53 protein-coding genes (2 of these 53 only partly in view) are annotated in these 57,671 nt (G+C 56.5%); 51 read left to right on the top strand and 2 right to left on the bottom strand.

Going from position 1 to position 57,671, the window contains the following annotated elements:
- The 48 genes from ETC00_RS01030 to ETC00_RS01265 form a co-directional block, all read left to right on the top strand.
- Nucleotides 1-589, top strand: partial view of a serine hydroxymethyltransferase gene (locus ETC00_RS01030; protein WP_171564080.1) — the 3' portion only. Its footprint begins 662 nt before the window's first position; 589 of the gene's 1,251 nt are visible here — the last part of the coding sequence; its start codon lies off the left edge, out of view; it ends in the stop codon at nt 587-589.
- A gap of 846 nt (nt 590-1,435) precedes the next feature.
- Nucleotides 1,436-2,065 carry a uracil phosphoribosyltransferase gene (gene upp / locus ETC00_RS01035; RefSeq protein WP_171564081.1) on the top strand — a complete coding sequence of 210 codons (630 nt, stop codon included), beginning with the start codon at nt 1,436-1,438 and terminating at the stop codon, nt 2,063-2,065.
- Between the two features lie 13 nt (nt 2,066-2,078).
- Nucleotides 2,079-3,227 carry a non-hydrolyzing UDP-N-acetylglucosamine 2-epimerase gene (gene wecB, locus ETC00_RS01040; protein WP_171564082.1) on the top strand — a complete coding sequence of 383 codons (1,149 nt, stop codon included), beginning with the start codon at nt 2,079-2,081 and terminating at the stop codon, nt 3,225-3,227.
- Between the two features lie 200 nt (nt 3,228-3,427).
- Nucleotides 3,428-6,577, top strand: coding sequence for a phosphodiester glycosidase family protein (locus ETC00_RS01045; protein WP_171564083.1), 3,150 nt, complete (start codon nt 3,428-3,430; stop codon nt 6,575-6,577).
- Nucleotides 6,578-6,723: 146 nt separating this feature from the next.
- Nucleotides 6,724-8,115, top strand: coding sequence for an adenosylmethionine--8-amino-7-oxononanoate transaminase (bioA, locus tag ETC00_RS01050; protein ID WP_371808861.1), 1,392 nt, complete (start codon nt 6,724-6,726; stop codon nt 8,113-8,115).
- Between the two features lie 5 nt (nt 8,116-8,120).
- Nucleotides 8,121-8,864 (top strand): dethiobiotin synthase, encoded by a 744-nt coding sequence (gene bioD / locus ETC00_RS01055; protein WP_171564085.1) that lies wholly within the window; start codon nt 8,121-8,123, stop codon nt 8,862-8,864.
- Nucleotides 8,861-9,865 (top strand): biotin synthase BioB, encoded by a 1,005-nt coding sequence (gene bioB, locus ETC00_RS01060; protein WP_171564086.1) that lies wholly within the window; start codon nt 8,861-8,863, stop codon nt 9,863-9,865. The genes bioD and bioB overlap by 4 nt, the downstream gene beginning before the upstream one ends.
- A gap of 5 nt (nt 9,866-9,870) precedes the next feature.
- The gene (gene bioF, locus ETC00_RS01065) at nt 9,871-11,070 is read left to right on the top strand and encodes an 8-amino-7-oxononanoate synthase (RefSeq protein WP_171564087.1); all 1,200 of its coding nucleotides are present in this window, start codon (nt 9,871-9,873) and stop codon (nt 11,068-11,070) included.
- Nucleotides 11,067-11,804 (top strand): alpha/beta fold hydrolase, encoded by a 738-nt coding sequence (locus ETC00_RS01070; protein WP_171564089.1) that lies wholly within the window; start codon nt 11,067-11,069, stop codon nt 11,802-11,804. Before bioF ends, ETC00_RS01070 begins: the two co-directional genes overlap by 4 nt.
- Nucleotides 11,770-12,654, top strand: coding sequence for a malonyl-ACP O-methyltransferase BioC (gene bioC / locus ETC00_RS01075; protein WP_171564091.1), 885 nt, complete (start codon nt 11,770-11,772; stop codon nt 12,652-12,654). Before ETC00_RS01070 ends, bioC begins: the two co-directional genes overlap by 35 nt.
- A gap of 37 nt (nt 12,655-12,691) precedes the next feature.
- The gene (locus tag ETC00_RS01080; protein WP_171564093.1) at nt 12,692-13,882 is read left to right on the top strand and encodes an acetyl-CoA C-acetyltransferase; all 1,191 of its coding nucleotides are present in this window, start codon (nt 12,692-12,694) and stop codon (nt 13,880-13,882) included.
- A 203-nt stretch (nt 13,883-14,085) separates the two neighbouring features.
- The gene (locus ETC00_RS01085) at nt 14,086-14,295 is read left to right on the top strand and encodes an AtpZ/AtpI family protein (protein ID WP_230077507.1); all 210 of its coding nucleotides are present in this window, start codon (nt 14,086-14,088) and stop codon (nt 14,293-14,295) included.
- 11 nt (nt 14,296-14,306) lie between these two features.
- Entirely contained in the window at nt 14,307-14,675 is a 369-nt protein-coding gene (locus tag ETC00_RS01090; protein ID WP_171564094.1) for an ATP synthase subunit I, read from the top strand.
- 76 nt (nt 14,676-14,751) lie between these two features.
- Nucleotides 14,752-15,567, top strand: a complete 816-nt coding sequence (atpB, locus tag ETC00_RS01095; protein ID WP_171564096.1) for a F0F1 ATP synthase subunit A — start codon at nt 14,752-14,754, stop codon at nt 15,565-15,567.
- Between the two features lie 48 nt (nt 15,568-15,615).
- A complete protein-coding gene (gene atpE / locus ETC00_RS01100; RefSeq protein ID WP_015893623.1) occupies nt 15,616-15,837 on the top strand; it encodes a F0F1 ATP synthase subunit C in 222 nt (73 codons plus the stop codon).
- Nucleotides 15,838-16,098: 261 nt separating this feature from the next.
- Nucleotides 16,099-16,602 (top strand): F0F1 ATP synthase subunit B, encoded by a 504-nt coding sequence (gene atpF / locus ETC00_RS01105; protein ID WP_171564097.1) that lies wholly within the window; start codon nt 16,099-16,101, stop codon nt 16,600-16,602.
- Nucleotides 16,599-17,126: a F0F1 ATP synthase subunit delta gene (locus ETC00_RS01110; RefSeq protein ID WP_171564099.1), complete on the top strand. Its 528-nt coding sequence runs from the start codon at nt 16,599-16,601 to the stop codon at nt 17,124-17,126. Before atpF ends, ETC00_RS01110 begins: the two co-directional genes overlap by 4 nt.
- 30 nt (nt 17,127-17,156) lie before the next feature.
- The gene (gene atpA, locus ETC00_RS01115) at nt 17,157-18,668 is read left to right on the top strand and encodes a F0F1 ATP synthase subunit alpha (protein ID WP_171564100.1); all 1,512 of its coding nucleotides are present in this window, start codon (nt 17,157-17,159) and stop codon (nt 18,666-18,668) included.
- Between the two features lie 75 nt (nt 18,669-18,743).
- Nucleotides 18,744-19,607, top strand: coding sequence for an ATP synthase F1 subunit gamma (atpG, locus tag ETC00_RS01120; RefSeq protein WP_171564102.1), 864 nt, complete (start codon nt 18,744-18,746; stop codon nt 19,605-19,607).
- Nucleotides 19,608-19,654: 47 nt separating this feature from the next.
- A complete protein-coding gene (atpD, locus tag ETC00_RS01125) occupies nt 19,655-21,064 on the top strand; it encodes a F0F1 ATP synthase subunit beta (RefSeq protein WP_029100366.1) in 1,410 nt (469 codons plus the stop codon).
- A 27-nt stretch (nt 21,065-21,091) separates the two neighbouring features.
- Entirely contained in the window at nt 21,092-21,496 is a 405-nt protein-coding gene (locus tag ETC00_RS01130; RefSeq protein ID WP_065067430.1) for a F0F1 ATP synthase subunit epsilon, read from the top strand.
- 188 nt (nt 21,497-21,684) lie between these two features.
- Nucleotides 21,685-22,425 carry a DUF6042 family protein gene (locus ETC00_RS01135; protein WP_171564103.1) on the top strand — a complete coding sequence of 247 codons (741 nt, stop codon included), beginning with the start codon at nt 21,685-21,687 and terminating at the stop codon, nt 22,423-22,425.
- 254 nt (nt 22,426-22,679) lie between these two features.
- Nucleotides 22,680-23,051 carry an NADH-quinone oxidoreductase subunit A gene (locus ETC00_RS01140; protein WP_171564105.1) on the top strand — a complete coding sequence of 124 codons (372 nt, stop codon included), beginning with the start codon at nt 22,680-22,682 and terminating at the stop codon, nt 23,049-23,051.
- Nucleotides 23,042-23,560 (top strand): NuoB/complex I 20 kDa subunit family protein, encoded by a 519-nt coding sequence (locus ETC00_RS01145; protein ID WP_171564107.1) that lies wholly within the window; start codon nt 23,042-23,044, stop codon nt 23,558-23,560. The genes ETC00_RS01140 and ETC00_RS01145 overlap by 10 nt, the downstream gene beginning before the upstream one ends.
- A complete protein-coding gene (locus ETC00_RS01150; RefSeq protein ID WP_171564108.1) occupies nt 23,557-24,861 on the top strand; it encodes an NADH-quinone oxidoreductase subunit C in 1,305 nt (434 codons plus the stop codon). Before ETC00_RS01145 ends, ETC00_RS01150 begins: the two co-directional genes overlap by 4 nt.
- Before the next feature lie 3 nt (nt 24,862-24,864).
- The gene (locus ETC00_RS01155) at nt 24,865-26,013 is read left to right on the top strand and encodes an NADH-quinone oxidoreductase subunit D (protein WP_171564110.1); all 1,149 of its coding nucleotides are present in this window, start codon (nt 24,865-24,867) and stop codon (nt 26,011-26,013) included.
- Nucleotides 26,010-27,023 (top strand): NADH-quinone oxidoreductase subunit NuoH, encoded by a 1,014-nt coding sequence (gene nuoH / locus ETC00_RS01160; RefSeq protein WP_171564203.1) that lies wholly within the window; start codon nt 26,010-26,012, stop codon nt 27,021-27,023. The genes ETC00_RS01155 and nuoH overlap by 4 nt, the downstream gene beginning before the upstream one ends.
- A gap of 42 nt (nt 27,024-27,065) precedes the next feature.
- Nucleotides 27,066-27,479, top strand: coding sequence for an NADH-quinone oxidoreductase subunit NuoI (gene nuoI, locus ETC00_RS01165; protein WP_171564111.1), 414 nt, complete (start codon nt 27,066-27,068; stop codon nt 27,477-27,479).
- Between the two features lie 2 nt (nt 27,480-27,481).
- Nucleotides 27,482-27,988 (top strand): NADH-quinone oxidoreductase subunit J, encoded by a 507-nt coding sequence (locus ETC00_RS01170; RefSeq protein ID WP_171564113.1) that lies wholly within the window; start codon nt 27,482-27,484, stop codon nt 27,986-27,988.
- Nucleotides 27,985-28,296, top strand: coding sequence for an NADH-quinone oxidoreductase subunit NuoK (gene nuoK, locus ETC00_RS01175; protein ID WP_171564115.1), 312 nt, complete (start codon nt 27,985-27,987; stop codon nt 28,294-28,296). Before ETC00_RS01170 ends, nuoK begins: the two co-directional genes overlap by 4 nt.
- Before the next feature lie 18 nt (nt 28,297-28,314).
- Nucleotides 28,315-30,231, top strand: a complete 1,917-nt coding sequence (gene nuoL, locus ETC00_RS01180) for an NADH-quinone oxidoreductase subunit L (protein WP_171564116.1) — start codon at nt 28,315-28,317, stop codon at nt 30,229-30,231.
- Entirely contained in the window at nt 30,221-31,756 is a 1,536-nt protein-coding gene (locus ETC00_RS01185) for a complex I subunit 4 family protein (RefSeq protein ID WP_171564119.1), read from the top strand. The genes nuoL and ETC00_RS01185 overlap by 11 nt, the downstream gene beginning before the upstream one ends.
- Nucleotides 31,757-31,759: 3 nt before the next feature.
- Entirely contained in the window at nt 31,760-33,286 is a 1,527-nt protein-coding gene (gene nuoN / locus ETC00_RS01190) for an NADH-quinone oxidoreductase subunit NuoN (RefSeq protein WP_171564120.1), read from the top strand.
- A gap of 123 nt (nt 33,287-33,409) precedes the next feature.
- Entirely contained in the window at nt 33,410-33,640 is a 231-nt protein-coding gene (locus ETC00_RS01195; RefSeq protein ID WP_171564121.1) for a DUF1146 family protein, read from the top strand.
- Between the two features lie 140 nt (nt 33,641-33,780).
- Nucleotides 33,781-34,527 (top strand): YwmB family TATA-box binding protein, encoded by a 747-nt coding sequence (locus ETC00_RS01200; protein ID WP_171564122.1) that lies wholly within the window; start codon nt 33,781-33,783, stop codon nt 34,525-34,527.
- An 18-nt stretch (nt 34,528-34,545) separates the two neighbouring features.
- The gene (gene murA / locus ETC00_RS01205; RefSeq protein WP_171564124.1) at nt 34,546-35,871 is read left to right on the top strand and encodes a UDP-N-acetylglucosamine 1-carboxyvinyltransferase; all 1,326 of its coding nucleotides are present in this window, start codon (nt 34,546-34,548) and stop codon (nt 35,869-35,871) included.
- A gap of 173 nt (nt 35,872-36,044) precedes the next feature.
- The gene (spoIID, locus tag ETC00_RS01210) at nt 36,045-37,049 is read left to right on the top strand and encodes a stage II sporulation protein D (protein WP_171564126.1); all 1,005 of its coding nucleotides are present in this window, start codon (nt 36,045-36,047) and stop codon (nt 37,047-37,049) included.
- Between the two features lie 94 nt (nt 37,050-37,143).
- Nucleotides 37,144-37,884, top strand: a complete 741-nt coding sequence (locus ETC00_RS01215) for a M23 family metallopeptidase (RefSeq protein ID WP_171564128.1) — start codon at nt 37,144-37,146, stop codon at nt 37,882-37,884.
- 257 nt (nt 37,885-38,141) lie between these two features.
- Complete coding sequence (spoIIID, locus tag ETC00_RS01220) at nt 38,142-38,426, top strand: sporulation transcriptional regulator SpoIIID (RefSeq protein ID WP_003388385.1); 285 nt, start codon at nt 38,142-38,144, stop codon at nt 38,424-38,426.
- Nucleotides 38,427-38,541: 115 nt separating this feature from the next.
- Complete coding sequence (gene mreB, locus ETC00_RS01225) at nt 38,542-39,558, top strand: rod shape-determining protein (RefSeq protein ID WP_171564130.1); 1,017 nt, start codon at nt 38,542-38,544, stop codon at nt 39,556-39,558.
- 6 nt (nt 39,559-39,564) lie between these two features.
- Nucleotides 39,565-40,536 carry a flagellar hook-basal body protein gene (locus ETC00_RS01230; RefSeq protein WP_171564132.1) on the top strand — a complete coding sequence of 324 codons (972 nt, stop codon included), beginning with the start codon at nt 39,565-39,567 and terminating at the stop codon, nt 40,534-40,536.
- Nucleotides 40,537-40,553: 17 nt separating this feature from the next.
- Nucleotides 40,554-41,375 (top strand): flagellar hook-basal body protein, encoded by an 822-nt coding sequence (locus ETC00_RS01235; protein ID WP_171564134.1) that lies wholly within the window; start codon nt 40,554-40,556, stop codon nt 41,373-41,375.
- A gap of 28 nt (nt 41,376-41,403) precedes the next feature.
- Nucleotides 41,404-41,652 (top strand): DNA-directed RNA polymerase subunit beta, encoded by a 249-nt coding sequence (locus tag ETC00_RS01240; protein ID WP_171564135.1) that lies wholly within the window; start codon nt 41,404-41,406, stop codon nt 41,650-41,652.
- 194 nt (nt 41,653-41,846) lie between these two features.
- Entirely contained in the window at nt 41,847-42,365 is a 519-nt protein-coding gene (locus ETC00_RS01245) for a CDP-alcohol phosphatidyltransferase family protein (protein WP_171564136.1), read from the top strand.
- Between the two features lie 164 nt (nt 42,366-42,529).
- On the top strand, nt 42,530-42,985 hold the full coding sequence (gene fabZ / locus ETC00_RS01250) for a 3-hydroxyacyl-ACP dehydratase FabZ (RefSeq protein ID WP_171564137.1): 456 nt from the start codon (nt 42,530-42,532) through the stop codon (nt 42,983-42,985).
- Between the two features lie 90 nt (nt 42,986-43,075).
- Nucleotides 43,076-43,825: a WecB/TagA/CpsF family glycosyltransferase gene (locus tag ETC00_RS01255; protein WP_230077500.1), complete on the top strand. Its 750-nt coding sequence runs from the start codon at nt 43,076-43,078 to the stop codon at nt 43,823-43,825.
- A 16-nt stretch (nt 43,826-43,841) separates the two neighbouring features.
- On the top strand, nt 43,842-44,942 hold the full coding sequence (locus ETC00_RS01260) for a glycosyltransferase family 4 protein (protein ID WP_171564139.1): 1,101 nt from the start codon (nt 43,842-43,844) through the stop codon (nt 44,940-44,942).
- 163 nt (nt 44,943-45,105) lie between these two features.
- Complete coding sequence (locus tag ETC00_RS01265) at nt 45,106-49,644, top strand: S-layer homology domain-containing protein (protein WP_371808862.1); 4,539 nt, start codon at nt 45,106-45,108, stop codon at nt 49,642-49,644.
- Nucleotides 49,645-49,675: 31 nt separating this feature from the next.
- Here ETC00_RS01265 and ETC00_RS01270 read toward each other — a convergent pair whose 3' ends face one another.
- A complete protein-coding gene (locus ETC00_RS01270) occupies nt 49,676-50,239 on the bottom strand; it encodes a hypothetical protein (RefSeq protein ID WP_171564142.1) in 564 nt (187 codons plus the stop codon).
- Between the two features lie 90 nt (nt 50,240-50,329).
- Complete coding sequence (locus ETC00_RS01275; RefSeq protein WP_171564144.1) at nt 50,330-50,983, bottom strand: YigZ family protein; 654 nt, start codon at nt 50,981-50,983, stop codon at nt 50,330-50,332.
- Nucleotides 50,984-51,265: 282 nt separating this feature from the next.
- On the opposite strand from ETC00_RS01275, the gene ETC00_RS01280 reads away from it, so the two are divergent.
- From ETC00_RS01280 to ETC00_RS01290, 3 genes are all read left to right on the top strand, one after another.
- Nucleotides 51,266-52,468: a TolC family protein gene (locus ETC00_RS01280; RefSeq protein ID WP_171564146.1), complete on the top strand. Its 1,203-nt coding sequence runs from the start codon at nt 51,266-51,268 to the stop codon at nt 52,466-52,468.
- 347 nt (nt 52,469-52,815) lie between these two features.
- Nucleotides 52,816-56,097 carry an S-layer homology domain-containing protein gene (locus ETC00_RS01285; protein WP_171564147.1) on the top strand — a complete coding sequence of 1,094 codons (3,282 nt, stop codon included), beginning with the start codon at nt 52,816-52,818 and terminating at the stop codon, nt 56,095-56,097.
- A gap of 225 nt (nt 56,098-56,322) precedes the next feature.
- Nucleotides 56,323-57,671: the start of an Ig-like domain-containing protein gene (locus tag ETC00_RS01290; RefSeq protein ID WP_171564148.1), read on the top strand. The gene runs 1,747 nt beyond the window's last position; only the first 1,349 of its 3,096 coding nucleotides appear in the window; it begins with the start codon at nt 56,323-56,325; its stop codon lies off the right edge, out of view.

Genomic DNA, 57,671 nt, shown 5'->3' on the forward strand with positions numbered 1-57,671 from the left:
CACCTCCACCACCCACAAAACCCTGCGCGGTCCCCGCGGCGGCCTGATTCTCTGCAAGGAAGAGTTCGCCAAGGCGATCGACAAGTCGGTTTTCCCGGGCGTGCAAGGCGGTCCGCTGATGCACGTGATCGCAGCCAAGGCGGTCGCGTTCGGCGAAGCGCTGCAGCCTGAATTCAAGACGTACGCGCAGCAGATCGTCAACAACGCCCAGGCATTTGCCGAAGCGCTGAAAGCTGAAGGGCTGACGCTGGTTTCCGGCGGCACCGACAACCACCTGGTGCTGGTAGACGTGCGCAACCTCGGCTTGACCGGAAAAGTGGCGGAGCACCTGCTGGACGAAGTGAACATCACCACCAACAAAAACACGATTCCGTACGATCCGGAAAGCCCGTTTGTCACCAGCGGCATCCGCATGGGTACCCCGGCAGTGACCAGCCGCGGCTTTGACGAAGAAGCGATGAAAGAAGTGGCAGCCATCATCGCCCTGACCTTGAAAAACCCGGAAGACGCAGCCAAACACGAAGAAGCTCGCCAACGCGTAGCGGCGCTGTGCCAACGCTTCCCGATGTATGAAGGCCTGACGATTTAATTTCAGAACGTGCATGCTGTGGCAAACAGACCCCGTGAATAACTCCGGGGTCTCAGCATGTAGACAAAGTCCGTGGCGCATGGGTGATCGGGCCCGCTCGCTCTCTTGACGCCCAGCAAAGAAGTGAATGATGTCCGCTCCAAAACGCGACGCGGGCAGGGGGGCAAACATCTGGGTGTTTCGACGAAGTGAGACTTGTGCCCCCTGTTTTTCCCCGCGTCTTTCGTTTTTCCGCTGAGCAGGTCGTCAAAGGAGCTCGCTTGGCCCATCCCTCCATGCGATGTACGTTGTCTTCAGCTTCGGTTGATGAATGTGCAGGCCTTCCGGCCTGGAAATTATGGAAATCGATTTCTGAGGACGTTTACTAAATAAACAGTTTGTCTTCAATTTAAGACCCCGTGAATAACTCCGGGGTCTGTTTTTTGTTTGTAAAACACGATGTATGGTTTGATTTTTATGCATATTGTTCCGGACATAATCGAATTCGGCACTCGCCTTTGTTGGAAATCATGTGAAAAAATGTTAGGATATGCTTGTGTTTTTACAAATGAGGTTTGCTCGTAATCTAATCAACACGGGGGAATTCCCAATGAATAATCATCGGAAATTTGATATTGCTGAAAGCCATGTTAGTGAGCTGAGAGAATTTTTCTTGGAAAAATACAAGGAATAGACAAACGGTAAATGTGGTGCCCCGTGTAAGCAACAAGGAAGGGCCATCATATAAAAAAAGCCCCCACTCAGGCAGGGAAAGAGAAAAAAGTACGAAGATTGGGCAAATTGACGGCGCCTCTCTCCTTCGCTATGATGGAAAAGATGCATTGATACGGAAACGGAGGAACATGCATGAGCCGCGTATACGTATTTGACCACCCGCTGATCCAGCACAAGCTGACCTATATCCGTGACAAAAACACGGGAACCAAGGAATTTCGTGAACTGGTAGACGAAGTGGCAACCTTGATGGGGTACGAGATTACCCGCGACATGCCTTTGGAGGAGACGACCATCGAAACACCGGTGGCGACCTGTAAAGCGCGCGTCATTTCCGGCAAAAAGGTGGGACTGGTGCCGATTTTGCGGGCCGGTCTGGGCATGGTGGACGGTTTGCTGAAGCTGATTCCCGCTGCCAAGGTGGGCCACGTCGGCCTGTACCGCGACCCGGAGACGCTGCAGCCGGTGGAATACTACGTGAAACTTCCGTCCGACATTGCCGAACGTGAACTGATCGTCATCGACCCGATGCTCGCAACCGGGGGTTCTGCGGCAGCGGCCATTACCGCCTTGAAAAAGCGCGGGGCCAAAAACATGAAGCTGATGTGTCTGATCGCCGCGCCGGAAGGCATCAAGATGGTGCAGGACGAGCATCCGGACGTGGACATCTACGTCGCCGCCATCGACGAGTACCTGAACGACCACGGCTATATTGTGCCGGGCCTGGGCGACGCCGGCGACCGTCTGTTTGGGACGAAGTAGGAGAGGAAGTCCGATGAAAAAGCTGAAAGTGATGACTGTGTTTGGGACGCGGCCGGAAGCCATCAAGATGGCGCCGCTCGTGCACGAATTGAACAGGCACGAAGACCAGATCGAGTCGATTGTTTGCGTGACCGCCCAGCACCGTCAGATGCTGGACCAGGTATTGGACATCTTTGACATCCGACCGGACATTGATTTGAACATCATGAAAGACCGGCAGACGCTGGTGCAGATTACCACCCGCGCCCTGGACGAACTGGATGGCGTGATGAAGGAAGTAAAGCCGGACATCGTTCTGGTGCACGGCGACACGACCACCACCTTTGTCGCCAGCCTGGCGGCGTTTTACAACCAGGTGGCGATTGGACACGTGGAAGCGGGCCTGCGCACATGGGACAAGTACTCCCCCTTCCCGGAGGAGATGAACCGGCAGCTCACCGGCGTGATGGCCGACCTGCACTTTGCTCCGACCGAGGGTGCGGCAGAAAACCTGCGGCGTGAAAACAAGCCGGAAGAGGCGATCTACATCACCGGCAACACCGCCATTGACGCGTTGAAAACAACCGTCCGCAGCGATTACACCCATCCCGTGTTGGAACGCGTGGCCGGCCGGAAAATGGTGCTGATGACCGCTCACCGGCGGGAAAATCTGGGTGAGCCGATGCGGCAGATTTTCCGCGCGGTCCGACGGCTGGTCGACGAACATGACGACATCGCCGTCGTATATCCGGTGCACCTCAACCCGGCTGTGCAGGAAGTGGCGCAGGACGTGCTGGGCGGACACGAGCGCATTCACCTGATCGAACCGCTCGACGCCTTTGACTTCCACAACTTTGCCCGCCGTGCCCACCTGATTCTGACAGACTCCGGCGGCGTCCAGGAAGAAGCGCCGTCGCTGGGTGTGCCGGTGCTGGTGCTGCGCGACACGACGGAGCGGCCGGAAGGAATCGCAGCCGGCACGCTCAAGCTGGCCGGCACCGACGAGGATCAGGTGTACTTCATGGCCGATCATCTGCTGCGCGATGCCGACGCGTACGATGCCATGGCCCGCGCTGCCAATCCGTACGGAGACGGGGAGGCTTCCCGCCGGATCGTCGAGGCGATTTTGCACCATTTCGGACGCAGAGCGGAGCGGCCGGAACCGTTCCGTCCCGGCTTGTAATACTGGGCACTGTTCAACGAGGAGGCGTTGGTCAAACGCCTCCTTTTTGCTGCCAGCAAAACGGCGGTGCAAACGGTCCCCGATGGTCGGTATTTCCAGCAAAGAAAGTGCCCCAAACGATGAAACTATCACCTTGCTCGTGCGTCTATTATGTTGCTGAGACAGTATGAAACAAGAGATATAGGAGAGGAGTTACCAACATGAGAGGGCGGAAGGTTGTCTCGCTTCTCACGGCTGCTGCGGTAGCGTGGGGAGCTTTTGTTCCGTTTGCGCCGGTTGCGGTCCAAGCGGCGCAGGCGAGAGCGGAAACAAGCCCCTTGCAGATGATGTGGGAGACCCCGATCGGGGAAGGGACTATGTTGCAGAAATACACGAAGTCGTTCGGAGGTCAGCAGATCACCATCATGGTGACCAAGGTGGACCTGAACAATCCCTACGTGGAGGTCAAGCCGGTCTACGGCACCAACGGCAAGCTGACCGAGCGGCAGACGGTTACCCAGATGGCTCGGGAGACCGGTGCTGTTGCCGCCATCAACGCCGACTTTTTCAACATGACCAAACGGGGGGCGCCGTTTGGCATCGTCATGAAGGACAAGCAGTTGATCTCGTCGATGGGGCACATCTCCTACTGGTACAGTCTGGGGATTACCAGCGACAAAAACGCGGCTATCGAAAAGTTCGGTTTTACCGGAAAAGTGACGGCACAAAACGGCAATTCGTTTCCGCTGCAGGGACTCAACAAGGAAGAATACAATCCCAGCGAAGGACGGAAAAGTCACGAGAACCAGTTGAACCTGTATACGCCGGCATTCGGCAAGACCAGTCTCGGAGCGATTGCCGGCTACAAGGACGTCGTCGAAGTGCTGTTTGTGGACAACGTGGCCAAGGAAGTGCGCATCAACCAACCCGGCTTTTACATACCGTACAACGGCTACGTGCTGTGGGGACACGGCGCGGCTGCCAACTTCCTGAAGCAAAACTTCCCGGTGGGGTCAAGGGCGACTGTCGAGTACCAGACGACGCCGCTCAATCAGGACTGGGTGCAGGCGGTGGGCGGAAACGTGCTGCTGGTCGATCAGGGCAAAGCGCTGTCCTCGTTCCCGGCCGACAAATCGATTCTCTCGATCAACGCCCGCACCGCTGTCGGCGTCTCCCGCGACGGCAAGACGCTGTACATGGTGACCGTGGACGCGAGCAAAGGCGTCTATCTGGATGAATTGGCCACAATCATGGCCGAACTGGGGTCCTGGCGGGCGGTGAACTTCGATGGCGGCGGTTCGACCACGATGGCCGTGCGCATGTTGGGCGAAACGCACGCCAGCCTGGCCAACCAGCCAAAAGACGGCGCGGAACGGCGGGTTCCGACCGGACTGGCCGTGTACAACACGGCGCCGCCGGGAGAACTGGCAGGTTTCCGGATCTTCGGCCCGACAGAGATGCTGATCGGTCAAACGGCGGAGTTTACGACCAAGGCGTACGACTCGCACTACCAGCCGTACGCAGTCAACCCGTCCACCATCGTCTGGGAGGCCGGGGACGCGGGCACGTTTAACGGACAGTACTTCACCCCGACCCGTTCGGGACAGGTATCGGTTACGGCGCGTGTGGGCAGCGTGGCCTCGAGCAGTGCGGTGCACGTCATTTCCGGCAGCGAGGTGCAGCAGATCGTCGTCTCGCCCAATCCGATCACCATCGCGCCCGGACAGACGCTTACCCTGGACGTGAAGATCAAGACGAAAAAGGGACAGCTGATCCAGGCGACCCCGCTCAGCGTCCAGACCAGCGTCAATTCGGCAGCGGCGACGGTCAACGACAAGCTGCAGCTCGTCGCGGGACAGGAACCGGGCAGCGGGACGCTGACCGTAACCTACGATGGCGTCACCACCAGTGTGCCGTTCGTCGTCGGGCAGTTTGAACAGCCGTGGCTTACCTTTGACAATCAAACAGGCATGCACCATGCGGCCGTACCGGCTTCGATCAACAACAGCGGATCGTTTACCGCGGTATCCGATCCGGTCTTCCGCACCCGCAAGGCAGCCAAGCTGCTCTACAACTTCTCCGGTGCGCCGGCGACCGACCTGCGCATCGCCTACGGCCGCGTTGCATCCCAGCCGGTGACCATACCGGGCAAACCGATCGGCCTGGGTCTGTGGGTGTATGGAGACAACAGCAAGCACTGGCTGCGTGCAGAGGTCATCGACGCCAACGGCAAGACCGTCTACGTCGATTTGGCCCAGTCAATCGACTGGAGCGGATGGAAGCAGGTCAAGGGGTACTTCCCGGCCAACGCAGCTTACCCGCTGAAGCTGAAGAGCATCTACGTCGTCGATCGCCCCGATGACGGCAACCGTCACGACCAAGGAACGCTGTACTTTGACGAGGTCTCCCTGCTCCTGCCGAGCACGGCCGGCAATCAGCCGACCGGCAGAGACATCGTGCCGGAGACGCCGGGCACCCTTTCCCTGGGCGCTGAACTGGACCTCGGCTATTCGTTCGTGCGCACGGCGTCTTTCCTGCAGTCGGCTTCGATCAAGGTCAATTCGATCGTGCAGCAGCAGCTCCCCGGTTACGTGCCGGCCGACTACTCGTTTACCATCAAGCCGGGCGCTCTGAAGGAAGGTCAAGAGGACCAAATCTCCACGTCGCCGGTGACGTTGACGCTGACGCCGAAACAGTGGCTGCCTGGCAAAGGCGTGGGCCTGCTGTACGTAAACGAGGCAAACAAGACGTTTGACCAGATCCCTGGCGCCGTCAATGCAAAGGGGCAGTGGGTGTACGAAGTGAACGCCTACGGCACGTACATCCCGTACTACATGGACGGCGGCGGCGTCGCCTTCACGGACATCGCCAACCACCCGGCCAAGGCGGAAATCACCTACATGGCACAAAGGGGCCTGGTGAAGGGATTGACGGAAACCACGTTTGGCCCCGAAGTCCCGCTGACCCGCGCCCAGTATGTCACACTGCTGGCTCGGACGTTCGAATGGGAGCTGCCGTCCTCGCCGAAGCTTGGCTTCAAGGACAAAATCCCGGCGTACGCACAAGGGGCGGTGCAGGTGGCGGTCTCCAAAGGGCTGGTCAAAGGGTATCCGGACAATACCTTCCGTCCTGATCAACCGGTGACCCGGGCGGAAGCGGCTGTGATCCTCGACCGCGTGCTGAAACAAAAGGGGACGACGTCCAAGGCGATCACCGACAAGCAGGCATGGCCCGCCTGGGCTGCCTCGTCGATTACCAACATCGTCGGGCTGGGGCTGATCGACCCGATCGGCAGCAGGTATGAGCCGAACAAGGCGACCACCCGTGCAGTTTGCGTCGTGGCGCTGTACCGGATTTTGCAGAAAAAATAATTGATCGGAATGTCGACGAAAGACCGAGTTCTTCCCGAGGGAAGACTCGGTCTTTTGTTCTGTTTTTGGCCGGGTCTTCAAAAATCCTTTGCAGAAATTTGTTAACTAAAATACAATTTTGGTTGACAAATTGCTTTCCAAATATTGTGCCGAAGGAGGGGACCCGGTTGTCACATCCACATACCTACGAAGAATTGGCACGAAAAAACAAACAGTACCTCTGGCATCCCTTCACGCAAATGAAGGACTACGTGGCGGAAGATCCGCTGATCATCGCGCGGGGCGAGGGGATCAAGCTGATTGACGTAAACGGCAAGGCCTATTACGACGGGTTTTCGTCCGTCTGGCTGAACGTTCACGGCCACAACGTGCCGGAGCTGAACCGGGCGATTGTCGAGCAGTTGGAGCAGGTGGCGCACTCCACCCTGCTGGGCATGGCCAATGTACCGTCCATTCTGCTGGCGGAGCAGCTTGTCGGCATTGCGCCCGACGGCTTGACCAAGGTGTTCTACTCCGACAGCGGAGCGACCGCCGTGGAGATCGCCTTGAAAATGGCGTTTCAGTACTGGCAGAACATTGGCGTCACCGGCAAGCGTTCCTTTATTACCATGAACAACGCCTACCACGGGGATACGATCGGCGCCGTCAGCGTCGGGGCGATTCCGCTGTACCACGAGGTGTACCGGCCGCTGCTCTTTTCCTCGTATACGATCCCGTACCCCTATCCATATCGTCACGAGGGAGAGCGGTCCGCCGTCGAAGAGACGCTTGCCAGTCTGGAGCGGCTGCTTATTGAGAAGGCGGACGAGATCGCCGCGCTGATCGTGGAGCCGATCGTCCAGGGGGCGGGCGGGATGATCATCATGCCCGACGGCTGCCTGAAGCAGATAGCCGATATGGCCCGGGCGTATGACGTGCTGCTGATCGCCGACGAAGTGGCTACCGGTTTTGGCCGCACCGGCAAGATGTTCGCCTGCGAGCACGAAGGCGTGACGCCGGACATCATGGCGGTGGCGAAAGGGATTACCGGCGGCTATTTGCCGGTAGCCGCGACGCTGACAACGGACCGGGTATACGACGCCTTTTACGCCGACTACGAGGAGCAGAAGACGTTTTTCCACGGTCATTCCTACACCGGCAATCCGCTCGGCTGCGCCGTCGCCCTGGCCAACTTGCGTCTGCTTAAAGAGCGGCGGATCGTCGAGGGAGTGGCGGAAAAATCGCGCCGTCTGGCGAAGCTGCTGGCGCCGCTGGCCGATTTTGACCACGTGGGAGAGGTGCGGCAAAAAGGCTTTATGGTCGGCATTGAACTGGTGCGGGACAAGCAGACCAAAGAGCCGTATCACTGGGATGAGCGGATCGGCGTCCGCGTCTGCCGACGGGCGCGGGAAAACGGGCTGCTGACCCGGCCGCTGGGCAACGTCGTCGTGCTGATTCCGCCGCTGGTCAGCACGGAGGACGAACTGGCGGAGATGGTGGGCATTCTGGCGGAAGCGATCGAGGACGTAACCGCGTCAGCCGCGGTCAAAGGAGCGTGACACAGATGGGAGACGAGTGCTTCGCCGGCTTGTTCGTCGCCGGCACCGACACCGGGGTGGGGAAAACAGTCGTGACGGGCGGACTGGCCGCTGCCCTGCGCGAGGACGGCCTGAATCTGGGGGTCTGGAAGCCGGTCCAATCGGGGGGAGAAACGGAAGAAGAGCGGGATTCGTACCGCCTGCGCACGCTTTCGGGTGTAGCCGACGCCTGCGAGGAGATCGCCCCGTTTTCCTTTGCCGCGCCGATGACCCCGCTGCTTGCCGCCGAGGCGGAGGGCGTCAGCCTTTCCCTGGAGACGATCATCGCGTCCGGCCGGCCGCTCAAGCGCCGGCACGATGCGCTGCTGGTGGAAGGAGCGGGCGGATTGGCGGTTCCCTTGACCGCAAGCGAGCTGATGATTGATCTGGCCGCCCGCCTCGGCATGCCGCTGCTGCTCGTGGGGCGCGCCGGTCTGGGGACGATCAACCACACCCTGCTGTCGGTGGAGTACGCCAGGCAGCGGGGCATCACGGTAGCGGGGGTCATCCTGAACGGCAGCCGTGCGGACAATGGCGACCAAAGCGTGGAAAGCAACGCGGCGATGATTGAACGTTTCGGCAATGTGCCCGTGCTCGGGCAGATACCCTGGTTGGAAGGGAACATGACCCGTGCCGGTGTGATCGAAGCGATACGCCGCCATGCCGATCTGGAGCGCATCCGCGGCTGGGTGGTAAAAAGCATGCTGCAAAAAGGAGAGGATTGCCGATGAATCGAATGGTGACGGCCGTAAACTGGGAGGATTACGCGGAAAAAGCGCTGGCCGGGGAGGGACTGACGCGGGAGGAGGCGCTGTCCGTGCTGCGGGCGGACGACGACGACATCCTGCCGCTCATGCACGCCGCTTTTCGCGTTCGAAAGCGCTACTACGGGAAAAAGGTAAAGCTGAACATGATCATCAACGCCAAGAGCGGGCTGTGTCCCGAAGACTGCGGCTACTGTTCGCAGTCGATCGTCTCCAGCGCGCCGATCCAAAAGTACACGCTGTTGAACAAGGAGACCCTCCTGGCAGGAGCGCGTGAGGCGCTGAACCGCAAGGCCGGCACCTACTGCATCGTCGCCTCCGGACGGGGCCCCACGGACAAGGAGCTGGAGCAGGTGATCGAGGCGGTCAGGGAGATTCGCGCCACCATGCCGCTGAAAATCTGTGCGTGTCTCGGCCTGTTGAGTGAGGAGCAAGCGGCCCGGCTGGCGGAGGCGGGCGTCCACCGCTACAACCACAACCTGAATACCAGCCGCGCCAACTACAGCAACATCACGTCGACCCATACCTACGATCAGCGCGTGGAAACGGTGGAAACCGTGAAGCAGTCGGGGATGTCCCCCTGCTCCGGGGTGATCATCGGCATGGGAGAAAGCGATGAGGAGGTCGTCGAGATGGCGTATGCGCTGCGCGAACTGGACGCCGATTCCATCCCGGTCAATTTCCTCAACGCGATTCCCGGCACACCGCTGGAAGGATACGGGCGGACGCCGGCCCTGCGTGCGCTCAAAGTGCTGGCGCTGTTCCGGTTTGTCTGTCCGACCAAGGAAATCCGCGTCGCAGGCGGGCGCGAGGTCAACCTGCGGACCCTGCAGCCGCTGGCCCTGTACGCGGCCAACTCCATTTTCGTCGGCGATTACCTGACCACGCCCGGCCAGGAGGTTGCGACCGACCATCAGATGATAGAAGATCTCGGCTTCGAGATTGAGCGCTGCGCGCTGCAGGAGTGAGGCGGATGAACGGAACCGTCTATTGCGACTGGATGGAAGCGGAGCTGGACGCGCTCCGGCAGCAGTCCCTGCACAGGTGCCTGCGCATTGTGGACGACCGCGGCGAGGAAGGGGGCAAATGGCTGACAGTTGGCGGCAGGAGGCTGTTTAACCTCTCCTCCAACGACTATCTGGGCCTGGCGGGCGATCCCCGGATCGCCGATGCTGCCCGTCAGGCGGCGGAACAATGGGGAGCGGGAGCAGCCGCCTCCCGGTTGATTTGCGGCAATCACCGCTGGTATGCCGATCTGGAAGAACGTCTGGCCGAATGGAAGCAGCGGGAAGCGGCGCTGGTCTTCGCCAACGGCTACATGGCCAATCTGGGGGTAATCGCCGCGCTGGTCGGGCGGGCGGACGCCGTGTTCAGCGACCGGCTGAACCACGCCAGCATTGTCGACGGCATCATTCTCAGCCGCGCCCGCCACTACCGCTACCGCCACAACGATCCGGAACACCTGGAGCACCTGTTGAAAAAGCACGCCGGACACCGCCGCGCCCTGATCGTCACCGATGCCGTCTTTTCCATGGACGGAGATGCGGCGCCGCTAAGTGAACTGGTGGAGCTCAAAGCGCGCTGCGGCGCGATGCTGATGGTGGACGAGGCGCATGCCGGCGGCGTGAGAGGCAGCAGGGGGCAGGGGCTGTGTCACGAACTGGGACTGCACGAGCAGGTGGATGTGATCATGGGCACCTTCAGCAAGGCGTTTGGCGTGTACGGCGCCTACGTCTGCGCCGACCGCGTGCTGATTGACTACCTGGTCACGAAGACGCGCCCGCTGATCTACTCCACCGCGCTGCCGCCGATGGTGGTGGCTGCCGTCCGCAAAGCGCTGGAAGTGGTGCAGGAGGAAGGCTGGCGCCGCACCCGGCTCAGGGAAAACAGCGCCTGGTTTCGCCGGCGGCTGCGGGCGTGCGGTTTTGCGATCGGAGAGGGCGACTCGCCGATCATCCCGTGGATCGTCGGCGACAACAGGCAGGCGCTCCGGTTGAGTCAACGTCTGGAGGAGCGGGGGATCGCCGCCGTCGCCATCCGCCCCCCGACCGTACCGGAAGGCACTGCCCGCATTCGTTTTTCTCTGATGGCGACGCATACGCGTGAGGAATTGGAGGAGGTTATTCGGCAGATGCAGTTGGCGGCGGGAGCAGGGGAGGTGGAGACGGGATGAAGGCGGCGATGCTGTGGTTGAACGGGTGGGGGATGTCCGACGAGGTGTGGTGCAGCATGCAGAGCCAGTTTCCGGAGTGTGCGCACACCGTCCCTGACCTGTCCGTGGCGGACCAGCCTGAAGCGTTTTACGAGATCGCCCGTCAGGCGGCATTATCGACTGCTTCCCTGCCGCTGATCGCGGTCGGCTGGTCGCTGGGCGGGATGCTGGCACAGCGGCTGGCAGCTGAGGGGTTGGCCGCAGGGCTGGTCTTGATCGGCACGATGGCCCGGTTTGTGCGTCCCCGCGAGGAGCGGCGGCTCGGCTGGCTGGACGCGCAGGTGCGGCGGATGGAGCGGGCGCTGTACGCGGATCGGACGGGCGTGATGCGGACGTTTTGGCAATCGATGTTTACGGCAGAGGAGCGGCAGCAGGCCGATTCGTCCGTCTCTGTATGCGACGCATGGCCCCTGTCGGCACTCGCGGCCGGATTGTCTTACATGCGGGAGGAAGACCTCCGTCCGCATCTCGGAAGCATCACCTGCCCGACGCTGGTGATTCACGGGACGGCCGACGGGATCTGCCCGTTTTCGGCAGGGGAGGAATTGGCCGCGAGCATACCGGCGGCCCGGCTGGAGGCAATCGTCGGGGGAGGTCACGCGCTGCCGCTCGTCCATTGTAATGCTGTAGCGGACGCAATCAAAAGGATGGTGGAACACAGTGTGGAAAGCAGCAGTCAGCAGACGGTTCAGTGAAAAGGCTGACACCTATGACCGGTACGCCCTGGTGCAGCGGGAGATGGCGGCGGAACTGGCGGCAGCGCTGGAGGCTGAGATGCCGCTGACGAACGAGGTTCGCCGGGTGGTGGAAGTAGGCTGCGGTACGGGCGGTTTGACCAGCCTGCTCCGCGATCGCTGCGGCAGTGCGGAGTACCTGGCGCTGGACATCGCGCCGGGCATGCTGGAAGCGGCGCGGCGGCGCCTTGGCCCGACCGGGCGGACGTGCCGGTTTGTGCTGGCCGACGTCGAGGAGTGGATCTGGAAGCAGGCGGAGCAGTGGGCCGATCTGATCGTCTCCAGCGCCTGTTTTCAATGGCTGCGGCAGCCGGAGAGGACGGCGGAGGGACTGTACCGGCTGCTGCGGCCGGGTGGCTCGCTGCTATTTGCCACCTTTGGGCCGCGGACGTTTTGGGAACTGCACGACTCGTTTTCATCGGCCTACCGCAACCTCCGGCGGGAGCCGCAGCGGCACGGGCTGTCATTTTGCACGCCGGACGAATGGCGGGCGATGCTGGATCGGGCCGGTTTTGCCGGCGTGCGGATACGTACCCGGGAGGTGCGGCTCCACTATCCGGACGTGCGTTCGTTTTTGCACGCGGTCAAGGGAATCGGCGCCAGCACCGGTCCGGCGTCGGACAGCGCCGGGTTGGGGCAGCGGCGGTTGCTGACGGAAATGATGGAGGCGTACCGGAGCCGTTTTGGCGGAGCGGAGGGCATTCCCGTCACGTACGAACTTGTCTATGTGGCGGCCGAACGGCAGGAGGGAAGGGAAAAATCGGTTGGTCCCAACCGGCAGGATATTTTGCGAAAAAAGGGAATTGTATGATGAAGACCTTCATGCTGTTTTCCAAGGAGTGATCCAGATGAGTCAGAAAGAGGTAGTGATTGTCAGCGCAGTGCGCACGGCCATCGGCAGTTTTCAGGGCTCGCTGTCCGGTGTCAGCGCGCCGCAGTTGGGAGCTGTCGTGCTGGAGGCGGCTTTGCAGCGGGCAGGCGTTGCGAAGGAAGCAGTGGACGAAGTAATCATGGGCAACGTGCTGCAGGCTGGACTGGGACAAAATCCGGCGCGCCAGGCGGCGATCCGCGCAGGACTGCCGCAGGAGACGCCGTCAATGACGATCAACAAGGTATGCGGCTCAGGATTGAAAGCGCTTCACCTGGCCACCCAGGCGATTCTCTGCGGCGATGCAGACGTGGTGCTGGCCGGTGGCATGGAGAACATGAGCCAGGCACCCTACCTGCTGGAAGGGGCCCGCAACGGCTACCGCATGGGCGACCAGAAAGTCGTCGACTCGATGATCCGCGACGGCTTGTGGTGTGCGTTCAACGATTATCACATGGGCATCACGGCGGAAAATCTTTGTGTCGAGTACGGGATTAGCCGGGAAGAGCAGGATGAATTTGCCGCCTGGAGTCAGGAAAAGGCGCAGCGCGCCCTGGCAGAGGGGCGTTTTCGCGACGAGATCGTGCCCGTGCCGATTCCGCAGAAAAAGGGAGACCCGGTCCTGTTTGAGGTGGATGAATTTCCTCGCGCCGGCGTGACGGTGGAATCGCTCGGCAAGCTGCGGCCGGCATTCAAAAAGGACGGAACGGTGACCGCGGGCAACGCGTCGGGTATCAACGACGGAGCGGCCGCCCTGTTGGTCATGTCCGGCGAAAAGGCGGCCGAGCTGGGTGTCAAGCCGCTGGCCCGGATCGTCGCCAACGCCAGCGCCGGTGTCAACCCGGGCATCATGGGCATCGGACCAGTACCGGCGACGCAGCGGGTGCTGAAAAAGGCAGGTCTCTCACTGGACGAGATCGATTTGATCGAGGCCAACGAGGCGTTCGCCGTCCAGTCGCTGGCAGTCGGAAAGGCGCTGGGCATCCCGCGCGACAAACTGAACGTAAACGGCGGTGCAATCGCCCTCGGACACCCGATCGGCGCCAGCGGAGCGCGCGTGCTGGTCACGCTGATTCACGAATTGCACAAGCGTTCAGGGGTAAAATATGGATTGGCGACGCTGTGCATCGGAGGCGGACAAGGAGTGGCCACAGTCGTCGAGAAACTGTAAGCGGACAGGCTTCAGTTTCATGCGCAAGGAGACGTACAACTTGTCGGTTTTTGTAAGAAATGGTTCGCCATTTTCAAATGTGAACGCTTTGTGTACAGAATAAACCGCACGTTGACAAAGGGAATAAATCTTCGTTAATATGGATGAGGGCAAAGGGGCACTTGACACCTGCCCTCTCCTTGTGTATGAAAGGGGGCGGTCCAGTGCCGAAAATTGATAATCCGTGGCGGGCCATCACGCTGGTCAGCCTGATCGGTGTCGATCTGGCCGTCTGCGTTATCGCAGGCGTCTATCTGGGCAGGTACGTCGACAACCTGCTCGCCACCAAACCGTGGTTTATGATGATCGGATTGCTCGCCGGATTGGGTATAGGCGTGTACAGTGTCTACCGCATAGTCCGCGGTTACCTGTAGGGAGATTGAACATGCATACGTTTACTTCGGCTATGCGAGCGGCTTTCCGCTATGCTTTTGTTTGTATGGCCCTGGTTGTGATACTCTGGGCCCTGTTGCCTCAGCATCGATTGTTTTTGCAAAGCCTCCTGCTCGGTATGGGCGGGAGTGTCCTCAGCGGCACGCTGCTGGTCAGCAAAACCTGGCGGATCGGCCAGATGGCTGTCGATCCGAATGTGCGGCCGAAAGGAACTGGCATGCTGCAGCGCCTTCTCGTGGCCGGATTTGCCGTCTTTATGACAATCCGCTTTCCCCATCTGTTTGTGCTTTCCGGCGTGCTGATCGGCCTTTTCCTCTTTCAAGTTCTAGGCTTCTTTTTTGTTTATCGCTCCTTCAAATAGATTGGATTGACAAGCATTTTTTTCGATCTGACTTTGTTGGTGCAACAGATTCGCACGGAAGAAAGGGGTGAATTACATGCATTACTCTTTGCGATTCAAATGGTTGGGTATGGTATTTGACATCTCGACCATCATTGCGATTGTGGTAACAGCCTTGATTGTGCTGTTCTTCTGCATCGGGATGACCCGCAACCTCACCTCTGGCGTTCCCGGAGGCAGGCAAAACGTGATGGAGTGGATTGTCGACTTCGTCACCGGTATCACCAAAAGCTACATCGAGCCGAAAAAGGCAGCCGGTTTTGTCTCGCTGGCGCTGACGCTGTTCCTCTACATCTTCATCGGGAACCAGTTGGGCCTTCTGTTCAACGTGAACACGGCGATTCACAACAATCCTGAGAAGAACCAGTATGTGAGCGATACCGTCAAAGACATGCTGACGGTCGCTACGACGGAAGAAGCCAAAAAGGAAAAGCTGGCGAAGCTGGAAGAGGAGATCAACGATCCTCACGGCCACGGCGCCTCCATCGGCTGGTGGAAATCGCCGACCGCCACTCCGAGCGTAACCTTTGCGCTGGCATTGGTGGTTCTTCTGTACGCCCACTACCTGGGGATGAAGAAAAGCTTTGGCGGCTGGCTCAAGCACACGTTTCTGAACCCGATTCACATCCTCGAAGAGTTCATCATCAAGCCGCTGACGCTTCCGTTGCGTCTATTCGGTAACATCTTCGCGGGCGAGGTTCTCATTGCGTTCCTGCTTGGCGTGGGGATCTTCGGCAGCATTCCGCTGTTCCTGTGGCTGGGCTACTCCGTATTCGTCGGCTCGGTCCAAGCCTTTATCTTCACCACGCTGGCGATGGTATACATTTCCCAACAAGTGAATGACCAACATTAATTCGCAGTAGATGTTTATTTTTCACAACACTAAGGAGGTATTTTTACAATGGAAGGTTTGGCTCTTGCAATCGGTATCGTATTTGGTCTGGCTGCTCTGGGTGCAGCGATCGGCAACTCCCTGGTAATTTCTCGTACAATTGAAGGCGTCGCTCGCCAACCGGAAGCACGCGGTAGCCTGATGGGTCTGATGTTCCTCGGTCTCGGTCTCGTCGAGGCGGTTCCGATTATCGCGGTTGCGATTGGTTTCATCCTCTTCGGTCGTCTGTAAGCGAGCGAACAATCGAAACGATAGGCGGGGGCTTGACCTTCGCCTCTATTTTGGTCAGTGGACGGTGTACACGTTTCCATTGACACCGGTGTCGGCTGAGTGTGGCGTCCCGTACGGCGCACCGCCGACACTCGCACATCTTGTGCGTAACATAGTGGCTTGCCTCGCCTGGTGCGCGGCGATGCCACGTTATTCTTGCGGAAACAAACGGCTGTACCCGTAGAGATACATTCTCCTGTGTGCAAGGAAGGAGTGAAACGAATGCTCGACTTTGGTGCCGTAGCCCTCGAATGGGGCTCGCTTTTAACCCAAGCTATCGTATTCCTGCTGCTGCTGCTGGCGGTTCGCAAGTTTGCCATGGGCCCGATCGTGGCAGTGATGGAAAAGCGTCGTCAGCATATTGAAAACGAAATCACCACGGCTGAGCGCAGCCGCAAAGAAGCGGAAGCACTGCTGGCCGAACAGCGCCGCGTGCTGGACGAAGCTCGCCTCGAAGCCAAATCGATCATCGACCGCGCGACGAAGCAAGCGTCCGATGAAGCAGCCAAAATCGTGGCTGACGCCCAAGCTGCTGCTGAACGCATGAAAGCGGACGCAAGCGCGGAACTGGCGCGTGAAGTGGAGAAAGCGAAGGCAGAACTGCGCGACCAAATGACCGGTCTGTCCGTACTGCTCGCATCCAAGATCATCGAGAAAGAACTGGATGAAGCGACGCAAAAAGCGACGATTGACAAATTCCTCGCTCAAGTGGGAGATCGCCTATGAGCGGCGCGGTAAGCAAGCGCTACGCTCGCGCGTTGTTTGAAGTAGCCAGCGAGCGTGGGAAGCTCGACCAGATTGAAGCGGATCTGAAAGCGGTCGTGGAAGCGATTGAACAGAACGCCGATCTGAGCAAGATTCTGCTCCACCCGCACATCGCGCGTGCGGCGAAAAAATCCCTGGCCGACGACCTGTTCAAACGCCATGTGAGCGAAGAAACGCACAACTTCCTCAATGTCCTGATCGACAACGGACGCGAGGGACAACTGTTGGAGGTCTACCGCTCCTTTGTGCGGATGGCCAACGAAGCCCGCGGCATCGCCGAAGCGACCGTGACCAGTGCCAAGCCGCTCAGTGACGAAGAACAGGCGGAGCTGGCGGAAAAGCTCGGACAAAAGCTGAACAAGAAGCTGCGCGTGCAAACCGTCGTGGACCCGTCCATTCTGGGCGGCATCGTCATCAAGATCGGCGACCGTCTGTACGACGGCAGCATCAAGACAAAACTGGAACACTTCGCGCATCAGCAATAAGATCGTTTGGATGAATGGGGTGAATATATAGTGAGTGCAATCAGACCAGAAGAAATTAGCTCCCTCATCAAAGAGCGGATTGCTAATTTTACATCTGAAATCGAAGTTGTGGACGTAGGCACGGTCATTCAGATCGGTGACGGTATCGCTCGCGTTCACGGTTTGGAAAAAGCCATGGCGGGGGAACTGCTCGAGTTCCAAAACGGCGTCATGGGTATGGTACTCAACTTGGAAGAAGACAACGTGGGTGTCGTTATTCTCGGTCCGTTCCGCGACATTAAAGAAGGCGACACGGTAAAACGCACCGGCCGCATCATGGAGGTGCCGGTGGGCGAAGCGCTGCTCGGCCGTGTGGTAAACCCGCTCGGTCAACCGCTCGACGGACTGGGCCCGATCAACACGACGGAATTCCGTCCGGTTGAAAGCCCGGCTCCTGGTGTTATGGCGCGTAAATCCGTTCACGAGCCGCTGCAAACCGGTATCAAGGCAATCGACGCGATGATTCCGATCGGTCGCGGTCAGCGCGAGCTGATCATCGGTGACCGTCAAACCGGTAAAACGGCTGTGGCGCTGGACACCATCATCAACCAAAAAGGCCAAAACATGATTTGTATCTACGTGGCAATCGGCCAAAAGCAATCGACCGTTGCCAACATCGTGGAAACCCTGCGCAAGCACGGTGCCCTGGAGTACACCATCGTGGTGTCCGCGACGGCGTCCGACCCGGCTCCGCTCCTGTTCCTGGCTCCGTACGCAGGCGTGTCCATGGGTGAATACTTCATGTACAAAGGACAGCACGTCCTCTGCGTGTACGACGACCTGTCCAAGCAAGCAGCGGCATACCGCGAAATGTCCCTCCTGCTCCGTCGTCCTCCGGGCCGCGAAGCGTATCCGGGTGACGTCTTCTACCTGCACTCCCGTCTGCTGGAGCGTGCTGCGAAGCTCTCCGACGAAATGGGTGCCGGTTCCCTGACTGCACTGCCGTTCATCGAAACGCAAGCGGGTGACATTTCCGCGTACATTCCGACCAACGTAATCTCCATCACCGACGGTCAGATCTTCCTGGAGACCGACCTGTTCAACTCCGGTCAACGCCCTGCGGTTAACACGGGTCTTTCCGTATCCCGCGTAGGTGGTGCGGCGCAAATCAAGGCAATGAAAAAAGTTGCCGGTCCGCTCAAGCTGGAGCTGGCCCAATACCGCGAGCTGGCAGCGTTTGCGCAGTTCGGTTCCGACCTGGACAAGGCGACGCAAGCCCGTCTGACCCGCGGTCAGCGCCTGATGGAAGTCATGAAGCAAAACCAATTCGATCCGATGCCGGTGGAGAAGCAGGTTGCCATCATCTACGCCGCAACCAAAGGCTATCTCGACGATATTCCGGTAGAGGATGTGCGCCGTTTCGAGAAGGAATTCCTCTCCTACCTCGATTCCAACAAGCCGCAACTGCTCGAACACATTCGCACGACCAAAGAGCTTCCGGATGAAAAAGACCTGAACGCAGCGATCGAAGAGTTCAAAAAAGGCTTTTCGGTTAGCCGCTAAGCGGATATAGATTGACATCTGTTGCATGCCGGCCGACTGCGGTTCGGCATGCACCCCCAAGGTGGTGAAAAGAGAGTGGCTAAAGGAATTCGCGAAATTCGAAGCCGTATCAAGAGCTTTAAGAATACGCGCCAAATCACCAAGGCGATGAAGATGATGGCGGCAGCGAGACTTCGCCGCGCCCAGGAGAGAGCGGAAGCGGCACGTCCGTATGCTCACAAGATCCGGGAGGTTATTGCCAGCATCGCGAGCGGCACGACTGCGGTAAAACATCCGATGCTGGAATCCCGGCCGGTGAAAAAGACCGGGTACATCGTCATCACCTCGGACCGCGGCATGGCTGGCGGCTATAACGGAAACGTCATTCGGAAAGTGCTCCAGGCCATCAAGGAGAAGCACAAGTCGCAGGACGAATACGCCATCTTTGTGCTGGGGCGCAAAGGGCGCGATTTTTTCCGCAAGCGCAACTACCCGATTATTGATGAGGTCGTGGGACTGCCCGGCAACCCGACGTTTGCCGACATCAAGAAAATCGCCAGCGCGGCGGTTCAGATGTTTGCCGACGAAAAAATCGACGAGCTGTACCTTTGCTACAATGAATTCCGCAGTGCCATTTCGCAGGTGCCGACGATTACCCGTCTGCTCCCGCTGAACGCTGTGGAGAGCGGTGAACAGCGCCAGATGAACTACGAATACGAACCGTCCGCTGAAGAAGTGCTGTCGGTGCTGCTGCCGAAATATGCAGAAACGCTCGTGTACAGCGCGCTCCTGGATGCAAAGGCGTCTGAGGAAGGAGCCCGCATGACCGCGATGGGCAACGCAACGGACAATGCAACCGCCATGATCGACAAGCTGACACTGGAGTACAACCGTGCCCGTCAGGCAGCCATTACCCAAGAGATCTCCGAAATTGTCGCAGGTGCGAATGCGCAAGCGTAATGGCTAGGTAAACGCCCAAATCAGTTTCACAGGAGGGAAGAAGTAAGATGGCGAAAGGACGCGTGGTTCAGGTAATGGGTCCCGTTGTAGACATCGAGTTTGAACGCGGACACCTGCCTGCCATTTACAATGCGATCAAGATTCAACATAAAGCGCAAAACGCGGGGGAGCGCGACATTGATTTGACCGTTGAGGTTGCGGTTCACCTGGGCGACAATCGCGTACGTACCGTTGCGATGGCATCCACCGACGGTCTGGTGCGCGGCATGGAAGCGATTGACACAGGTGCTCCGATCTCCGTACCGGTTGGTCAAGTAACCCTGGGCCGTGTATTTAACGTGCTGGGTGAACCGATCGACCTGAAGGAACTGGGCGAAGTGGAGCGCCGCGACCCGATCCACCGCAAAGCGCCGGAGTTTGTAGAACAAGCAACGACCGTAGAAATTCTCGAAACCGGTATTAAGGTAATCGACCTGCTCGCGCCGTACATCAAGGGTGGTAAAATCGGTCTGTTCGGCGGTGCGGGCGTAGGAAAAACCGTTACCATCCAAGAGCTGATCAACAACATCGCACAAGAGCACGGCGGTATCTCCGTATTCGCCGGCGTAGGCGAGCGCACGCGTGAAGGTAACGACCTGTATCACGAGATGAAAGACGCAGGCGTTCTGCCGAAAACCGCGATGGTGTTCGGTCAGATGAACGAACCGCCGGGTGCGCGTCTGCGCGTGGCGCTGACCGGTCTGACCATGGCGGAGTACTTCCGTGACGAAGAGGGCCGCGACGTACTCTTGTTCATCGACAACATCTTCCGCTTTACCCAAGCGGGTTCCGAGGTATCCGCGCTGCTGGGACGCATGCCGTCTGCGGTAGGTTATCAGCCGACGCTGGCAACCGAGATGGGTCAGCTGCAAGAGCGCATTACCTCTACGAAAAAAGGTTCCGTAACGTCCATCCAAGCGATCTACGTACCGGCGGACGACTACACCGACCCGGCTCCGGCTACGACCTTCGCACACTTGGACGCTACCACCAACCTGGAGCGTTCTATCGCCGAGCTGGGTATCTTCCCTGCGGTTGACCCGCTCGCATCCACATCCCGTGCGCTGTCCCCGGACATCGTCGGACAAGAGCACTACGAAGTGGCGCGTGGCGTGCAAAAAATCCTGCAGCGCTACAAAGAGCTCCAGGACATCATCGCGATCCTGGGTATGGACGAGCTGAGCGACGAAGACAAGCTGATCGTAGCTCGTGCACGCCGCATTCAGCGCTTCCTGTCCCAACCGTTCCACGTGGCCGAGCAGTTTACCGGCTTCCCGGGCAAATACGTCCCGCTCAAGGAAACGGTCCGCAGCTTCAAAGAAATCCTGGAAGGCAAGCACGACGATCTGCCTGAGGCGGCATTCCTCTACGTAGGTACGATTGAGGAAGCGGTTGAGAAAGCGAAGACCATGGCGTAAGACACCCTGGAAAGGGGAGACCAGTAAGTGAGCAAGATGACAGTGGAAGTCGTAACTCCTGAACGGGTTGTCTACAGCGGCGAAGCCAGCATGGTCATTGCCCGAGGCGTGCAGGGGGATCTCGGTATTTTGCCGAACCACATGCCGCTGGTAACCCCGCTGAAAATAGCGCCTGTTCGGATCAAGACGGAAGGCGAGAAAGAGATTCGCATGGCCGTAAGCGGCGGGTTCATGGAAGTTCGCGGCGACAAGGTGACGATTCTGGCCGAGACGGCAGAACTTCCGGAGGACATTGACGTGGAACGCGCCAAGGCGGCAAAAGAACGCGCCGAAAAGCGTTTGATTGACAAGCATCCGGACCTCGACATTCGCCGTGCCGAACGCGCCCTGCAGCGCGCCATGGCTCGTCTCGATGTGACCAACAATCTGTAAGCAAAAATCCCCGCGCCACCCGGTTGCGGGGATTTTTCCTGTAGCGGGACGATTTTTTTCCAGTTGGTACTGACCTGCTGTTTCCGTTATAATAAACCTAATGCTCTGTGCCGAGGCGTGCCGTGTGCCCTATAACAGCGAAGGGGGCTGGACGGCACCGGCGATCGGAAAGAAGGAGAGTGTAAGTCATGCAAACGATTCGCGATATTCGCAATAACCAGCAAGGTGTAGTCATTCCCAGCGGATATACGGCTAACGGCTGGTACAACGTGTTGTCTCATGACATGAACGTCCTGTTTCAGGCGTTGTGCTACGTGGTAACCAAATGCGAAAGCAAGGAAGAAATGAAGCAGCAATTGGACAGCTTCAAAGGACTGCAGCATGTGTTTTCCACACTGAATAAGGAAAAATTCAAGTCGGAACAGGACTACAATGCCTATGTGGAGCACGTGGAGAAACACAAGGAGTTCCTGGAGCGCTCCGGTTATCAGTACCCGACCTCCCGGGATGAGGCCATCGAACTGCTGACCAAGTGGGGGCTGGTACTGGACAAGGGCGACGTGTGGGACATCCCCGTTCATCCGTTCCCGGACACGGTCGATCTGTTCCAACTGACCGATGCGGAGAAATTTGCCCTGACCCACATCAAGCTGGAGGTATTGGTTCATCCGATCTTCAGCCGTTTGGTGTTGAAACTGCATGAGCACGAGGAAAACACCTTTACCTACACCAAGGCTGAACTGAAAGAGATGCTGAACACCAACGATGCGATGCTGAACGAAGTGCTGATCAAGCTGACGCCGTATATGGAAGAGCCGATTGAAAACATGTTTGAGATTCCGGATGACCAACCGATGACCTTTACGGTTGTATGGGAGCGCATTTACGAGGATTTCCTCGGACAAGAGTTCTCCGCGAATGTTCAATAATAAAGGATATTTGTAATTGGAAAAACTTAGGGACTTTTCTCTAAGTTTTTCCTTTTATTGTCAGAGGAGGGGGCTTTGGTTAGACACTCGTTTGGCGATTTGCTATAATGATGTAGGTATTTTTTTCTAACAGTGTCAGGTTGGATCAGCAGCTTGTCCTGGGGCCGCATGATGCACGAAAAAATACCAGTGTCAATTGTATCGGGATTGCGTTCAAAATTTTTCATATTTTTCACAGAGCGGAGGGAACGTCGGTGAGTGAGGTTTACACCAACAATTACGTGATTGTGGCGATTTTCCTGATCCTTGGGATACTGCTGCCGGTGGCAACCGTGAGCATCATCGGACCACTGCTGCGTCCCAGGAAGCCGACGCCGGAAAAGCAAACCACCTATGAAAGCGGTAACATTCCTGTGGGGGACAGTTGGGTGCGCTTCAACGTCAAGTACTACATTTTCGCCCTGCTGTTTGTCATTTTTGATGTAGAAACCCTCTTTCTCTATCCATGGGCGGTCGCCTATAACCAGTTGGGCCTGTTTGCCCTGATAGAGATGGTGATTTTTATCACGTTGCTGGTGGTTGGTTTGATCTACGCTTGGAGAAAGAAGGTGCTGGAATGGAACTAGATCTCACGAGCATCGCGCCTGAACTGCAGGAAGAACTGAATCGCAACGTCATGTTTACGACGCTGGAAACGCTCAAGGGGTGGGTGAGGAGCAATTCCCTCTGGCCGCTGACGTTCGGGTTGGCCTGCTGTGCCATCGAGATGATGGGTACCGGCGGCTCCCGATTCGACCTTGACCGCTTTGGCGTCATTTTCCGTGCCTCCCCGCGGCAATCCGACGTGATGATCGTGGCTGGCACGGTCACGAAAAAAATGGCGCCGCTCTTGCGCAGATTGTACGACCAAATGCCGGAACCCAAATGGGTCATCGCCATGGGCTCCTGTGCCACGGCCGGCGGGCCGTACGTGAGGTCGTACAGCGTGGTGAAAGGTGTAGACCAGATTGTGCCCGTCGATGTCTACATTCCGGGCTGTCCTCCCAACCCGGCAGCATTGATTTACGGCATAAACAAGCTGCAGGAGAAAATTCGCTACGAGGCGAAGACCGGAAAGCGGGTGACCAGCCAATGAGCGACGAAAAGCGTAAACCGACGCCGGAAGAAAAGGCGAAGGCTGCGGCAGAGGCCCGGGCCAAGGCTGAGGCGTTGCGTAAAGCGAAAGAACAGCAGGCGAAAGGGACAGAGCAATCTGCGGCATCCCCTTCGAATGCACAGGCTGCAGGCGGCGACACGTCTGAAGTCCAGCCAACTGCGGCCAAGCCTGTTTCGGAAATGACACCGGAAGAGAAGGCGAAAGCAAAAGCAGCGGCAGCAGCAGCTGCGGCGGCGAAGGCAAAGGCCGCGCGAGAAGCGGCGGAAGCTGGCGGAGCAGAGTCGGGCGGAGATGCCGACGCGAAGGCAAAAGCGGCAGCGGCGGCCAAGGCTAAAGCAGCGGCAGCAGCAGCCGCGGCGGCGAAGGCAAAGGCCGCACGAGAAGCGGCAGAAGCTGGCGGAGCAGAGTCGGGCGGAGATGCCGACGCGAAGGCAAAAGCGGCAGCGGCGGCCAAGGCTAAAGCAGCGGCAGCAGCTGCCGCGGCGGCGAAGGCAAAGGCCGCGCGAGAAGCGGCAGAAGCTGGCGGAGCAGAGTCGGGCGGAGACGCCGACGCGAAGGCAAAAGCGGCAGCGGCGGCCAAGGCTAAAGCAGCGGCAGCAGCAGCTGCGGCGGCGAAGGCAAAGGCCGCGCGAGAAGCGGCGGAAGCTGGCGGAGCAGAGTCGGGCGGAGACGCCGACGCGAAGGCAAAAGCGGCAGCGGCGGCCAAGGCTAAAGCAGCGGCAGCAGCAGCTGCGGCGGCAAAGGCAAAGGCCGGCGGGGCAGCAGGAGCTGACGAGGCAGCCGAAGCGCCCAAACAGCCATCTCCCAATCAGCCGTATTTGGACAAATACGTGACCCGTATTTCCGAAGCGTTTGGTGCGGATGTGCTGGAAGCAGCCTATATCAACGAGCTGTCCAAAGACGTTCCGACGCTGGTGGTGAAAAATGAGCGCTGGCATGATGTGGCCCGGTTTCTGAAAGAAGACGAGGCGCTGGCGTTCGACTACCTGTCCGATTTGCACGGCGTCGATTACGAAGACCGCATGGAAGTCTACTATCATTTCTATTCCTACAAAAATCGGCAGAGCCTGGCGGTAAAGGTCAAAACCAACCGCGAACAACCCAGTGTCTCGTCGGTTATGGACATTTGGCGCGGTGCCGATTGGTGTGAACGGGAAACATTCGACTTGTTGGGTATTTATTTCCCGGGACATACCGAATTGCGTCGAATTTTGCTGCCGGACGAGTGGATCGGCTATCCGCTGAGAAAAGATTACGTGCAGTACGACGAGGAGGTGTAGCAGATGAACCGCGACATCCTATTGACGAATGCCACGACATCTCCTGAGTCGGGTATCCGGACGGAAGAAATGCTCCTCAACGTCGGACCGCAGCACCCCAGTACCCACGGTGTATTGCGTCTGGTCGTCAAAATTGACGGGGAGACCATCAAGGAAGCAACTCCCGTGATAGGTTATCTCCACCGGGGGACGGAAAAGCTGGCGGAAAACCTGACGTACACGCAGATCATTCCCTATACTGACCGGATGGATTACGTCGCTGCCATGACCAACAACTACGTCTTTTGCCACGCCGTCGAGACGATGATGGGCGTGGAAGTGCCGGAGAGGGCGCAATTCCTGCGGCTGATCGCAATGGAACTGAACCGCGTGGCCAGCCACCTGGTATGGTGGGGGACGTACCTGTTGGACCTCGGGGCGATGGGACCGTTCCTGTACGCCTTCCGCGACCGGGAAAGCATCCTGGATTTGTTCAATGAGCTGTGCGGAGCGCGTATGACATTCAACTACATGCGCGTCGGCGGCGTGAAGTGGGATGCGCCGCCAGGCTGGATCGACAAGGTAAAAGAGTTCGTCCAATACATGAAAAAGGAATTGAACAACTACCACAGACTGGTGACCGGCAACGAAATATTCATCAACCGGCTGCGGGGGATCGGCAAGTTTGATCAGAAGACTGCGCTGGATTACTCGCTCTCCGGCGTAATGCTGCGGTCCACCGGGGTGAAGTGGGATTTGCGCAAAGACGAGCCGTACTGCATTTACGACCGTTTCGAGTTTGACGTGCCGACGGCTACCGAAGGCGACTGCCTGGCGCGTTACCATTTGCGGGTGGCGGAGATCGAACAGTCGTTGCGCATTCTTGAGCAGGCGCTCGATCAATTTCCCAGCGAGGGAGAAATCATGGGCAAAGTGCCTCGCGTCATTCGTCCGCCAGCAGGCGAGGCGTTCGTGCGGATCGAGGCGCCGCGCGGGGAGATCGGCTGCTACATCGCCAGCAACGGCAAGGATAAGCCGTGGCGCGTGAAGTTCCGCCGCCCGTCGTTCCACAATCTGCAGATCCTGCCCAAACTGTTGGAGGGCGAAAACATCGCCAACATGGTGGCCGTCCTGGGCAGCATCGACATTGTGCTCGGGGAGGTTGACTGCTGATGAGCGATCTGTTGCAACAAACGCCCTCATGGAGCACCACACTCTGGTTTGCTCTGGCGGCGGTGGCACTGCTGCTCGTCGTGCTGTTTTTCGTCACCTACGCGATCTATTTTGAACGCAAGGTGATCGGCTGGATGCAGCTGCGGATTGGTCCCAACCGCGTCGGTCCTCTCGGTCTGTTGCAGACGGTGGCGGACGTGGCGAAGCTGCTGCTGAAGGAAGATACGAGGCCGCAGCATGCCGACAAGGCACTGTTTACGCTGGCCCCCATTCTGGCGTATGCGCCCGCGTTTGGCGTCCTCGCCGTCATGCCGTTTACGGACAGCATTCGCTTTGCCGATCTGGGCATTGGCCTGCTCTATTACATCGCCTTGTCCGGCATCACCGTTCTGGGCGTGATTACGGCTGGCTGGGCTTCCAACAACAAGTATTCGCTGATCGGCGGATTGCGCTCCGCCGCGCAGATGATCAGCTACGAAGTGCCGCTGGTCATGTCTGTGGTCGGGGTCGTGCTGATGACCGGCAGCATGAACCTGCGGGAGATTGTATTGGCGCAGCAGGATGTGTGGAATATCGTGCCGCAGTTTCTCGGCTTTGCCGTCTTCATCGTGGCGGCACAGGCGGAGCTGAACCGCACGCCGTTCGACCTGCCGGAGGCCGAATCGGAACTGGTGGCCGGCTACCACGTAGAGTACTCCGGGTTCCGCTTTGCCATGTTCATGCTGGCGGAATACGTCTACATGTTCGGCATGGGCGCCCTGGTGACCATCCTTTTTTTGGGCGGCTGGCTGCCGATCCATCCCAGCCTTTCCTTCATTCCAGGTATTGTCTGGTTTGTTCTCAAATTCTTGCTCTACGTCTTTTTCCAGTTCTGGGTACGTGCGACGTTCCCCCGTCTGCGCGTCGACCAGTTGATGTCGTTTGCCTGGAAAGTACTTCTGCCGCTGGCGCTCTTGAACATCCTGCTGACCGCCGTGGTGATTTCCTTCCAGAACGGCATGATCTCCTAGACGCCGAGCCGTATCACGATCTTGACCAGAGGGGTGACACACATGCTAGGACTGGCCAAAGGCCTGGGGTATACATTTAAAAAGCTGACCGAGAAAAAAGTGACCCATTTCTACCCGGACGTGCCCTTTCCGATGCCGCCCCGGTTTCGCGGCATTCAGCACTTCTCGCCGGAACGATGCATCGTCTGCAACCAGTGCGCGCGCATCTGCCCGACGCAGTGCATCCAATTGACGGGCAAGCCTCATCCCGATCCGGAGAAAAAGGGGAAAATCATTGACACCTACGACATTAACTTTGAAATCTGCATCCTGTGCGACCTCTGTACGGAGGTGTGCCCAACGGAAGCGATCGTGATGACCAACAACTTCGAGTTGGCCGTGTACAGCCGGGACGAGTTGTACAAGGACCTGAAGTGGCTGGACGACAACAATACCAACGTCAGGGAGGAGAATTAGTCATGACCGGCGAATTTCTGGCCTTTTTCATCCTCTCCCTTCTGACGATCGGCGGCGCGGTCTTCATGATCAGCTTCACCCGGGTGGTGCACATGGTCATTTCGCTCGGGATCACGTTTATCAGCATCGCTGGCTTGTTCATACTGCTGGACGCCGAGTTCATTGGCGTGGCCCAGGTGCTGGTATACTCGGGCGCCATATCCATCCTGATGCTGTTCGGGATCATGCTCACCAAGCACGACGCTTCCGACGAAGGGACGGGACGATCCTGGAAGAACATCTTCAGCCTGGTGTTTGTCGCTGGCCTGTTCGGCCTGATGTTCTGGGGCATCCAAAAGACCACATGGACGGCGCCGCCGGAGGGGGCCGCGCAGGCAGTCAGCGTCAAGCAGCTTGGCGTGGAGATTTTCACGAAGTATGTCATTCCGTTTGAACTGGCATCCGTTCTGCTGCTGGTGGCGCTGGTGGGCGCGATCATCATGGCGAAAAAGGAGGGGGACAGCGAATGAGTGTAAACATTACCTCCTATTTGCTGGTGGCCCTGATTTTGTTTTGCGTCGGACTGTACGGGGCACTGACCAAGCGAAACGCGGTGGTTGTCCTGCTGTCCATCGAACTGATGCTGAATGCGGTCAACATCAACCTCGTGGCGTTCGCCAAGTACGGGCTGTTCCCGGCCGTGACGGGGCAGATTTTCACCCTGTTCACGATGACGGTGGCGGCAGCCGAAGTGGCGGTGGGACTGGCAATCCTCATCGCGCTGTACCGCAACAAAGTGACCGTCAACGTGGATGAGATGGATTCGATGAAACGCTAGACGAAAAGGAGGACAAAGATGGATACCCTGATGCAATACGCGTGGCTGATTCCTCTGTTTCCGCTTCTTGCTTTCATCGTGATCGTCTCGTTTGGCCGTCAGTTGAAAGAAGGAGCTGCCGCCGTCGGTATCCTGTTGACTGCCGTGTCGTTTGGGTTGGCGGCGCTGACGTTTTGGCAGAGGTTTCAGGAGGGAGCGTCCGATTACGCGTTCTCCCTCGACTGGCTGCAGGTGGGCGACATCGTCATCACCATGGGCTTTGAAGTAAACCAACTGAATGCCATGATGCTGGTGATTGTCACGCTGGTCAGCCTGCTCGTGCAAATCTACTCCAAGGGATACATGCACGGAGACGAGCGCTTCCCCGTGTTTTACCAATACCTGGCCTTGTTCACCTTTTCCATGCTGGGTCTGGTGATCTCGCCAAACCTCTTGCAGGTCTACATCTTCTGGGAACTGGTAGGGGTCTGCTCGTTCCTGTTGGTGGGCTACTACTACTTCAAGCCGGAGGCCAAGGCGGCTGCGAAAAAGGCGTTTATCGTCACGCGGATCGGCGACCTGGGCTTGTTCATCGGCATCTGCCTCCTGTTCTGGTGGACCGGCAGTTTTGAGTTCGCGCAAATTTTTGACAGCATCGCGCTCGGCAAACTGGAGCCGTGGATGATTACGCTGGCGGCGATCCTGATCTTCGTCGGCGCAGTCGGCAAATCCGGCCAGTTCCCGCTGCACACCTGGCTGCCGGACGCGATGGAAGGGCCGACGCCGGTGTCCGCCCTGATTCACGCAGCGACGATGGTGGCGGCCGGCGTGTACCTGGTGGCGGTCACGTATCCGCTGTTTGTCGCGTCTGATATCGCACTTAATGTGGTGGCCTACGTCGGTGGGTTTACGGCCATTTTTGCCGCGTCCATCGGCCTGACGCAGCGCGACATCAAACGTGTGCTCGCCTACTCGACGGTCAGCCAGTTGGGCTACATGATGCTGGCGCTCGGAGTGGCCGGAGCGGCCGGCTATGTGGCGGGGACGTTCCACCTGATGACGCACGCGTTTTTCAAGGCGCTGCTGTTCCTCGCGGCCGGCAGTGTTATCCACGCGGTACATACGCAGGACGTGTTTGAGATGGGCGGCCTGTGGAAAAAGATGCCGGTAACCGCGCTGACGTTCTTGATCGGCTGTCTGGCGATTGCGGGGATTTTCCCGTTTGCCGGCTTCTGGTCCAAAGAGGCGATTCTCAGTGCCGTGTACGAGGCGCACCGCTTTGACCTCTTGTGGCTGGCGATCATCGCCGCGTTCTTCACTGCGTTTTACATGTTCCGGCTGTTCTTCCTGACGTTTGCCGGGGAGCCGCGGGGCAGACATGACGGCCACGAATCGCCGGGGGTCATGACCGGTCCGCTGCTGATCCTGGCCGTGCTGGCGATCGGGGCCGGCTTTGTCAATACGCCGTACGCCCCGTATCTGACGGAATGGTTGCTGTCCGGTGAAACGGGCGAGGTCATTACCGCCGCATTCGGCGAGGGAACGGGCCACGCCGCCGCCTGGCTGCAGGTCGTGGCGCTGTTGGTCTCGCTTTTGGGCATTGTGCTGGCCTATCTGATGTACGGCAAGCGCTACATTCCGGCGGACGCCATCCCGGAAACGATGCCGTGGCTGTATCAATTGTCCTACCGCAAATACTTTATTGACGAACTGTATCACCACGTCATTGTCCGTCCGCTCAACTGGCTCGGACTGCTGCTTGATTTGTTCGACCGGTACGTGGTGGACGGTCTTGTGGCCCTGACCGCGAGCATCACCAGAGGCATCGGCTCGCTGCATGCCCGGGCACAAAACGGCCAGGTGCAGTCGTACGGGGCCGTGGTGCTGTTCGGATTGCTGCTGTTGGTTGTCGCGATCAGCCTGACGGCGCAGGGAGGTGGATTCTTTGGTCAATAGTATCCTGCTGAGTTTGATCGTCTTTTCGCCGCTGCTGGCCATCCTGATCCTGGCGTTCGTCCCGCGTCATCAGGGCGGTGTGATCAAACAGATTGGGGTGCTGGGCACGCTGCTGCCGCTGGCGCTGTCCCTGATGTTGTTCGCCGCCTTCAACTACGAGACGGCGGAGCCGCAATTTGTCGAAAGCGTCAAGTGGATTTCCATCCCGATCGGGTTTGCCCAAGGGGGGGAAATGTTCACGTTTGACCTGGACTATGAGCTGGGAGTGGACGGCGTCTCCATGCCGCTGATCGTTCTCACGGCGATTGTCGGCACGCTTGCTGCTGTCGCCTCTTGGCAGATCAAAAAACGGCTGAAGGAATACTTCATCCTGTTTCACCTGCTGCTGATCGGCATGCTGGGCGTATTCGCCTCGCAAAACCTGTTTCTGTTCTTTATCTTCTTTGAACTGACGCTGGTGCCGACCTTTTTCCTGATCGGCATCTGGGGCTACGGAGAACGCGAACGGGCGGCCAACAAGTTTTTGCTGTACAACGGGATCGGCTCTGCGGTCATGCTGATCGCCTTCATCGTGCTGTTTGTCTTCCTGCAAACGTTGAACATGGAGAAGATCGCGACGATTTTGGCAGCGGCCGACCATCCGGCTGCCGCTGCGATGACGCCGGCGTTCCGCTTCGGCCTGTTTCTCGCCTTGTTCATCGCGTTTGCGGTCAAACTGCCTGTGTTTCCGTTCCACACCTGGATGTTGAAGGTGCACGTGCAGGCGCCGCCGGCGATTGTGATGATCCACTCCGGTATTCTGCTGAAAATGGGGGCATACGGGCTGTTGCGCATGGGCATCGGCTTTTTCCCCGAACAGGCGTATCAGTTTGCCGGGTGGATGGCGGTGCTGGGGCTGATCAACATTTTGTACGGAGCCGTGCTCGCCTTTGTCCAAAAGGACTTGAAAATGGTGCTGGCCTACTCCAGTATCAGCCACATGGGCATCGTCTTGCTGGGATTTGCCGCGATGAACACGATCGGGTTTCAGGGAGCGATGTTCCAGGTAGTCTCTCACGGCTTCATCTCTGCGCTGCTGTTTTTCCTGATCGGCGTGATCTGGGAACGGACGCAAACGTCGATGATCAGCGAACTGGGCGGCCTGGCCAAATCGATGCCGTTTGTGAGCGGCATCCTGCTGGCGGCGGGGATGGCCTCCCTGGGACTGCCGGGCATGTCCGGCTTCATCAGCGAATTCTTCGCCTTCCTGGGTTTGTTCGGCGACATGCCGGTTCACGCCGCAATCGGCACGCTGGGCATCGTGTTGACGGCCGCCTACCTGCTGCGGGCGATCCTGCGCACGACGTTTGGCCCAACGCCGGAACGGTTGAAGGGGTTGGCCGACGCTCAGCCGATGGAAGTGGTGCCGATGGTGGTGCTGCTCGGCTTCATCATCCTGATCGGGGTCTATCCCGCCGTGCTCGGCAATCCGATGCAGCAGACTCTGAAAACGCTCGTACCCATCGTGACGGGGATAGGAGGGTAATCCATGGACGTAAACACTATCTTCTCGTATGACTGGAGCTACCTTCTGCCCGAATGGATCATTCTCGGCTTTGCCACCGTCCTGACCCTGTTGGATGTGTTTGCCGGAAAACGGTTGAGCAAAACGGTGACAGGCTGGCTGACCCTGGTCGGCGTCGTGCTGGCCGGCGTGTTTGTCTTCGTCAATCTGAACACGCTTGACAAACCCTACAGCTACATGGCAGACATGCTCAGGATTGACGACTACGGCAATGCGTTCAAGCTGCTGTTTTTGGCGGGGGCAGCCTTTACCCTGCTGCTGTCGATTCCCTACATGAAGCAGGGGGAAGTGAAGCACAGCGGCGAATACTACTACCTGCTGCTGACCGGCCTGCTCGGTGCGATGGTGATGGCGTCGTCGGCCGACCTGATCACGCTGTTTGTCGGGCTGGAACTGCTGTCGCTCTCCTCGTACGTGCTGGTCGGACTGCGCAAAACGTCGCTGCATTCCAACGAATCAGCATTCAAGTACGTCGTGTCCGGCGGCATCGCCAGTGCAGTCACGCTGTTCGGGATGTCGTACCTGTACGGTTTGACGGGAACCACCAACATTTACGAGATTTCCTCCCGTCTGGTTCACGCGTCCTTGGCAGGTTACCAGTTCCTCATCTACGCCGCGTTTGCTTTTCTCGCGGTGGGGCTGGCCTTTAAAATTTCCGCTGCGCCCAACCACATGTGGGCACCGGATGTCTACCAAGGAGCGCCAACGCCGGTCACTGCCTTTTTGGCGGTCGTCTCCAAGGCGGCTGGGTTCGCGCTGGTGTTCCGCCTGTTGATGATCGCGTTCTTCCAGGTTCCTGGTGAGGAAGGCCGGTTCTTTTTCCAGGAGGGCAGCCTCTATCTGGCCGTGATGGCGGCAGCGTCGATGATTATCGGGAACACCATGGCGCTGCGCCAGACCAACGTCAAGCGGATGATGGCTTACTCCGGAATCGCTCAGGCGGGGTACCTGCTGGTGCCGTTTGTTCCGCCGACGACCCTGTTCTTTAGTGAAATTGTGTTTTACCTGTTTGCCTACCTGCTCGTCACGTTCGGCGCGTTTGCCGTGATCATGGTCGTCACGCGCGACCAGCAGACCGAAGAATTGAAGGCATTCGCCGGGTTGTACCACCGCTCGCCGCTGCTTGCGGTGGCGATGAGCATCTTCCTGCTGTCGCTGGCAGGGATTCCGATTACTGCCGGGTTCTTCGGCAAGTTCTACCTGTTCATGGGCGCCATCGCGCAGGAAAACTACTGGCTGGCAGCAATCATGATTGCGACCAGTGTGGTATCCTACTACTACTATTTCGGGATCATTCGGCAGATGTACATGCGGTCAGGCACGACCGAAGCGCCGCTGGCGGTGCCAAAGAGCATCGGCGCCCTCGTCCTGGTCCTCGCCGTTGCCACCGTATTCTTCGGTGCGCTTCCGGGTGTCGCCACCGACTATCTGCAGGCCCAGTTCAATCCGTCGTTTAACTTTGGCGACATGCTGCCGCCAGAGTTTCAGTGAAGGACGGGCAAACATCAGGTACAATAAAGGGGACGGCTGTCACGACAGGCCGCCCCTTTTTTTGCACATTCTGTACTTATGGAACAAGGCGGGTTTGCCGATACAGGAGAAGGAGGAAACACCATGCAGCAAGAAATTTACGGAGTTGTCAGCATCATTTTGACTGTGTTTTTCATCGCTTTGAGCTGGTGGGCGCTGCAGGCCATACGCTTCGATCTGTTTCTGAAAAAACCGGACGGCGCGCAGGCCAAGCTGCTGCAGATCCTGCTGTCGCTCGTCATCGGATACGAAGTGGCCCGCTTTTTCCTTGACTATCTGAGCTGGTCGCTGATAATTGGACAAGTATTCTCCTGACCGCATCCACACGCAGGCGATCTGGTTACGCATCGCGGCTAGCGGATGAAGTCTCTCCATGCGCAACTGGTATATCCCTCCAATTTTCCGTGCAAACTAAAAAGTACAAAGAGAAGCGCGTGAAAAGGGAGAGGAAGACGATGGGGAAATGGTCGGGGTGGTGGCTTCTGCTGCTGTTGGCTGCGGCGGTGACGGTTTGGCGGATGCCCGCAGAGGCAAAGCTGGAACGACCGGTAGCGGCGCAGCTGCTCGCCGCAGTGGAAGGCTCCGGAGCAAAAGGTGTATCAATCCAGGTGCGAATGCGCGCCGAATTGGGCCAGGCATCTGGTCCCGCGCAAGTAAAAGCGTTGGCCGAAGCATGGGCACATCGGCTTGACATTCCGGTACCACAAGCCGATCGGACGCGGAAATCCAATCTCCATGTGTACCAAGTCCTGTTTGAACGGCAAGGGGTTCAAGGACAGTTCCAGGTCACAGGGGTCCCTCGGCAGGGGGCCTATGATGTATATCTTGTGCTGTCTCTGACCGGCTCACCTGATACCCTACAATATATAGGGGTGATACAGGACTCTTTCGACAAAGCCCTGACAAAAGCCGACATGATTCCGCAAATTAGCACTTGTGTTCGCGGAATGTACAGTGTTAAACTGAGTGTTGATCAACAGGAGGGTAAAATTTTGGCGATTTTTCGCGCCCTCCACGCGATGGAACTGGAGCGTTTGCGGGACGATACGGTTGTCAGCATCTCCGGGTATACACCGGCATGGAAACCGTTTATCGCGTTAAATGACAAAACGAAGATGAATCTGCAGGTGGCTACTCATCGAGACAGCCAATCTGGAACGTGGATTACCGTAGGTACACCGATAATCACAGCGGAATATTAGCACGCGGAGGGGTACACATTGGATAAAATCATTGTCCGCGGTGGTAAGGCATTGGCCGGGAAGGTCAAGGTTTCCGGCGCCAAGAATGCCGTACTCCCTATTATTGCAGCATCCATTCTGGCAGAATCGGGCACATGCGTCCTTCACGACGTACCCGCTCTGGACGATGTCAGAACCATATGCGACCTCTTGAGATCGTTGGGAATTTCCCTTACATATGATCGTGAAGTGCTGACGATTCAGGCTTCCCGGTTGACGAGTGTGGAAGCCTCCTATGATTTGGTTCGCAAAATGCGTGCGTCCTTCCTGGTGATGGGGCCGCTGCTCGCCCGTCAAGGAAAGGCGCGCGTTGCACTTCCCGGGGGATGTGCGATCGGCACCCGTCCGATCGACCAGCACCTCAAGGGCTTTGAGGCGATGGGCGCCAAAATCGAAATTGGACAAGGCTTCATTGAAGCCAGTGTCGAGGGTCGGCTGAAGGGCGCGAAAATCTACCTGGATATTCCGAGCGTGGGCGCTACGGAAAACATCATGATGGCCGCGGCCCTGGCCGAGGGAACGACCGTGATTGAGAATGCCGCGGAAGAGCCGGAGATTGTGGATCTGGCCAACTTCCTCAACGGCATGGGCGCCAAAATCCGCGGCGCCGGCACCGGATCGATCCGCATCGAAGGCGTGGAATCGCTCAAGGGCTGCACCCACTGTGTCATTCCCGACCGGATCGAAGCCGGAACGTTCATGGTGGCGGCGGCGATTACCGGCGGCGATGTCTTCATCGAAGGCGCAATTTGTGATCACCTGAAATCCGTCACTGCCAAGCTGCGGGAAATGGGAGTGACGGTGGACGAGCAGGAAAACGGCATTCGCGTCCGCCGCAGCGGCCCGATCAAGGCGGTTGACGTTAAAACCTTGCCGTATCCCGGCTTCCCGACAGACATGCAGTCGCAGATGATGGCACTCCTGCTGGTATCGGAAGGCACCAGCATCGTGACGGAAACGGTGTTTGAAAACCGCTTCATGCACGTCGAAGAATTTCGCCGGATGAACGCCAACATCAAGATCGAAGGGCGCAGCGCCATTGTAGAAGGCGGTGTCAAGCTGACCGGCAGCAAGGTCACGGCCACCGACCTGCGGGCTGGAGCAGCTCTGGTGCTGGCCGGCCTGGTGGCGGAAGGCGAGACCGAGGTCTCGGGTCTGCACCACATCGACCGGGGCTACGTCAACTTTACGGAAAAGCTGCGCCAACTGGGCGCCGACGTCGAACGGGTGTCCCCGGAAGCGGAAGTTCGGGAAGCGGCGTCGTCCGAGAAAGTGAAAGTCAGCTTCTCTCCCAATTTTGCTTAATGAATGACTGCAAAAACGAATAGACAAGAGAGACTTCCCTGTGCGGGAAGTCTCTTTTTTTGTGCCATGCAGGCAAATAGGACGTTTCCCGTCTCTCTGACTCTCTCGTTCTAGCTATTGCTGCTTGTACATAGACTGAAATTGTCCAGCACAAATCGGGGAGGAGCTGTCGCATGAAACGTTACCTGATCGTTTGGTTTATCGGTTTGCCGATACTGCTCGTGTTGATGCCTGCCGCACTGGTGACACTGTTTTCTCCCCTGTCAGACGGCGGCACCGACGTGGCAGCCGTCGCACCGCACACTCCGTCGTCAAACCGTCCGAAGATCGAAGTCAAGGTGTACCGCACCAACAAGAAGACAGTGGAGACCGTCCCGCTGGAGACGTATGTCGAAGGCGTAGTCGCGGCGGAAATGCCGGCCGAATTCGAGATCGAGGCGCTCAAGGCGCAGGCCATGGCGGCACGCACCTACATCGTCAGACGGCTGAGTGAAAAGGCGTTCGGCGACGTTCCGGAAGGGGCGCACGTATTGGATACGGTCAAACACCAGGCGTACCTGGACGAGCAGCAGCGCAGGGAGCTGTGGAAGGAGCAGTTTGACTGGAAAAACGGGCGCATTCGGCAGGCGGTGCAGGCCACGGCGGGAGTGGTTCTCACCTATCAGGGGGAACCGATCGACGCCACATTTTTTTCCACCAGCAACGGCTTTACCGAAAACGCCAGCGAGTATTTTGAAAAGCCGGTGCCCTACTTGAAAAGCGTCGCCAGTCCCTGGGACATCCAGTCGCCCAGCTATGAGAAAACACAGGTGATGACCGTGGCCGATCTGGAGCAAAAACTGGGGGTGCGCATCGCGCAGGAGGCGGCTTCCGGGGGCAGCTGGTATCGGATCGTGGAGCGGACCACGGGCAATCGCGTGGGCAAGATCAGCATCGGCGGCAAGGAATTCAGCGGCCGCGAGTTTCGCGAACGGCTGGGGCTCAACTCCTCCGCCTTTACCATGGAACTGCAAGACGGCAAAGTGTACATCACGACCAAAGGGTACGGGCACGGCGTCGGCATGAGTCAGTGGGGCGCCAACGGGATGGCCAAAGCGGGAAAAAACGCGGAGCAGATCGTCAAATACTTTTACCAGGGCATCTCGCTGGAGGACTGCGGCAGCGTCCTGAAAAGCTAGACGGGCCGCTTTGCGCAAATTTTCAAGATTTCCCTCACTCTCAGGTTTATCCGCCAAAAAACTGGCGATACTGAGGGATGAGGTGATGAATACAATGGAAGATCAAAAAAATCAAAATCAACCGATTCCATTTAAAAAGGCTGGCTCCTGGAGAAACATCCTGGGCAAGAAGTGGGCGTTTCCGGCAATCTACATCGGCACCGCAGCAATCATTCTCGCTATTGTGATGTGGTACCAGAGTGGCGTCACCGATACGGAGCCGGGACAAACCGCAAACAACGGCGGCGTAGCAGTCTCGACACCGCAGGACGGCACCGCCATTCCGGCCGATGAATCCAACGGCAAGGACGGCGCGGTACCGGTGGCGGGCAATCCGCAGCAGCTCGCATGGCCGGTCGGCAAAGGCGTGAAGTACGAGCAGGGCATGGGCTTCTTTGACGAACAGGCGTCCAAGGAAGAACAGCAAAAGGCGCTTGTCACGTACAAGGACACCTTTATTCCGCATACCGGGATAGACCTGAAGGCGACCGACGGCAATAGCTTCGATGTCATCGCTGCGTTCGCCGGCAAGGTGACCAAGGTGGAAAACGACCCGCTTGTCGGCTTCAAGGTGGAAATTGAGCACGACGACAAGCTGACCACGGTCTACCAAAGCCTGGAGAACGTTACCGTAAAACCGGGCGACCAGGTCACCCAGGGACAGGTGCTGGGGAAAGCCGGACGCAACGTCTATGAAAAGGACGCCGGCGTTCACCTCCACTTCGAGGTGCATGTGGACGGGGAACCCGTCAATCCAGAGCAGCACCTCGTCAAGCCGGAAGCGGAAAATCAGTAAGTCGACCGCTGACGCAAACGCCCAATCCGGGAGCAAACACAAACACATGCAAAATAACCTGCAGGGACGGGTCTCTGCAGGTTTCTTTTTTTCGCCTTCTTTCATTTTCGCCAAAATAACGTGCGGGCGGCCCGGGTGTACACGCCCTTGAAAAAAGATGCGGAAGTGCCGGCTTGTCAGGCTTGGAAACGTAGAATATGTGTCCGCACCCCCCCATATATTGTAACAGACAATGTTGATACAGGGAGGCGAGTAGCGTGCACGACTACATCAAAGAGCGAACCATAAAGATCGGTCGATACATTGTGGAGACGCGCAATACGGTTCGCATGATCGCCAAAGAGTTCGGTGTTTCCAAAAGCACGGTGCACAAAGACCTGACAGAGCGGCTGCCTGAGATAAATCCGGAATTGGCGAATCAGGTAAAGGAAATTTTGGAGTACCACAAGGCAATCAGACACCTCCGCGGAGGGGAAGCGACCAAGATCAAATACAAACGGAGAAGTAAAAAAGTCCGGGTGGAACAGGAAGAAAGCGTGTAGCAGTACCGGGTTGCGTTGAAAATATTTCCTTCCAGATAGGAAGAATTTCCTTGTCCTCTCACGTGCAACCGCCTATGATAAGTGATAGGAATGAACTGGAACAGGGAGGACTTTCATGTTTAGCAAAGATATCGGAATTGACCTGGGCACGGCCAATGTCTTGATTTTTGCGAAAGGCAAGGGCGTTGTCCTGGATGAACCGTCTGTCGTAGCAATCGAAAATCAGACAAATAAAGTGCTGGCCGTGGGGAACGAGGCGCGCCGCATGGTGGGGCGCACCCCGGGCAACATCGTGGCGATTCGGCCTTTGCGGGACGGCGTGATCGCGGACTTTGAGATCACGGAAGCCATGCTGAAACACTTTTTGGCCAAAATCGGCGGAAAAAGCATGTTTGCTCGCCCGCGCATTTTGATCTGCTGTCCGACCAACATCACCTCGGTGGAGCAGAAAGCCATCCGCGAAGCGGCTGAGCGCAGCGGCGGGGCACGCGAGGTGTTTATCGAGGAAGAGCCGAAAGTGGCGGCGGTTGGAGCGGGCATGGACATCTTTCAACCTTCCGGCAACATGGTGGTGGATATCGGCGGAGGTACGACGGACGTAGCAGTCCTGTCCATGGGGGACATTGTTACGTCTTCCTCCATCAAAGTAGCGGGCGACAAATTTGACCTGGCCATTATGCGGTACATAAAAACCAAATACAAGCTGCTGATCGGGGAGCGTACGGCCGAGGACATCAAGATGCAGATCGGAACGGTTTCCGGCGGGCGCCAGGACGAAATGGACATTCGCGGCAGGGATATGGTGAGCGGGCTACCGCAGACGATTACCATCCGCTCGTACGAAGTCCAGGAAGCCCTGGCCGAGTCGGTTAGTGCGATTGTACAAGCCTCCAAATCCGTTTTGGAACGAACACCTCCGGAGCTTTCTGCCGATATTATTGATAAGGGCGTTTTTCTGACCGGCGGCGGCGCACTGCTGCACGGGATCGACCAACTGCTGGCCGACGAACTGAAGGTGCCTGTGCTGGTGGCGGAAGATCCGATGATGTGCGTGGCCAAAGGGACGGGGATCATGCTGGACTATCTGGACAAGGCGCCCACGTATCGGAAAAAGAAGTTTTTCGGGAGGTAATACCGCGTGATCAGAGGCTTGTATACGGCTGCTGCGGGCATGCTGGCAATGCAGCAGCGTCAGGAAGTGCTGGCCAACAACCTGGCCAACATCAACACACCGGGCTACAAGCAGGACGTAGGCGTCATGCGCGCCTTTCCGGAACAGTTGATCGCGCGCATCCGCGATCAGGAAGGACCAAATATTCAAGGACTGCCCGTCATGAGCGGTCAGCCTGCCGTGATCGGCCGGCTGCATTCCGGCGTCTACATGTCGGAGGCGCTGCCGATTTTCCGCCAGGGCGATATTGCGGAGACGCGCAATCCGTACGATGTCGCATTGTTGGACAACCTGCAGCCGGACCAGGACGGAAATGAGCGTCGGCTGTTTTTTAGCGTGGCCAGACTGGACAACCCCGGACAGGCTGCCCAGCCCGATCAGATCCGCTACACGCGCAACGGCAACTGGAGCGTCAATGCAGACGGCTACCTGGTCACGTCGGACGGCTACTACGTGCTGGATAACCAGAACCGGGCCATCCGGGTGAACGATCCGGCCGATCCGGCAAACAGCGCCGGCCAACAGCTGAAGATCGGTGACGACGGCGCCTTGTACCGTGTGGACGAGGCGGGCAATGCTCTCATGCTGCCCGGCGGCAGTGAGCGGCTTGGCCTGAAAGTGGTGACCAATCCGCTGCAGCTCGTGCGGGAGGGTACCAACATCTACCGCTGGGAAGGCGGCGGACAGCCGGAGGATCTGGTGCAGGCCCTGCAGAATGACCGGACGGCGAGAGCGCTGGGCCAATATACCGATCCGGCGGTGGAAGGGCGTTACGGTTTGAAGCAGGGCTGGCTGGAGCGAGCCAACGTGGACCCTGCCCAGACGATGACCGACATGATGACGGCGCTGCGGGCGTATGAAGCCAATCAGCGCGTGATTACCACAGTGGAAGGCACGCTGGAAAAGGCGGCCAATGAAATTGGCCGGGTAAACGGGTAAGATAGGAGGTAGAATGGATGCAGTCACTGAACATCTCGAGCGCGGCACTGCGCAGCGTCCAGCAGGCATTGGACACGACTGCCAATAACCTGGCCAACATCGATACGGTCGGTTTCAAGCGGCGCACGGCGTCGTTTTCCGAACTGCTGTCCGATTCGCTGAACGAACAACCGGCTGCGGACAGGCAGCAGCGTTCGACTCCGCCCGGACTGCGCATCGGCAGCGGGGCGCGGATCGGCTTGACCAAACTGGACATGGCTCCGGGCAGCGCCAGGATCACCGATGTCCCCACCGATTTGATGATCGAGGGAGAAGGGTTTTTTCTGGTAAGCCGGCCTCTCTACGACAACAACGGGACGATGGTGGGCGAATCGTACCGCTTTACGCGAAACGGTGCCTTTCAGGTGCGTTTCGAAGCCAAACTGGGCGCGTATGTCCTGCATAATGCAGCGGGAGACCTGCTGACAGACACAGACGGGGTTCCGATCATGATCAACGGCCCTGTACGCAATCTGCAGGTATCCCCCGAGGGAGTCGTCACCAACGACGGAACCGCGGTGGGACAGATTGGCGTGTGGAAGGTGCTCAACCCCGATCAATTGACACAGGTTGGGGAAAATGAATACGACGCCGAGCTTGCGTCCGGCATGACGCCGTACTCCAAGTATGAGCTGTCTGCCGCCAAGATCCGTCAGGGAGCGCTGGAAGCTTCCAACGTCAATCTGCAGGAAGAGATGTCCCAGTTGGTCAACGTTCAGCGGGCCTACCAGCTCAACGCCCGTGCGATTGCGATTGCCGATCAGATGATGGGTATCGCCAACTCCCTGCGCAGCCGCTAATTCACTCGGAATGTCGGAGGAGACATCAATGGACCAAGGAAAGGGAAAACGTATCCCGCGTGACGGACAGATGGCCCGGGATAGAGAGCAGCGCCGGGGCGGCCAGGCGTGGCCGTTTCGACTGGCCCAAATCCTGTTTATCCCGTTTCTGATGTTTTTCTCGCTGGTCATCGGTCTGGTCATCGGATACAGCGTGCTGGGAGACAAACCGGCTTCCGAAGTGTTTGATCTGAACACCTACAAGCACATGTACGATCTGATTTTTCAGGGCACATGATCACACACTGACATGTGGCAGCAGAAGACGGCCCCAACCGACGCAGGGTGAGGGGCCTCTTCTTATGACTGGAAGTCGGAAAAAGATGTCGCTGCTTGCTCATTCTTCCAGACCTTGTTGCGTCTGCTGTCCTAAGAGTATAATAATGGAGTGGCGAAAACAGGGAGTGACGATCTTCATACGGAGGGATATCCGTGAATCTTCCCAATGCGCTTACCGTCTTTCGCATCGTTCTCATCCCTTTGTACCTATACGTCTTTTTTCAGTCGTTTCCGTACCATGTGGAGATCGCCCTAGGCATCCTCATCCTGGCGGGAATTACCGATATATTGGACGGGTACATTGCGCGGAAGCACAAACTGGTGACCACGTTTGGCATCATGATGGACCCGCTGGCAGACAAGTTGATGATGATGGCAGTGATCGCCTCGTTGTTTCTGACAGAGCGGATCAGTATTTGGGCCGCCCTGTTTTTCTTTGCGCGGGATGCGGGCATGATCATCGCCGCCGGCTTTTTCCATTTTCGCGGGAAAAAGACAGTCCCGGCCAACGCCTTTGGCAAGCTGACAACGGTCTTGTTTTACATCGCTTTTCCGTTGGTCATGTACCGGTACCAGTACGGCGAATTGATTCTCTGGAGCGTGATCGCGTTTTCCTTTGTGACCACAGCCATTTACCTGGTGAAGTTTCGGTTGCTGAACCGCGCGATGTGATGCGAGGCGGATGGAAAAGAGCACTTCCGCCGCATGGAGGAAGTGCCCCTTTATCTTAACCCCGGTCTGACGTCGGAGACGGGGGGGTTGTCTTTATTCTCAGTTTGCGGTATGTTCTTCATACACGGATGCAACGTATAAAGTATGGAAATGGAGCGGTGTTTATGGAATTGCGGACCCCTTTGGACGCAGTTGACATTCAAGCGATCCTTCCCCATCGTTACCCGTTTTTGCTGGTGGACAAGATTGTCGAGCTGGAACCGGGCAAACGGGCCGTGGGGATCAAAAACGTTACAATCAATGAACCGTTTTTCCAAGGCCATTTTCCCGGCTACCCGGTCATGCCCGGTGTGCTGATCGTCGAGGCACTGGCCCAAGTGGGCGGAGTGGCGATGCACACGGAGGAAACCAAAGGAAAACTGGGGCTGTTTGCCGGCATTGACGGCGTCCGGTTCAAGGAGCAGGTAAAACCGGGCGACACACTCGTCCTGGAAGTGGAAATGACGCGCTTGCGCGGCTCCATCGGCAAATGTCACGCGATTGCGAGGGTGAACGACAAGGTCGCGGTCGAGGGCGATCTGATGTTTGCTCTGGTTGACGTGAAGCAGGCACATTCATGAATTTCTTGAATGTGCCTTTCTTTTCGGGTAGAATGGCTAATGTGCAACTTTTTATAGGCGCATAGCGTCTCTACAATGAAGGTGAAACTATTGACCAAACAGGTCGCAACCATATTGGGAGTGCCGTTTTCCACGCGCGGTTTTGCCGGAACGGTCGATGATCTTGTCGAACGCATCGAAAACGGACGCAAAACGCACGTCGTCACCGCCAATCCGGAGATCGTCATGCTGGCGCGGGAAAAGCGTTCGCTGCGCGCCATCCTGGAACAAGCCTACGTCGTTCCCGACGGCATCGGGATCGTGTACGCGGCCAGGTGGACGAAGCAGCCGATCAACGAGCGCGTCACGGGCATCGATTTGCTCGAAGCGTTGATGGCGGCGGCGGACAGGCACCAGTGGAAAGTATATCTGTTGGGGGCGTCCCCGGAAGTGAATCGGCTGGCGGCGGAAAAGCTGGCGGCACGATATCCGGGGGCGCGCATCGTCGGGTATCGGGACGGATATTTTCAACAAGGCGAAGAGCCGGCAATCGTGGAGGAGATTGCGGAAAAAGCGCCCCATCTGCTCTTTGTGGCGATGGGCTCTCCCAAGCAGGACGAGTGGATCGCCAAATATCGCGATCAACTGCAGGCAATCCTGATGATGGGAGTGGGCGGCAGCTTTGACGTCATTGCCGGGAAAGTAAAGCGAGCGCCAAAGCTGTGGCAGCGGCTGCATCTGGAGTGGCTGTACCGGTTGCTTGCTCAGCCGTCGCGCTGGAAGCGGCAGTTGGCCATTCCGCGCTTTGTGTGGACTGTCTTGAAGGAAAAAGGGGAAAACCGCTCCGGAAGGTGCCCGTAGAGAGGAGAAACTGCCGATGTCAACGATGATTTTCGGGTTTCTGACTTCACTGATCGTGGCTTTTGCGGCCACACCCTATGTGAAAAAACTGGCTGAATCCATCGGCGCCGTAGATAAGCCCAACCAGCGCAAGGTGCATACGCGAATCATGCCGCGCATGGGCGGGTTGGCCATCTACGCGGGCTATCTCGTTTCGTTTTTGCTGTTTGTTCCATTTTCCGGTTTCAAGGAAATGTTGGGGATTTTCATCGGCGGAACGATCGTCATGACAGTGGGGATACTGGACGACAAACTGCAGCTATCGCCCAAGTGGAAGCTGTTTGGCCAATTGTTGGCGGCAGCCGTGGTCGTCATTCCGTTTGGCCTGAAAATCGGCATTGTCAACCTGCCGTACGAAGGCAGCATTGACTTTACCAGCGGCTGGCTGCTGTGGCTGGCGGCCCCGATCACGATCATTTGGATCGTCGGTGTCACCAACGCGGTCAACCTGATCGACGGTCTGGACGGGCTGTCCGCCGGCGTATCGGCCATTGCCACTGCCACCATGGCGATCGTGGCGCTGCTCAACGGTCCCGGCTACGAACACGTGGCCATCTACTGTTTCGTGCTGCTGGGGGCCATCCTGGGTTTTCTGTACTTTAATTTCCATCCGGCCCGCATTTTTATGGGGGACACCGGTTCGCTGTTTTTGGGCTTCAACCTGGCGGCGCTGTCCATCATGGGCTTTAAGGAAGCGCTGTTCGTCTCGTTCATCATCCCGATTGTGGTGCTGGGCGTTCCGCTCTGGGATACGTTCTTTGCGATTGTTCGCCGAATCGTGAACAAAAAGCCGATTTCCAGCCCGGACAAAGGGCATCTGCACCACTGTCTGCTGAACATGGGCCTGTCGCATCGGGCCACGGTTCTGACCATCTATACGATCAGCATCTTCTTCGGCACGATGGCGATTGTGCTGACGAAAACGACCAAATGGACAACCATCATCGTGATGGCAGCGCTGCTGTTCGCGATGCATCTCGCCACCGAGGTGGTCGGTCTCGTCGGCCGCCGTCACCGCCCGCTGATCAACGCGGTCCGACGGTTAAAAATCAAGTATACGGAACGGCGAAGCCACTAGTCGGGCAAACCCCTGCTGGATGACCAGCAGGGGTTTTTTCCGCTTTTTAACATAAAGAAGTAAAGCAAAACCGATGATTTTCCGATAAAAGAAAAAGACGAGAATGGCGTCTCTTACGCTCTCGGGCAGGGGACAAAATCCGAGAACAAAAACATGTGGAGAGGTGAAGACCTTGCAAACGACGTATCAGCAATTTCGGCGTTGGCTCGCAGTATGTCTGACGATGCTGCTGCTGGTGACCGGCCTGGTTCCGGCGATGCCTGCGTCAGCCGCGGGAACCTGGACGATTACCAACCCGTCGTCCATCGTGGTGGACAGCTCCGAGACTAATGCCTTCGGTACTTTTGCCAATCCGGTTGAGGTCAAGAACAGAACGATTGACGGCATCGTCCTGACCAATACGGCCGCCTCCGGCAACACGGTCGCCGTGGCCGTAGACGGCACGCAGGTAATCTATAATCCTGCCCCTGCCTTTGTCGGACAGACGCTGACGCTCCCGCCGATCACGATTGATCGGAACGGCGCAGTGACCAAAGTGGAAGTATGGTTTGGCTCCGAAAAAGCCACCATGTACTACAAGCTGGAAAAACAGCAGACCGGGGCGACACTGCAGATCGTGCCTCCGTCCGATCTGATCCCGCCGGTCAATCCGAACCAGCCGGGCACCGGGAACAGTGCCAGTGATGCGCTTGTTACCCATTCCGGCAAACTGACCAATCTCAAGATCAAATACTCGGATCCCGGCAATCTGGACCCCAGCCCCGTACTGGAAGTGCAGGTGGACGGGAAAGCGGTTCAGACCATTACGGCTCCGACAGCGAAAAACGACGGCTCTGAGATTCCTGTCGGCACCATCGATCTGAAAAACGGGATCAACGTTATCAAGGTGGTGTCGGTCAACACCGGCTATGAAAGCCTGCAATATTACGATTACCGACCGCAGAACAGCCCGATTGTCCTGATCGATTACCCCAATCAGGGGACAAGCGTCACCAATCCGTTGCTGCATGCGGAAAACAAAATTACGCTGCGCGGGATTTACGGATCGGGTGTGACAGGCGCCAACCTGCGTCTGAAAATTACCACCAACAACGGGCAGACGATTGAGGATCTCAGTTCCACGACGCCGACCCTGAGCGGCACCAACACCTTTACGTTCTGGGACATCCCCCTGAAGCCGGGATTGAACGTCATCTCGTTCTATGAACGGGTGGGAAGCGTCACCAAGGAACACTTTCAATTCTACGTGCAGTACAACAACACGCCCTATATTGACAGCATCAGCGTAAATGACACGCCGCTCACGTCGGCTACCACGCTGATTACGGTGGCATCGACCAACCGTTTGACCCTGAATGTGGACGGTAAGGTGAAGAACGCCGAGAAAGTCATCGTGAAAAACGTGACCACCGGCGACGAAGTGGAGGCGAGGGTTACGTCCGGCGCATTCGCCGCCAACCTGCCGTCGCAGTTGGGTGAAAACCGGCTGGAGTTTACCGTTTACAACGACAACAAGAAAGTGGGCGTCATCAGCCGGACGATCCATGTGGTGTCCCGTTCCCAGGATACCGCCAACCAGTTCTATAACGTGACCATTCAAAAACAGGGAACACCGCCGACACCTGTGACCAATCTGGTGCAGGGCCAGGTGGCAACCCTGCCGGGAACCAACAGTCCCAACAGCGAAGCGTATCAAATCACTGGTACGGCTCTGCTGCAATTTGAAGAGACCGACAAACAAACAATCAAGCAGTTTAAACTGGAGTACAAAAACGAAAAAACCGGGGGAACGTTCTCGGTAGACAACATCTCGCCCTCTTCCCGGACGTACAAGGGCAACGGCTTTACCGAGTATGTCCTCACCGCGCCGATTGCAAGCGGCGGTGCTGATATCGGCATTTTGGATGACGGCGTCACCTACCGGGTAACCTTGAGCTACGAGTACACCACCACCGATCCGACCACGGGCCTGCAGACGGACTCCGGGTTCTTCCAGGTGAACGGGTACGACTACAGGTTTACCTATGTGGACGGTTCCAAACCGCGATTTGTCGAAGCGTACATCGACTCGACCTTGCTGTCCGAGTACACGGTCAACCCGGTGGGGAAATCCACCTTTACGGTAGACCTGAAGACGGTGAACATGGGCGGTACGCAGTCCAATTACACCGTAACGTACAACGGCAGCCCGATTAACTATACGCTCGACGCGCTTTCTGCAACGCAGTTCAGGTTTACCCTGTCCAACCTGCCGGCGGGTACCGGGGATCTGGAGATCAGGTATTCCGACGGCACGACGTCCCTGTCCGTCACGTACAAACTGAACATCCAGATTGCGCCGTATCTGCAGCTGACGTACATTGACGGTTCGGGGCAGGTCCGCAGCTTTGAGAGCGGGTATCAGATCAAGAGTGACGACGACTTCGTTTCGCTGAGCGGGAAGGTGTACAACTACGACCTGACGTCCAGCAACATCGAAGTCAAGCTGAACGGAACGACGCTTACTCCGACAGTGGGGTCCAACAACACCTTTACGATCAGCAAGGCATCCCTGCAGAACAACATCAAGTCCAAAGGCGAACACACGCTGGAAATCACGCTGACCACGCAGCCGTCCGTCAGCTTCACGTACAAGATCCTGTACATCACGTCCAAAGCACCGACGATTGAAGACGTCAAGCTGGAAATCAGCGAAAACGGCAAGGACAACGAACTGGTCAAACAGCCGACAGACACCGCTTACCGGACAGGCGCCAAGTTCCTGAGCCAGTTTACGTTTACGGTAAAAGACGCAGAGCACGTCTACATTGAGAAAAACGGCAGACGCATTGCCGATTTCCGCTACGAAAACGGCGACTGGGAACAAAAGGAAGACAACCAGGATTACAACGACACGCTGAGCCAGATTCCTTCCGGGCTGCGCCGGGAGTTCCAGGAGTACAACTTCGATGCTCAAACGAAGACGTCGTTTAGGGCCAGAATGCGCAGCAGCGACTACGGCGACCTGCTGGAGCAAATTCAGGATGAGATCACCAAAAGCGAGGAGCAGGAGCAAAAACTGGCGCTCTTCCCGCTTACCCTGAAGAAGAACGGCACCACCACCTACACGATCGTGGCCGAGGACGGCAACGGCGCGGTGGTTCGTTACGATGTGAAGATTGACCAGACCACCAACAGCTGGGAAGTCATCTCCCCGGTCAAAGCCAAGGAGAGCGACCCGTACATCATCGTCAATGCCAACAGCGTGCCGATCAAAATCTTTGCGGAAAATGCGACCAAGGTGATGTTCGGCAAAACGGAAGCGAAGGTAACCAACACCACGGAGCGGGATTTCGAGTACAATGAAGACCTGGGCAGACCAGTCCCGAAATCCTACTATGTGTTTACCGCTACCGTTGCGTTGAAAGCGGGCCTGAACAAGATCAAGTACACCGTTTATGTCGGCAACACGTCCTACAACGACGAGATTCAGATTTTCAATGCCAACTCATCCGTAAACGGTGCCGAGTATCGCGAAGTATTGGGCAAGAAAACGTCGTTCAGCGTCTTTGACAAGAGCCTGGAGCTGAAGTTCCCTTCCGGAACCGTACTGGTGTCGCCGCCCAACAAACGGGAGGGCAAAGAAGTCACCAATCCGACCAAGGACATCTTTGTCGATGTGGAGCTGTACTTCGGCATTGCCGACCGGACGACCGGACAAGTGTCGATTCCGGACGATGACATGAAGTCCAAACTGGCGCTGAATGAAAACTTCAACTACGCCAGCCCGCTCTACTACATTGATGCCGGTGACAAAAACGCGCCGGGCGGACGCGATCCGTACTACACCGACGGGGACGAAATCGATACCTTCAAGGATCGCTACGAAGACAACCTGGTGCCGAGCAAACAAGGCACATTGACGATCAAGTACGATCAGTCGATTGTCAACGCGGCCAACAACATCCTGACCGTGTACTATCACAATGGGGATGAATGGCAAAACCTTGGCGGAGTCGTCAATACCAGCAAGAAAACCATAACGGTGCCGTTTGCCGGATTTGGGTACTACATGGTCATGAAGACCAGAGAGTCGTTTGACGACGTGGTCAATCACGATTTTGCGCGTGACGCGATGGAGACGCTGTACGCCAAAGGGATCATGCCCAACTACAGCGCCATCTCGTTTGGAGCCAACCGTGACATCACGCGCGGCGAGTTTGCCACCATGCTGGTGAAGGCGCTCGACCTGCCGATCAATGACGGTCCGTACGCCGACAGCCGCACGCCGTCTTCGCCGACGTTCAACGACGTGCGTCCGACACGGGACACGTGGGACTACCAGTACAAATACATTGAAACGGCAGCCCGCGCCGGCATCGTTCGCGGCAAGGAGCCGGGCTACTTCCGTCCGGACGATCCGCTGACCCGCGAAGAAGCGGCAATTATGATCGCCCGCGCGCTCAACCTGAAACTGGGCACGCCGGATGCGGCAAAAACGGCCCTGGCCAAGATGTTTACCGACGCCAAGGATGTCGGCTACTATGCGCAGCCTTCCGTACTGGCGGTGGCCAAAGCGAAGATCATGAATGGCGAACCGAACGATCCGACAGCCAAAAAGCCGACGTACCGCTTCCTGCCGAAGTCTTATCTGACCCGCGCAGAGATGGCGGTCATCACCATCCGCGTCATGGTCCAACTGAAAAAACTGCCGAAGCAGTAACAATGAAAGAAGCTGAAGAGGAATTTCCTCTTCAGCTTCTGTTTTTGTCGTCCAGATACTTGTCAAATCTCTCGCGCAGCAGGAACAGCTGCTTTTCCTGTTCCCACACCTTTTTGTCCAAAAAGGTCACGGTTTCGTTGGTTTGTTTGAACGCCGCGTGGAGATCGTGGACGTCCGCCTGCACCTCTTCCAAGCGGGCGTTGGTATGACCGACCATCTGGATGAGAGAGGCCGTCATCTCCTCCACGCTGATTAAGCGGCGCTCGTGTTTGTCCAAGCGCTCCTCGATCCGCTCAAACCGTTTGTCAATATGTTCAAAACGCTTGTCAATCTGTTCAAAACGTTTGTCAATCTGTTCAAAACGTTTGTCAATCTGTTCAAAACGTTTGTCAATCTGTTCAAACCGATTGTCAATCTGTTCAAACCGTTTGTCGATCTGCTCAAAACGCTTGTCAATCTGTTCAAAACGTTTGTCAATTTGCTCAAACCGCCTGTCCACGTTCTGAAACCGCTTGTCGATCTCCCGAAACCCCTGCTCCATCCGCTCGGCAACAGCATCCAGCTTGTCAAACAGCTCGTCCAGCGTTTTCCCCACTGCGCTCCCCGCCTTTACGAATTGTTGGTTTCTTGCTTACCTCTCCATCCTAGACAATCTTAGTGCGGGACACAAGTTTTTCGATTCGGGTTATTCGTCTCCGCCAACGGCCTCCACCGGCACTTCCACGTACTCGCGATCCCCCAGCACAATGTCGGCCTGTCCGTTGGTCAAATTGGTCATCTGCTCCACAAAGGCATCCTGTTGGCCATCGGGAATCAGCAGGTGTACCGTCACCTTGTCCGTGTAGTCGGTGGCGGTGACCCGGTGCTGGCCGAGGCGCAGTTCGTTTTCCACCTTGCCCCACCAGTGATAGTCGACGGTAACCGATATCTGCTGGTGCAGGGTGTGGACGACGATGCCCGCAGCCTTTAGCGCCGTGACACAGCCGGCCGTGTAGGCGCGCACCAGGCCGCCCGCGCCCAGCTTGATCCCGCCGAAATAACGGGTGACTACGACCACGGTGTCCTTGAGGCCGTTCTTTTTGATGCACTCCAGGATCGGCTTGCCGGCTGTGCCGCTCGGTTCTCCGTCGTCGCTGGAGCGCTGGATCTGGTCGTTTTCGCCGATGACAAAGGCGGAACAGTTGTGCGTTGCGTCCCAGTGCTTCTTTTTAATCATGGCGATGAAGGCGGCAGCCTCTTCTTCCGTTGTGACGCGTTGGGCATATCCGATAAACCGGGAACGCTCGATGACAATTTCGTCTTCACCATACCCGGCGACTGTTTTGTACTGCTGCAGCATGTTACACATCACCTCAAGGGTTAGCATAGCACGTTCCGGTGCGCTGCGCGAATGGTGAAATTTTTTCGCCGCTCATTCGTACTAACACGGGACAGTTTTCATGTGCTAACAGGGAGAGCGGAGGTGTATACATGGTAAAGTATGAACGGTAGGAGGATAAACCTGGAAGTGCGAGATTCTTCGTGTACGAAACATTTAACTGTGATATAGTGAATCTTGGGACAAACCACCAAGTTTCCGTACTGTCGGAACCGACAAAAATGCGAAAAGGAGTGCAGAAACATGAACCTTCCATATTCGCCGAAGAAATGGCTGGCCATCTCGCTGGCTGCGCTTGTCGCCACCTCGATTGGCGCAGGGGCCATGGCCCAGTCTGCCAACGATGGGACCGCATCTCAGGCGACCAATCAGACACAAACCACTCCCTCGAACCAGAACAATCAAGCGGACACAGCCGCTAAACCTGTCGCGCAAGATGCCGCAGAGACACTGACGCTGGAAAAAGCGGTGGAACAGGCGCTGAAGACAAATCCCAAGCTGCAGCAGGCCCGCCTGGACGAAAAGAATGCAAGCGTCAACGCCGAGCTTACATACAGATCGGTAGCGGAGATCCCTTCCGAATTCGTCCGTTCGCTGGACGCCGCCAAGCAAAAATACGTGACCAGCGCGCAGGCGAAAATGACGGAAAAGCTGAACAAGCTGGCGGTACAGGCAACGGAGAACCAAATCAAGCTGGGAGCTCAACAACTGTATTACGCCCTGCTGCATGCACAAGCCGACCTGGATCTGAAGAAACAAAGCCTGGAGCGTGCCCAGACCCAGCTCAAGGTGGCCAAAGCCCATTTTGACGTTGGCACCAAGGCGAAGACGGACATCCTGCAGGCGGAAATGGGCGTAGCCGGTGCGCAGGCAGCGCTGGCGGCGGCGGAAAACAACGTGGAGATTGCCCGCATGAAGCTGAACGAATTCCTCGGGGTGGATTTGGACAAGAAATGGAAGCTGTCCAACGAAAACAAACAGGTGGCCGCCCCGTCGATGACGCTGCAACAGGCACAGGAAAAGGCGCTGCAGCAGCGTATCGAAATCACGCAAAAGCAGGAAGAGTTGAGTCTGGCCGAACTGAATGTGAAGCTGATTGAGGAGTATTCCGCCCTGTCCACGTACCCGGGCAAAATCGCCCGCTACAACGTGGAAAAGGCAAAGCTGGCGATCGAGGAACAAAAGCGCACCGTCTCCCGCGAAGTAGCAGAAGCCTACTACAGCCTGAATGCGGCGAAACTGAGCGTTGAATTCCAGAAAAAGGCCAAGGAAGCGGCGGCAGAGAGCTATCGCCTGACCAGCCTGCGCTATGAAAACGGCCTGGCGACCACGCTGGAAGTGATTCAGGCAGCAGAAGCGCTTGCTGATCAGGAGAACCAGTACGAACAGGCCGTGCAAAACTACAACCTGGCTGTCGTAAACTTCGAGACAGCTACAGGAAGGTAACGGAAGAACAGTAAATTTTCTTGGCAATTTGGAAAAAGATTCATGAGTGACAGTCCGTCCCGCCTGTCCTATAATACGAGGTGTGGCGGATGTCACTGCATACATAATACGTGAAAGAAACGGCCACAAAAAAATTAAAAAACTTTTTCGGAGGCACCGCAACTTTTTGAGGTCTGAGGCGTTTAATAGGATGTCACACGAAAAACGGGGAATTGTGTAAAAAAGATTCACGAAATCTAGCAACTGTGTTACACTAGGGATTGCCGCGTTTACACAATACTGAAAATACTAGAGATTTATGTGAGCAAGAATGTCAATGCAGTCCTGCGAAAGGAGGTGACACGCGCTTGCAGGATTCGGGCTTTAAAAAGAGAGATAGATCGAAAACAAATATTCCCCAAGAACAATTTGTTTATACCAGAGGAGGAGAACCCAAGGTTATGAAAAAGGTTGTTAACAGCGTACTGGCAAGTGCACTCGCACTTACTGTAGCACCGATGGCATTCGCTGCCGAGGAGACCACCAACACCGAAGCTCCTAAAATGGATAGCGATCTGCAGAAAGTAGTAGGACGCCTGGCAGCACTGAACCTGGTTTCCGGTTATGGCAACGGCGAATACGGTGTGGATCGTCCGATCAACCGTGCCGAGTTCGCTACCCTGATGGTTCGTCTGAAAAACATGTCGGAAGGTGCAAAACTGGCACAATACCAGTCCATCTTCACTGACGTAAAACCGAGCGACTGGTTCTCTGGCTATGTTAACCTGGCTTCCGGTCAAGAAATCGTAAAAGGTTACCCGGACAAAACCTTCCGTCCTGGCAACAACGTTACTTACGCAGAAGCTGTAACCATGATCGTTCGCGTTCTGGGTTACGAGCCGGCTGTTAAAGGCGTATGGCCGAACAACATGATCGCAGAAGCTGCGAAGCTGAACATTGCGAAAAACATCGCAGCTCCGAACAACGCGGCTACTCGCGGTGACATCTTCAAAATGATGGACAACGCGCTCCGCGTAAAACTGATGGAGCAAGTTGAGTTCGGTACTGACATTCGTTTTGAAGTGAAAGACGAAACCCTGCTGACCAAGTACCTGGACGTTGACGTATACGACATGCAATGGGCTCGCGACAGCAAAGGCGAACTGCCGCTCGTAACCAACGTACCGGTTATCGGTCTGGGTTCCCTGAAAGCCAACGAAATCATCCTGAGCGGCAAAGACGCCGGCATGGGCTCCAAAGGCACCACGTTCAAAGTGGCTGACGGCATCAACCCGAACGAGTTCGCTGGTCAACACGTACAAGTGTGGATCAAGGACGACAAGGAAAACACCGTTGTATGGATGGAAGGTTCCGAGGACGAAGACGTGGTTATGGACCGTCTGGGCACCTTCTACCTGAACGACAAGTCCAAGTTCAAAGTGGATGACATCAGCAAAACTTCCGATCTGAACGATCTGGAAATCGAACTGGACGGCAGCGGCAAAACCTATCGTTTCACCGAAGATACCAAAGTTACGTTCAACTTCCAACCGTACGACAGCAACGTAAAAGGTATCAAGGAAATCATCAAGGCAAACGATGGTTACACCTTCTCCGCCAAAGTTGTTCTGGATAAAGACAACAAAATCAGCTACATCCACGTAATCGACGACCAAACGCTGGACCAAAACAAAGAAGGTTACAAATACGGTTCCGAAGTTATCAAGAAAGTAGACGCTGACAAGAAAAAAATCGAGAACCTGGATGGCGGCAACTTCAACGCGCTGAAAGATCTGGAAGAAGGCGTAGACTTCCTGGTATTCCGCGACAACAAACCGGCGAAACTGGCCGACCTGAAAGAAATGGACGTGTACAGCGTTTACTACGCAAACGGCAACAAGAAAAAGCTGCTGGTATTCGCGAACAGCACTGTAGTTGAAGGTAAAGTGGAACGCGTAATTGTACGAAACGACGGCGACAACCGTCTGGAAATCGACGGTAAAACCTATCGTTTCCGTACGGGCTCCACTTACTCCGACAACGCCAACAAAGATGTGAAAGAGCTGGGCAAGGGCAACTGGGATCTGGTTCGCGACCTGCGTGGCGAAGAAGTTAAACTGTACCTGGATGCATCTGGCCGTATCCGCCATATCGAAACCAAGGACAGCGTAGACGATCGCCGCTTCAAAGCGATCCTGACTCGCAAAGCCGAGTACAGCAAAGGTAAATACGAATTCGGCATCATCAACGAGAAAGGCAAAGAGCTGGATATCACGATCGATCCGGAAGACGTTTACGATGCAGATGGCAAGTCGTACGAAAAAGATCCGGATAAAATCGAAAAAGACTTTATTCCGGATAAGAAAGACATCCTGCTGCTGGAAGTAACGCTGAATTCCAAAGGCGATGCAGAGAAAGTTAAAGTTCTCCCGATCAAGCTGAAACACCTGCAAGACAAAGCTTGGAATGACGCAGCTGACGAAGATGATGAAACCATCAAGGACAAAGACGGTCTCTATGTCGTTACTTCCGACACGGCCATCTTCGACATGACCGGCGAAATCACCGGTAAACGTTCCGAGCTGAAAAACCCGGGTGTAGTGAAGTTCTCCGACATCGCTGACAAGAATGACCTGGATGTATACTATGCTGTAGATGAAGAAGAAGAAGAAGTAGATGCAATCTTCGTTGTAGCTGGTAAAGGCCTGGGCAGCAAAACGATGTACGGTCTGGTTACCCAACTGGGCGGCCGCAGCGACAACGACGAGATCGAGGTTATTACCAAAGACGGCGAAACCGGCAAGGTAACGACCAAAACCTTCAAACTGGACAACGATTTCGAAGATCTGCTGGATAAAAACATCGACCGCGGCGACTTCATCGCGTTCCGCCTGAACTCCAGCGACGAAGTTATCGTGAAGGATGTTGTCGAAGTTGTTGACGGAGCCAAAGACTTTGATGTCGCAGACTTCTTTGGCGATGGCAAATACGCACCGGCAACTAAAGCTCAACTGGAAGAAGCAGATCTGGATGCTTTGACGGTTGCTCGCGTTGACAAGAAAGACGGCAGCAACAAGTTCTACTTCGAGTACAAAGAAAATGGCGAGAAGAAAAAAGCTACCTTCACGCTGAACTCCAAAACTGCCTTCATCAACGCGTATGACATGGAAGAAGGCGACGGCATCGACGAAGGCGACTACGTAATCCTCGTAGAAACCAACGACGATGGTAACATCTGGGACTACGTCATCAAAGTATCTTCCGTAGATGACGCGAAGAGAGACTACGATGACGATGAACTCGAAGAATTCACCACCAACTTCTTCAAACAGTTCGCTGGCGGCAAAGTTGGCGACGATGAAGATGATGATGATAATGAAATGCCGGCTGACCTGCTTGACGAAGAATCTGTAGAAGTGGTTGTAACAGATGTACTCCCTGGCGTCCTGTCTTCGTACAAAGTTTCCGGTACTGCTGCACCAGGCGCAACTGTGAAGGTGAAAGTTGGTACTCGTGAAGGCCAGGCAACTGCAGACGACAACGGTGACTTCGAAGTAACCGTTCTGGGCAAAGTGGGCGAGACTGAAGTAGTTATCACCTCGACCAAAGACGGTAAATCCGAAGAGTACACCCATAAAATCTCCAAGTAAGTCGGGTCTACGCATCTAGGTTTGATTGAGGGCATGGAATGAACAGGGGCAGAGGGAATCCCCTCTGCTCCCTGATTCAATGCCTCGTAATCGTAACAGATGCTCAGCTAATAAGGAGAAACACATACATCACGATTGTCAGCCTAGAAGTGTCTCTCCATCTATGATAAACAGATAAACAGACAGAAAAGACAAAATTCCTATCTAGATCTGGAGGGGTAGTACGTGAACAAAAAGCTTGTGCTTTCTGTACTCTCGACAGCTGTTGTAGCAAGCATGGCTGCTTCCGCTATGGCGAAGCCGGACGCTGGCTTTTACGTTGGCGGCCAAGTAGATAAATACTATAACATCGATGCTTTCTTCAATCACTTTGACGAGGCGCTTGACGAAATTGTGGATAATCTGGACAGCACCACCTATGTTGACGCTGATGGTAATGCTGCTTCGTTCCAGGACATCCTGACGGCAAACGGCGATCTGAGCAAAGTGATGAAGCCGGCTCGTCTGGATCACTTTGAAAAGAATCCGTACGCCATCGTAGACGGTACTGGTTCCTACAATCCTGAAGAGGATGAAGACCTGCTGCCGCCGGTAGATGGTGGCGAGCTGAAAGTTGAGAGCGTAAGTGCTATTAACGCTTCTCAGATCGAAGTGAAATTTGGCGCAGCTGTAGAGAAGAAATCTGCTGAGGATCTTAATAATTACACTATTAGCGCTGCAAATGTAGACAAAGTTAAAGCTACTTTGGTTGACAGCAAAACTGTAGTTCTGACTCTTGATCCTTCCGACGCAGTTGCTGAGGGTCTGAATCAATCGACTGTAAGTGTTACAGTAAGTAACGTTAAGTCTGCTACTGACGCTACTAAGAAAATTCCAAACTTCAGTGGCAAAGTAAGTTTCCTGGATCTGACTGTTCCGCAAGCTGTTGAAGCAAAATTGATTGGACCGGGTAAAGTGCAAGTATTCTTTAGCGAACCAGTATTTGCAACTTCCGATGGTGGCTTCCTGATTGACGGTGGTCAGTATTCTGTAAATCGTGGCGATTTTGATTATGCGACGAAATCCGTCATTCTGGAAACAGGTGACTTGTCCCTGGGTAATCACACTGTAACTGTTAACCCAGATGGAGATAAGGTTGTAAAAGACGGTGCAGGTCTCTTTGTTGCAAAAACGGACATTCCACTGACTGTAGCGGAAGACACTACTGCGCCGACTTTGGTATCCGGCACAGCAGAATCCCAATATGAAGTAGTACTTACCTTCGATGAGCCGATTACTGGTCTGAGCAAAGAAGCTGTTTACCACACTGCAAATACTGCAGATTACCAAGCAACAAGCGTAGAGGAAGTTACGGGTAGCAACAAAACACAATGGAAAGTTACCTTTAAAAATCCGCTGCCTACAGGCAATTTGACTATTTATGTTGCAAAAGAAGCAGTTCAAGACAACTTTGGTAACAAAAACAGCCAAGTTCTGAGCACAACAGTTTCTGTAGTAGCTGATACTACAAAACCGTCTGTAACTGAACTGAAAGTAGTAAGTGCTAATCGCGTGACCCTGACCTTTAGTGAAGA

Origin of the sequence: Brevibacillus sp. MCWH (assembly GCF_013096935.1) — a bacterium.
Taxonomy (GTDB): domain Bacteria; phylum Bacillota; class Bacilli; order Brevibacillales; family Brevibacillaceae; genus Brevibacillus; species Brevibacillus aydinogluensis.

What these genes read in the sequence shown, in the direction of transcription:
- upp (WP_171564081.1), top strand. Translation starts at nt 1,436, where the DNA reads ATGAGCCGCGTATACGTATTTGACCACCCGCTGATCCAGCACAAGCTG.
- wecB (WP_171564082.1), top strand. Translation starts at nt 2,079, where the DNA reads ATGAAAAAGCTGAAAGTGATGACTGTGTTTGGGACGCGGCCGGAAGCC.
- ETC00_RS01045 (WP_171564083.1), top strand. Translation starts at nt 3,428, where the DNA reads ATGAGAGGGCGGAAGGTTGTCTCGCTTCTCACGGCTGCTGCGGTAGCG.
- bioD (WP_171564085.1), top strand. Translation starts at nt 8,121, where the DNA reads ATGGGAGACGAGTGCTTCGCCGGCTTGTTCGTCGCCGGCACCGACACC.
- bioB (WP_171564086.1), top strand. Translation starts at nt 8,861, where the DNA reads ATGAATCGAATGGTGACGGCCGTAAACTGGGAGGATTACGCGGAAAAA.
- bioF (WP_171564087.1), top strand. Translation starts at nt 9,871, where the DNA reads ATGAACGGAACCGTCTATTGCGACTGGATGGAAGCGGAGCTGGACGCG.
- ETC00_RS01070 (WP_171564089.1), top strand. Translation starts at nt 11,067, where the DNA reads ATGAAGGCGGCGATGCTGTGGTTGAACGGGTGGGGGATGTCCGACGAG.
- ETC00_RS01080 (WP_171564093.1), top strand. Translation starts at nt 12,692, where the DNA reads ATGAGTCAGAAAGAGGTAGTGATTGTCAGCGCAGTGCGCACGGCCATC.
- ETC00_RS01090 (WP_171564094.1), top strand. Translation starts at nt 14,307, where the DNA reads ATGCATACGTTTACTTCGGCTATGCGAGCGGCTTTCCGCTATGCTTTT.
- atpB (WP_171564096.1), top strand. Translation starts at nt 14,752, where the DNA reads ATGCATTACTCTTTGCGATTCAAATGGTTGGGTATGGTATTTGACATC.
- atpE (WP_015893623.1), top strand. Translation starts at nt 15,616, where the DNA reads ATGGAAGGTTTGGCTCTTGCAATCGGTATCGTATTTGGTCTGGCTGCT.
- atpF (WP_171564097.1), top strand. Translation starts at nt 16,099, where the DNA reads ATGCTCGACTTTGGTGCCGTAGCCCTCGAATGGGGCTCGCTTTTAACC.
- ETC00_RS01110 (WP_171564099.1), top strand. Translation starts at nt 16,599, where the DNA reads ATGAGCGGCGCGGTAAGCAAGCGCTACGCTCGCGCGTTGTTTGAAGTA.
- atpD (WP_029100366.1), top strand. Translation starts at nt 19,655, where the DNA reads ATGGCGAAAGGACGCGTGGTTCAGGTAATGGGTCCCGTTGTAGACATC.
- ETC00_RS01135 (WP_171564103.1), top strand. Translation starts at nt 21,685, where the DNA reads ATGCAAACGATTCGCGATATTCGCAATAACCAGCAAGGTGTAGTCATT.
- ETC00_RS01145 (WP_171564107.1), top strand. Translation starts at nt 23,042, where the DNA reads ATGGAACTAGATCTCACGAGCATCGCGCCTGAACTGCAGGAAGAACTG.
- ETC00_RS01150 (WP_171564108.1), top strand. Translation starts at nt 23,557, where the DNA reads ATGAGCGACGAAAAGCGTAAACCGACGCCGGAAGAAAAGGCGAAGGCT.
- ETC00_RS01155 (WP_171564110.1), top strand. Translation starts at nt 24,865, where the DNA reads ATGAACCGCGACATCCTATTGACGAATGCCACGACATCTCCTGAGTCG.
- nuoI (WP_171564111.1), top strand. Translation starts at nt 27,066, where the DNA reads ATGCTAGGACTGGCCAAAGGCCTGGGGTATACATTTAAAAAGCTGACC.
- ETC00_RS01170 (WP_171564113.1), top strand. Translation starts at nt 27,482, where the DNA reads ATGACCGGCGAATTTCTGGCCTTTTTCATCCTCTCCCTTCTGACGATC.
- nuoK (WP_171564115.1), top strand. Translation starts at nt 27,985, where the DNA reads ATGAGTGTAAACATTACCTCCTATTTGCTGGTGGCCCTGATTTTGTTT.
- nuoL (WP_171564116.1), top strand. Translation starts at nt 28,315, where the DNA reads ATGGATACCCTGATGCAATACGCGTGGCTGATTCCTCTGTTTCCGCTT.
- nuoN (WP_171564120.1), top strand. Translation starts at nt 31,760, where the DNA reads ATGGACGTAAACACTATCTTCTCGTATGACTGGAGCTACCTTCTGCCC.
- ETC00_RS01195 (WP_171564121.1), top strand. Translation starts at nt 33,410, where the DNA reads ATGCAGCAAGAAATTTACGGAGTTGTCAGCATCATTTTGACTGTGTTT.
- ETC00_RS01200 (WP_171564122.1), top strand. Translation starts at nt 33,781, where the DNA reads ATGGGGAAATGGTCGGGGTGGTGGCTTCTGCTGCTGTTGGCTGCGGCG.
- spoIID (WP_171564126.1), top strand. Translation starts at nt 36,045, where the DNA reads ATGAAACGTTACCTGATCGTTTGGTTTATCGGTTTGCCGATACTGCTC.
- ETC00_RS01215 (WP_171564128.1), top strand. Translation starts at nt 37,144, where the DNA reads ATGGAAGATCAAAAAAATCAAAATCAACCGATTCCATTTAAAAAGGCT.
- mreB (WP_171564130.1), top strand. Translation starts at nt 38,542, where the DNA reads ATGTTTAGCAAAGATATCGGAATTGACCTGGGCACGGCCAATGTCTTG.
- ETC00_RS01235 (WP_171564134.1), top strand. Translation starts at nt 40,554, where the DNA reads ATGCAGTCACTGAACATCTCGAGCGCGGCACTGCGCAGCGTCCAGCAG.
- ETC00_RS01240 (WP_171564135.1), top strand. Translation starts at nt 41,404, where the DNA reads ATGGACCAAGGAAAGGGAAAACGTATCCCGCGTGACGGACAGATGGCC.
- fabZ (WP_171564137.1), top strand. Translation starts at nt 42,530, where the DNA reads ATGGAATTGCGGACCCCTTTGGACGCAGTTGACATTCAAGCGATCCTT.
- ETC00_RS01260 (WP_171564139.1), top strand. Translation starts at nt 43,842, where the DNA reads ATGTCAACGATGATTTTCGGGTTTCTGACTTCACTGATCGTGGCTTTT.
- ETC00_RS01275 (WP_171564144.1), bottom strand. Translation starts at nt 50,983, where the DNA reads ATGCTGCAGCAGTACAAAACAGTCGCCGGGTATGGTGAAGACGAAATT.
- ETC00_RS01280 (WP_171564146.1), top strand. Translation starts at nt 51,266, where the DNA reads ATGAACCTTCCATATTCGCCGAAGAAATGGCTGGCCATCTCGCTGGCT.